Origin of the sequence: Gilliamella sp. ESL0441 (assembly GCF_019469185.1) — a bacterium.
Taxonomy (GTDB): domain Bacteria; phylum Pseudomonadota; class Gammaproteobacteria; order Enterobacterales; family Orbaceae; genus Gilliamella.
Map to the genome: position 1 here is coordinate 978937 of NZ_CP048264.1, position 57671 is coordinate 1036607.

Annotated in this window: 60 protein-coding genes (2 of these 60 only partly in view); 25 read left to right on the forward strand and 35 right to left on the reverse strand. The window is 35.1% G+C overall.

The genetic code is table 11. The features are described 5' to 3' along the window. On the reverse strand, positions 1 to 442 hold the 5' end (the start) of the coding sequence (gene pgm, locus GYM75_RS04280) for a phosphoglucomutase (alpha-D-glucose-1,6-bisphosphate-dependent) (protein WP_220216930.1). The gene continues 1196 nt to the left of window position 1, outside the view; 442 of the gene's 1638 nt are visible here — the first part of the coding sequence; its start codon is at positions 440 to 442; its stop codon lies beyond the left edge, outside the window. Between the two features lie 85 nt (positions 443 to 527). Then, on the reverse strand, positions 528 to 1037 hold the full coding sequence (locus GYM75_RS04285; protein WP_220216931.1) for a hypothetical protein: 510 nt from the start codon (positions 1035 to 1037) through the stop codon (positions 528 to 530). 396 nt (positions 1038 to 1433) lie between these two features. On the opposite strand from GYM75_RS04285, the gene GYM75_RS04290 reads away from it, so the two are divergent. After that, the gene (locus GYM75_RS04290; protein ID WP_220216932.1) at positions 1434 to 1934 is read left to right on the forward strand and encodes a glycine zipper 2TM domain-containing protein; all 501 of its coding nucleotides are present in this window, start codon (positions 1434 to 1436) and stop codon (positions 1932 to 1934) included. A 228-nt stretch (positions 1935 to 2162) separates the two neighbouring features. Beyond that, positions 2163 to 2570 (forward strand): lactoylglutathione lyase, encoded by a 408-nt coding sequence (gene gloA / locus GYM75_RS04295; RefSeq protein WP_255556848.1) that lies wholly within the window; start codon positions 2163 to 2165, stop codon positions 2568 to 2570. 97 nt (positions 2571 to 2667) lie between these two features. Here gloA and gmk read toward each other — a convergent pair whose 3' ends face one another. Next, entirely contained in the window at positions 2668 to 3300 is a 633-nt protein-coding gene (gmk, locus tag GYM75_RS04300) for a guanylate kinase (protein ID WP_363317404.1), read from the reverse strand. Positions 3301 to 3570: 270 nt separating this feature from the next. On the opposite strand from gmk, the gene GYM75_RS04305 reads away from it, so the two are divergent. Together GYM75_RS04305 and GYM75_RS04310 are read left to right on the forward strand one after the other, a co-directional pair. Further along, a complete protein-coding gene (locus GYM75_RS04305; RefSeq protein WP_220216934.1) occupies positions 3571 to 4266 on the forward strand; it encodes an AzlC family ABC transporter permease in 696 nt (231 codons plus the stop codon). After that, positions 4263 to 4589 carry an AzlD domain-containing protein gene (locus GYM75_RS04310; protein ID WP_220216935.1) on the forward strand — a complete coding sequence of 109 codons (327 nt, stop codon included), beginning with the start codon at positions 4263 to 4265 and terminating at the stop codon, positions 4587 to 4589. The genes GYM75_RS04305 and GYM75_RS04310 overlap by 4 nt, the downstream gene beginning before the upstream one ends. A gap of 31 nt (positions 4590 to 4620) precedes the next feature. Here GYM75_RS04310 and GYM75_RS04315 read toward each other — a convergent pair whose 3' ends face one another. The 8 genes from GYM75_RS04315 to GYM75_RS04350 form a co-directional block, all read right to left on the reverse strand. Then, entirely contained in the window at positions 4621 to 5520 is a 900-nt protein-coding gene (locus GYM75_RS04315; protein ID WP_220216936.1) for a heme biosynthesis HemY N-terminal domain-containing protein, read from the reverse strand. 10 nt (positions 5521 to 5530) lie between these two features. Beyond that, a complete protein-coding gene (locus GYM75_RS04320) occupies positions 5531 to 6994 on the reverse strand; it encodes a uroporphyrinogen-III C-methyltransferase (RefSeq protein ID WP_220216937.1) in 1464 nt (487 codons plus the stop codon). 8 nt (positions 6995 to 7002) lie between these two features. Continuing rightward, a complete protein-coding gene (locus tag GYM75_RS04325) occupies positions 7003 to 7752 on the reverse strand; it encodes a uroporphyrinogen-III synthase (RefSeq protein WP_220216938.1) in 750 nt (249 codons plus the stop codon). Further along, entirely contained in the window at positions 7749 to 8669 is a 921-nt protein-coding gene (gene hemC, locus GYM75_RS04330; RefSeq protein WP_220216939.1) for a hydroxymethylbilane synthase, read from the reverse strand. Before hemC ends, GYM75_RS04325 begins: the two co-directional genes overlap by 4 nt. Positions 8670 to 8844: 175 nt before the next feature. Next, positions 8845 to 10212 (reverse strand): adenylosuccinate lyase, encoded by a 1368-nt coding sequence (purB, locus tag GYM75_RS04335; protein WP_220216940.1) that lies wholly within the window; start codon positions 10210 to 10212, stop codon positions 8845 to 8847. A 42-nt stretch (positions 10213 to 10254) separates the two neighbouring features. Next, positions 10255 to 10902: a high frequency lysogenization protein HflD gene (gene hflD / locus GYM75_RS04340; protein ID WP_220216941.1), complete on the reverse strand. Its 648-nt coding sequence runs from the start codon at positions 10900 to 10902 to the stop codon at positions 10255 to 10257. Further along, positions 10895 to 12022, reverse strand: a complete 1128-nt coding sequence (gene mnmA / locus GYM75_RS04345; RefSeq protein ID WP_220216942.1) for a tRNA 2-thiouridine(34) synthase MnmA — start codon at positions 12020 to 12022, stop codon at positions 10895 to 10897. Before mnmA ends, hflD begins: the two co-directional genes overlap by 8 nt. Positions 12023 to 12301: 279 nt before the next feature. Continuing rightward, complete coding sequence (locus GYM75_RS04350; RefSeq protein ID WP_220216943.1) at positions 12302 to 12997, reverse strand: LexA family transcriptional regulator; 696 nt, start codon at positions 12995 to 12997, stop codon at positions 12302 to 12304. 149 nt (positions 12998 to 13146) lie between these two features. Here GYM75_RS04350 and GYM75_RS04355 point away from each other — a divergent pair, with 149 nt between their 5' ends. Beyond that, positions 13147 to 13386 (forward strand): helix-turn-helix domain-containing protein, encoded by a 240-nt coding sequence (locus GYM75_RS04355; protein WP_220216944.1) that lies wholly within the window; start codon positions 13147 to 13149, stop codon positions 13384 to 13386. A 53-nt stretch (positions 13387 to 13439) separates the two neighbouring features. On the opposite strand, the gene tpiA is transcribed toward GYM75_RS04355, so the two are convergent. Next, positions 13440 to 14204, reverse strand: coding sequence for a triose-phosphate isomerase (tpiA, locus tag GYM75_RS04360; RefSeq protein ID WP_220216945.1), 765 nt, complete (start codon positions 14202 to 14204; stop codon positions 13440 to 13442). A 100-nt stretch (positions 14205 to 14304) separates the two neighbouring features. On the opposite strand from tpiA, the gene zapB reads away from it, so the two are divergent. From zapB to GYM75_RS04380, 4 genes are all read left to right on the forward strand, one after another. Continuing rightward, entirely contained in the window at positions 14305 to 14550 is a 246-nt protein-coding gene (gene zapB, locus GYM75_RS04365) for a cell division protein ZapB (protein ID WP_220216946.1), read from the forward strand. A gap of 79 nt (positions 14551 to 14629) precedes the next feature. Beyond that, positions 14630 to 15937, forward strand: a complete 1308-nt coding sequence (locus tag GYM75_RS04370) for a DUF2868 domain-containing protein (RefSeq protein WP_220216947.1) — start codon at positions 14630 to 14632, stop codon at positions 15935 to 15937. A gap of 1 nt (position 15938) precedes the next feature. Further along, complete coding sequence (locus GYM75_RS04375; protein ID WP_220216948.1) at positions 15939 to 17297, forward strand: DUF3482 domain-containing protein; 1359 nt, start codon at positions 15939 to 15941, stop codon at positions 17295 to 17297. After that, positions 17245 to 17778, forward strand: a complete 534-nt coding sequence (locus GYM75_RS04380) for a C40 family peptidase (RefSeq protein WP_220216949.1) — start codon at positions 17245 to 17247, stop codon at positions 17776 to 17778. The genes GYM75_RS04375 and GYM75_RS04380 overlap by 53 nt, the downstream gene beginning before the upstream one ends. A 65-nt stretch (positions 17779 to 17843) precedes the next feature. Here GYM75_RS04380 and GYM75_RS04385 read toward each other — a convergent pair whose 3' ends face one another. From GYM75_RS04385 to rsmE, 9 genes are all read right to left on the reverse strand, one after another. Next, positions 17844 to 19031, reverse strand: a complete 1188-nt coding sequence (locus tag GYM75_RS04385; RefSeq protein ID WP_220216950.1) for a histidinol-phosphate transaminase — start codon at positions 19029 to 19031, stop codon at positions 17844 to 17846. Between the two features lie 277 nt (positions 19032 to 19308). Further along, complete coding sequence (gene nifJ / locus GYM75_RS04390; RefSeq protein WP_220216951.1) at positions 19309 to 22851, reverse strand: pyruvate:ferredoxin (flavodoxin) oxidoreductase; 3543 nt, start codon at positions 22849 to 22851, stop codon at positions 19309 to 19311. 375 nt (positions 22852 to 23226) lie between these two features. Then, on the reverse strand, positions 23227 to 24528 hold the full coding sequence (locus GYM75_RS04395) for a tetratricopeptide repeat protein (protein WP_220216952.1): 1302 nt from the start codon (positions 24526 to 24528) through the stop codon (positions 23227 to 23229). 326 nt (positions 24529 to 24854) lie between these two features. Further along, the gene (gene purM / locus GYM75_RS04400) at positions 24855 to 25892 is read right to left on the reverse strand and encodes a phosphoribosylformylglycinamidine cyclo-ligase (protein WP_220216953.1); all 1038 of its coding nucleotides are present in this window, start codon (positions 25890 to 25892) and stop codon (positions 24855 to 24857) included. 98 nt (positions 25893 to 25990) lie between these two features. Continuing rightward, complete coding sequence (gene ruvX, locus GYM75_RS04405) at positions 25991 to 26401, reverse strand: Holliday junction resolvase RuvX (RefSeq protein ID WP_220216954.1); 411 nt, start codon at positions 26399 to 26401, stop codon at positions 25991 to 25993. A 3-nt stretch (positions 26402 to 26404) separates the two neighbouring features. Beyond that, positions 26405 to 26962 carry a YqgE/AlgH family protein gene (locus GYM75_RS04410; RefSeq protein ID WP_220216955.1) on the reverse strand — a complete coding sequence of 186 codons (558 nt, stop codon included), beginning with the start codon at positions 26960 to 26962 and terminating at the stop codon, positions 26405 to 26407. Positions 26963 to 26983: 21 nt separating this feature from the next. Next, complete coding sequence (locus tag GYM75_RS04415) at positions 26984 to 27436, reverse strand: GNAT family N-acetyltransferase (RefSeq protein ID WP_220216956.1); 453 nt, start codon at positions 27434 to 27436, stop codon at positions 26984 to 26986. A 3-nt stretch (positions 27437 to 27439) separates the two neighbouring features. Continuing rightward, on the reverse strand, positions 27440 to 28396 hold the full coding sequence (gshB, locus tag GYM75_RS04420; RefSeq protein ID WP_220216957.1) for a glutathione synthase: 957 nt from the start codon (positions 28394 to 28396) through the stop codon (positions 27440 to 27442). A gap of 145 nt (positions 28397 to 28541) precedes the next feature. Further along, positions 28542 to 29273 (reverse strand): 16S rRNA (uracil(1498)-N(3))-methyltransferase, encoded by a 732-nt coding sequence (rsmE, locus tag GYM75_RS04425; RefSeq protein ID WP_363317372.1) that lies wholly within the window; start codon positions 29271 to 29273, stop codon positions 28542 to 28544. 106 nt (positions 29274 to 29379) lie between these two features. On the opposite strand from rsmE, the gene folB reads away from it, so the two are divergent. The 4 genes from folB to GYM75_RS04445 all read left to right on the forward strand — a co-directional run bounded on the left by folB (position 29380) and on the right by GYM75_RS04445 (position 31455). Further along, a complete protein-coding gene (gene folB, locus GYM75_RS04430) occupies positions 29380 to 29748 on the forward strand; it encodes a dihydroneopterin aldolase (RefSeq protein WP_220216959.1) in 369 nt (122 codons plus the stop codon). A gap of 13 nt (positions 29749 to 29761) precedes the next feature. Then, a complete protein-coding gene (locus GYM75_RS04435; protein WP_220216960.1) occupies positions 29762 to 30751 on the forward strand; it encodes an MBL fold metallo-hydrolase in 990 nt (329 codons plus the stop codon). Between the two features lie 66 nt (positions 30752 to 30817). Further along, entirely contained in the window at positions 30818 to 31024 is a 207-nt protein-coding gene (locus GYM75_RS04440) for a hypothetical protein (protein WP_220216961.1), read from the forward strand. 2 nt (positions 31025 to 31026) lie between these two features. After that, a complete protein-coding gene (locus tag GYM75_RS04445) occupies positions 31027 to 31455 on the forward strand; it encodes an EamA family transporter (protein WP_220216962.1) in 429 nt (142 codons plus the stop codon). Here GYM75_RS04445 and moeA read toward each other — a convergent pair. The 3 genes from moeA to rsmI form a co-directional block, all read right to left on the reverse strand. Further along, a complete protein-coding gene (moeA, locus tag GYM75_RS04450; protein WP_220216963.1) occupies positions 31447 to 32673 on the reverse strand; it encodes a molybdopterin molybdotransferase MoeA in 1227 nt (408 codons plus the stop codon). The genes GYM75_RS04445 and moeA overlap by 9 nt on opposite strands. A 237-nt stretch (positions 32674 to 32910) precedes the next feature. After that, positions 32911 to 34002, reverse strand: coding sequence for a redox-regulated ATPase YchF (gene ychF / locus GYM75_RS04455; protein WP_220216964.1), 1092 nt, complete (start codon positions 34000 to 34002; stop codon positions 32911 to 32913). Between the two features lie 183 nt (positions 34003 to 34185). Beyond that, positions 34186 to 35019, reverse strand: coding sequence for a 16S rRNA (cytidine(1402)-2'-O)-methyltransferase (rsmI, locus tag GYM75_RS04460; protein ID WP_220216965.1), 834 nt, complete (start codon positions 35017 to 35019; stop codon positions 34186 to 34188). 410 nt (positions 35020 to 35429) lie between these two features. Between rsmI and nlpD the strand changes: the two genes are divergently transcribed. From nlpD to GYM75_RS04490, 6 genes are all read left to right on the forward strand, one after another. Continuing rightward, complete coding sequence (gene nlpD, locus GYM75_RS04465) at positions 35430 to 36482, forward strand: murein hydrolase activator NlpD (protein ID WP_363317371.1); 1053 nt, start codon at positions 35430 to 35432, stop codon at positions 36480 to 36482. Positions 36483 to 36596: 114 nt separating this feature from the next. Further along, on the forward strand, positions 36597 to 37349 hold the full coding sequence (gpmA, locus tag GYM75_RS04470) for a 2,3-diphosphoglycerate-dependent phosphoglycerate mutase (RefSeq protein ID WP_065559417.1): 753 nt from the start codon (positions 36597 to 36599) through the stop codon (positions 37347 to 37349). 105 nt (positions 37350 to 37454) lie between these two features. After that, entirely contained in the window at positions 37455 to 38033 is a 579-nt protein-coding gene (locus GYM75_RS04475) for a thymidine kinase (protein WP_220216967.1), read from the forward strand. Positions 38034 to 38211: 178 nt separating this feature from the next. Next, on the forward strand, positions 38212 to 39420 hold the full coding sequence (locus GYM75_RS04480) for an aldose 1-epimerase family protein (protein WP_220216968.1): 1209 nt from the start codon (positions 38212 to 38214) through the stop codon (positions 39418 to 39420). A gap of 142 nt (positions 39421 to 39562) precedes the next feature. Continuing rightward, complete coding sequence (locus GYM75_RS04485; protein ID WP_220216969.1) at positions 39563 to 40168, forward strand: UbiX family flavin prenyltransferase; 606 nt, start codon at positions 39563 to 39565, stop codon at positions 40166 to 40168. Further along, a complete protein-coding gene (locus GYM75_RS04490) occupies positions 40155 to 40595 on the forward strand; it encodes a pyridoxamine 5'-phosphate oxidase family protein (protein WP_220216970.1) in 441 nt (146 codons plus the stop codon). Before GYM75_RS04485 ends, GYM75_RS04490 begins: the two co-directional genes overlap by 14 nt. A 57-nt stretch (positions 40596 to 40652) precedes the next feature. Here the strand turns inward: GYM75_RS04490 and GYM75_RS04495 are convergent, their stop codons facing one another. From GYM75_RS04495 to pdxS, 3 genes are all read right to left on the reverse strand, one after another. After that, positions 40653 to 41057, reverse strand: coding sequence for a GFA family protein (locus GYM75_RS04495; RefSeq protein WP_220216971.1), 405 nt, complete (start codon positions 41055 to 41057; stop codon positions 40653 to 40655). A gap of 187 nt (positions 41058 to 41244) precedes the next feature. After that, positions 41245 to 41835, reverse strand: coding sequence for a pyridoxal 5'-phosphate synthase glutaminase subunit PdxT (gene pdxT, locus GYM75_RS04500; protein WP_220216972.1), 591 nt, complete (start codon positions 41833 to 41835; stop codon positions 41245 to 41247). 2 nt (positions 41836 to 41837) lie between these two features. Further along, on the reverse strand, positions 41838 to 42725 hold the full coding sequence (gene pdxS, locus GYM75_RS04505) for a pyridoxal 5'-phosphate synthase lyase subunit PdxS (RefSeq protein WP_220216973.1): 888 nt from the start codon (positions 42723 to 42725) through the stop codon (positions 41838 to 41840). A gap of 147 nt (positions 42726 to 42872) precedes the next feature. Here pdxS and GYM75_RS04510 point away from each other — a divergent pair, with 147 nt between their 5' ends. The 4 genes from GYM75_RS04510 (at position 42873) to GYM75_RS04525 (ending at position 46842) form a co-directional block, all read left to right on the forward strand. Then, positions 42873 to 44273 carry a PLP-dependent aminotransferase family protein gene (locus tag GYM75_RS04510; protein WP_220216974.1) on the forward strand — a complete coding sequence of 467 codons (1401 nt, stop codon included), beginning with the start codon at positions 42873 to 42875 and terminating at the stop codon, positions 44271 to 44273. Positions 44274 to 44329: 56 nt separating this feature from the next. Then, positions 44330 to 45526 carry an MFS transporter gene (locus tag GYM75_RS04515; RefSeq protein ID WP_220216975.1) on the forward strand — a complete coding sequence of 399 codons (1197 nt, stop codon included), beginning with the start codon at positions 44330 to 44332 and terminating at the stop codon, positions 45524 to 45526. Positions 45527 to 45783: 257 nt separating this feature from the next. Beyond that, positions 45784 to 46047 (forward strand): SWEET family sugar transporter, encoded by a 264-nt coding sequence (locus GYM75_RS04520; protein ID WP_255556851.1) that lies wholly within the window; start codon positions 45784 to 45786, stop codon positions 46045 to 46047. A gap of 459 nt (positions 46048 to 46506) precedes the next feature. Then, positions 46507 to 46842 (forward strand): DUF1161 domain-containing protein, encoded by a 336-nt coding sequence (locus GYM75_RS04525; protein ID WP_220216976.1) that lies wholly within the window; start codon positions 46507 to 46509, stop codon positions 46840 to 46842. 215 nt (positions 46843 to 47057) lie between these two features. Here GYM75_RS04525 and asnA read toward each other — a convergent pair whose 3' ends face one another. The 3 genes from asnA to GYM75_RS04540 form a co-directional block, all read right to left on the reverse strand. Next, the gene (gene asnA / locus GYM75_RS04530; RefSeq protein WP_220216977.1) at positions 47058 to 48050 is read right to left on the reverse strand and encodes an aspartate--ammonia ligase; all 993 of its coding nucleotides are present in this window, start codon (positions 48048 to 48050) and stop codon (positions 47058 to 47060) included. A 239-nt stretch (positions 48051 to 48289) separates the two neighbouring features. Continuing rightward, a complete protein-coding gene (locus tag GYM75_RS04535) occupies positions 48290 to 48703 on the reverse strand; it encodes a hypothetical protein (RefSeq protein ID WP_220216978.1) in 414 nt (137 codons plus the stop codon). A gap of 50 nt (positions 48704 to 48753) precedes the next feature. Continuing rightward, positions 48754 to 49020 carry a hypothetical protein gene (locus GYM75_RS04540; RefSeq protein ID WP_220216979.1) on the reverse strand — a complete coding sequence of 89 codons (267 nt, stop codon included), beginning with the start codon at positions 49018 to 49020 and terminating at the stop codon, positions 48754 to 48756. A gap of 1123 nt (positions 49021 to 50143) precedes the next feature. On the opposite strand from GYM75_RS04540, the gene GYM75_RS04545 reads away from it, so the two are divergent. Both GYM75_RS04545 and GYM75_RS04550 read left to right on the forward strand, forming a co-directional pair. Continuing rightward, the gene (locus GYM75_RS04545) at positions 50144 to 50848 is read left to right on the forward strand and encodes an OB-fold putative lipoprotein (protein ID WP_220216980.1); all 705 of its coding nucleotides are present in this window, start codon (positions 50144 to 50146) and stop codon (positions 50846 to 50848) included. Between the two features lie 898 nt (positions 50849 to 51746). Next, positions 51747 to 52343, forward strand: a complete 597-nt coding sequence (locus GYM75_RS04550) for a hypothetical protein (protein ID WP_220216981.1) — start codon at positions 51747 to 51749, stop codon at positions 52341 to 52343. Positions 52344 to 52583: 240 nt separating this feature from the next. Here the strand turns inward: GYM75_RS04550 and allD are convergent, their stop codons facing one another. The 5 genes from allD to allC all read right to left on the reverse strand — a co-directional run. Continuing rightward, positions 52584 to 53633: an ureidoglycolate dehydrogenase gene (gene allD / locus GYM75_RS04555; RefSeq protein WP_220216982.1), complete on the reverse strand. Its 1050-nt coding sequence runs from the start codon at positions 53631 to 53633 to the stop codon at positions 52584 to 52586. A gap of 23 nt (positions 53634 to 53656) precedes the next feature. After that, positions 53657 to 54574 (reverse strand): carbamate kinase, encoded by a 918-nt coding sequence (locus GYM75_RS04560; RefSeq protein WP_220216983.1) that lies wholly within the window; start codon positions 54572 to 54574, stop codon positions 53657 to 53659. Positions 54575 to 54649: 75 nt separating this feature from the next. Further along, complete coding sequence (gene allE, locus GYM75_RS04565; protein ID WP_220216984.1) at positions 54650 to 55429, reverse strand: (S)-ureidoglycine aminohydrolase; 780 nt, start codon at positions 55427 to 55429, stop codon at positions 54650 to 54652. A 142-nt stretch (positions 55430 to 55571) separates the two neighbouring features. After that, on the reverse strand, positions 55572 to 56819 hold the full coding sequence (locus GYM75_RS04570; RefSeq protein WP_220216985.1) for an MFS transporter: 1248 nt from the start codon (positions 56817 to 56819) through the stop codon (positions 55572 to 55574). Positions 56820 to 56830: 11 nt separating this feature from the next. Further along, a protein-coding gene (allC, locus tag GYM75_RS04575; protein WP_220216986.1) for an allantoate deiminase crosses the window boundary here: on the reverse strand, positions 56831 to 57671 show its 3' portion. Its footprint extends 386 nt past the window's final position; 841 of the gene's 1227 nt are visible here — the last part of the coding sequence; its start codon lies off the right edge, out of view; it ends in the stop codon at positions 56831 to 56833.

A 57671-nucleotide genomic window follows, 5' to 3' on the forward strand; every position in this document is an offset into this window, starting at 1 on the left:
GGGAAGGGGTAATCACGATACCATCAGCAAGTTGTGATTTTTTATCTTGGTTATACGTTAAAATTGCATGTGAAATAACCGGAGTAGGGGTATACCCCCAATCATGCGCTATAACAACTGTTTGTTCGTTAGCAACGAACACTTCAAGTACTGATTTAAGCGCTAATTCAGATAAAGCGTGAGTATCTTGACCGATAAAACAAGGCCCCGTTATGTGATTTGCTTTACGGTATTCGGCAATGGCTTGAGCGATTGCGAGTATATGGGCTTCATTGAATGTGCCTTTGTTTGAACTTCCTCGATGTCCAGATGTCCCAAAAATGACTAATTGACTAGCATTGTCTGTATCAGGTTTAATTTGGTAATAATTATTTTGTAAAGTTTCCACATTGATTAGATCAGATGGTTTAGCTAATAATCCTGCTCTGCTAGGGGTTGCCATTCTTTACTCCTCTTTCATAATTACTTTAAATCATTTGCTAACAGTTACAGCACAACATTTCTAATTAACGTGTAACTATTGATTTTTAATTTGTTGAAGACGAAAAAACATTTTTAACTTGATTTATCGTTGCTTCTGATATGCCCATATCACTCATAATAGATTCGATAATATAAATTTTTCTTGCCGTGTTGGTATTACTAATCACCCAATAAGGTGTACCAATAATCTCACGAGGTTTTGTATTCTTGCCAGAAGTTTCTAATGATTTTTTATCTTTGGCTAAATATTGTCTTTTGCTACCATGTAGCGAAGTTGCCGCAATGGCGAAAAGTGCAGGGTTGTAATTGTAAAGTGCTGCTAATAGTAGCAAAAAACGACTAATAATTGATTTTTCGCTGGTGAAACTATCACTAGTGAATAGATCACTAAATATTGAATTATGACTTTCAACATCAACTTTTGAAGTTGAATTAGATGAACTTGTATTCAGTTTTAACAAGCGTCTAAGAATACTTGAGGCATCTTCACCTATATGTTTGGTTTGCCCTGCAATAAATTTGTATAACTGTTCGTCAATTTCGATAGTTTTCATTATGTTATTCATGCCCATATAGATTATTTACCCAACACTTTATAAAGTAATAATGTTAAGTAATGAATGATTTAGTTGTGCTCTTATCAAAACAATTATGCCTTAGCAAAAACGATTAATTGAATGATTGTCTCATATCTAAATTTTAGGTTACTGATTTGTATCAAGACAAGCTAATATCATATCTGATAATGCATTTTGAAAAAATAACCGTTTCATATAATAATTGTATGTCCAATAAACTATTGGACTGAGTATACTCTAACTTTCTCGTAAATTATATTATCTATTGATAAAATATTGAAAAAAATGTTGTTGTTATTGTAAAAGAATATTATGCTAGTATATATTACAAATAGAAGTTAATCTTCAAAAAATATATATGGGGAATTTAATATGAAAAAAATCATCACTGCATCTATTTTAATTGCGCTTCTTTCAGGCTGTAGTAATAGTGATATTTATTCTGGTGATGTATATACTACGGATCAAGCAAAACAAGTTCAAAAAGTGAGTTATGGTACAGTTTTATCTGTAAGAGCAGTAAAAATCCAAGCGAATACATCAAATGGTAAAAATGAAAACATAGTGGGTTCAATAGGTGGTGCTGTTCTTGGTGGCGTTTTAGGTAATACCATCGGTGACGGATCTGGTCGAGTACTAGCTGCTGCAACAGGTGCTATTGGTGGCGCAATTTTAGGTAGCGCTATTGAAAATAAAGCTAATCAAGCTGATGCAGTAGAACTTGAAATCCAGCAAGAAAAAGGCGGTAATATCGTTATCGTGCAAAAAGGTTCAGCAAAAGAATTTTTTACTGGTCAACATGTTAAATTAGTTACTAACGGAAATAGAATTAGTGCAGCACCTCGTTACACTAAAGTTGCAAATAGTAATTAATATAATTCAATTATTACATTAAGTTAGTTTAAATAGGGTTTGGCTGAAAACAAAGTTTTAGCTAAGCCCTATTTTGTTTTTAAAAATATGCAGTATTAAAAACATATACGCTTTAAACATCAATAAATTATTCCGAATTAATTCTTAAAGTTACTAAATATATTGCATGTGATGCTAACTTATAAACTCTATCAAGATTCATTTGTTAAAAAAAGGAAAACAGAAGCAATGCGTATTTTACATACAATGATTCGAGTAGGTGACTTACAACGTTCAATCGATTTTTATACTCGTGTTATGGGAATGAAGGTTTTAAGAACGAGTGAAAATACAGAATATCAATATTCCCTGGCTTTTGTTGGTTATGGTGATGAATCTGTTAGTTCTGTTATTGAATTAACTTACAACTGGGGAACAACAACTTATGATCACGGTAATGCATTTGGTCATATTGCTATAGGTGTTGATGATGTCGCAAAAATGTGTGACGAAGTGAGACAAGCTGGTGGTAAGGTTACACGTGAAGCAGGCCCTGTGAAAGGTGGAACAACGATTATTGCTTTCGTTGAAGATCCCGATGGATATAAATTAGAGCTTATTCAAAATGATCAGGCTGATAAAGCTTTAGGTAATTAACTTTTTTACTGATGAACATCGCCAACTATATTGGCGATGTATTATTGCATTTGTCAGTTTGGTATTAATTACGACGCTTTACTTCTGAAAAATTTAACTATTTGTTATTCTTCTTTAGAAGATTATCAAATAACGTATGATGAATTACTTCTTGCTTTCTACGCTCTAAACTTGCTGAGGTTATGATTGAAGTTAATGCATTTAATGATGTATCAAAATCATCATTGATAATGACATAATCATATTCATTATAATGCGAGATTTCAGCTTGTGCTTTTGCCATTCTTTTGCCAATAACTTCTTCATTGTCTTGTCCCCGTTTAATTAAACGATTTTCAAGTTCAGTTAATGAAGGAGGAAGAATGAAAATACTTTTTGATTGTGGCATTTTATCTCTGACTTGTTGAGCACCTTGCCAATCAATATCTAAAAATACGTTAACTCCTTGTAATAGGCTCTGTTCAATCTCTGCTTTTGAGGTACCATAATAATGGTCAAAAACGTGAGCGTATTCTACAAAAGCTTGGTCACTGATTAATGACTCAAAATGATTATGATCAACAAAATAATAATCTTCACCATGTTGCTCTCCTGGTCTTGGAGATCGAGTAGTGTGAGAAATAGAAACTTTTGCTGGATGATGATTTTTTTGGGCTAAATAGGCTCGAATTAAGCTTGATTTACCCGCACCACTTGGCGCAGAAATAATAAACAGTGTTCCAATAAACATATTTACTTTATCACTTTTCATATAAATCTTATTTGATTGTGTTAAAAGTCATTAGAATTATTATATCAAATTTATGCGCCATATGTATGAAGGTATCACATTTATCTTAATGAAAAGTTAATTGATGATCTTTTATTTACTTTTGTGAAATTAATTAGCCCACAAATTAAAATTAATTTGATTTAACCATTTGGATAGCTTTATTATTTTTTATTTGACACAATAACTTAAGCTATTATGATAATCTTTTTTTCGTTTTAAGGGTATTTTATGTCATTAACATTTAAAGATGGTGTTTATGCTTGTATTCCCACGCTGTTAGGTTACATTGGTATTGGAATTGCGGCAGGTGTTGTGGGTAAAGCAGCAAATTTATCCGTTTTAGAAGTCACTTTACTTGCCGTTATTGTTTATGCAGGTGCGGCACAATTTATTATTGCTGGTTTAATGTTAGTGGCGACCCCCATTACTGCCATCATTTTTACTGTCTTTCTTGTTAATTCCCGCCATTTTTTGATGAGTATGGCAACAGCGCCTTCTTTTCGACGATTCTCTTTACTAGACAATATTGCTATAGGAAGTTTACTTACGGATGAAAGCTTTGCAGTAACGATGAATGCGGTAGCCAATAAAGTACCTGTTAATGCATCATGGATGCATGGTCTTAATTTGACTGCTTATGTCGCTTGGATATTATCATGTTTGGTGGGCGCTTTAATCGGTGAGTGGTTACCTGATCCGGCTATTTTTGGATTAGATTATGCTTTAGTGGCTATGTTTATTGGGTTACTTTATTTGCAATTAATTGGTGATAAGACCAAAACCATAAAAAACAGACTTATCGTTATGCTGACCGTTACTATAATGTTAGTTTTTTTGATGCGATTTTTTTCGCCTGAAATGGCTATTCTGATCAGCACCTTTGCGGGTTGTTTTATGGGCGTTGCTATGGAGCGTGATGCATGACAATTTATAGTTTATTGATTATTTTAGGGTGCGGAATAGTGACTTGGTTTCCGCGAATTATTCCTTTTATATTAGTAAGAAAATTGCAGTTACCGAATATCGTCGTTCGATTTTTATCTTATGTTCCACTTTGTATATTAACAGCACTGTTTGTACAAAATTTATTTATTGCAAAACAAGGTGAGTTTCCAGAATTCAAAATTGAGTATTGTTTAGCTTCCATACCCACAGTGATTGTGGCTATTATAACAAAAAATTTAATGTGTATTGTTGTTGCCGGTATGTGTTGTATGGCATTAATCAGATATTTTTGGTCAATATAAAAATTAAAAAACAGGGTTTAACCCTGTTTTTTTAAGTTCTTTCTTGATTTTCAATTTTTGTTACTGACGCTAATAATTTTTCAGCTTCGGTAGTTTGACCGAGTTGTTGAAGATAGTTTGCCATAGCTTTTTGGTATGAAAGATTATTAAGTATTGCTTTGGGCTGTTCTTTCCACCATTTAATTAATGCAAGCGGATCTTTATCGACAGATAATTGCTTAATCCGAGCTATATAAGCAGATTGTTTGAACTGATCTAATTGTGAATCACTATAGGTTTTGATCTTATACATTGTCGGTAATAGATCGATAACAGCTTGATAATTACCCATTTCGTAATAGAGCTGGTCGGCTAGTCGCAATACTTCTGCATTACGGGGATTTTCATTTAACAAACGTTCAATAGTTGTTTGTGCTGAAGTATATTCACGATTTTTGATTTGTAACCTAACTTGAACAAGTTGAAAAACAAATTTTTCGTTATCTTGGCAAGTTTTAGCCGCTTTTTCGAGCATTTGATTTGCTTCAATAAGTTGATCATTGTCAATATGCGCTTGTGCCGCTAATAAATATGATAACGTCGTATTTGAGGCTGCTTTAGCACTTTTCATGAAAAGCTTCGCTGCTTGTTGGTAGTTACCTTCAAGTAGCATGAATTGTGCTTGTTCAATTAATTTGTTCGCTTTTTGAGATGAATTTAATTTAAACCAATTTCCAAAAAAACGCTTGGAATTAAGGATTTTTTTGAATAAACGATCAAATAAATAAATAATGAATAGTGCCAACAATAATAAAATTACGAAGGAATTAAATGACATGCTAATTTTATAATTGGCAACGACAAACACAGCTGCGCCTTGATTTGACTGTATCAATGGACCTAAAAAGAAACCGGCAATTAGCACTAAGAAAATAACCAATACTTTAATCATTATTATTCTCCTATTTTGCCAACATTGAACGAACGCGTGTTTGCATTAATTTATTCAATTCGCCTATACTCGCAAGAGTTTCGGGTACATTTTGATTGCTGATAGATTGTTTTTGTAATTTATCGATATCATTTAAAAATGCTTTAACACTTGGGGCATTGGTATCAAAATAAGCATTAACCCAAAGGGCGACATCATTTAAAGAACGTTGATAAATCTGGTCTTGATGTCTCGGTACGGCTTGTGCAGCGATTAATAGACGAAAACGAATATTTTCCCGTAAATAAAATGATTGCTCTAAACTCAATGGTGTTTTTAATATATGACATTTAGCAATTTGTTTTTCATCTTTACCCGCTTGAGTTATACAAGTTGAAAAAGTGTTATCACTATTGTCCAATTTTTCAATAGAAATAAATTTTTTCACAAATGAATTAGCATTTGACATTAAATTATCCGACCAGTCTGATAATGAAGGTGTAACTTGATTATCATTACGGTTGCTCTCGCTATCTTTTTCATTTAGCCCATCATCAGAATGAACGGCTGCTTCTGCCGGTGAATTACCTGACAGATTAGAATTATGACTATTAGCATCTTGTGATAGACCCATATCGATCTCTTTATAATGACCTAATAAAGGTAATTGAGTTAGAGAATCTGATAAATTAATGAGCTTTATAATAATTCCATCAGAATCGATAAAACTGACTTGAGATAATGAGTTAATGTCTTTATTAATGGCTTGTCTAGCTAGTGTTAAACTAGGGTCATTGGTTTGAGCTAAACTTTCATCCGCATTTTTCAAAAGTATACGAGCGGTAGTGTAATCTTGATCATTCCATATTTTTCTCGCAGCTAGATTTACAAAGTAGTTTGCTTGCGAAATCAACCAAACATTAGAATCCATTGTCGACATGGCAGATAAGCGTTCATTGAAATTATGAAAGTTCTGTTGGTTTATTTTAATCGTATCATTAATCTGATTAACTAATTGCTGTTGTTGTTGCTGTTGCTCAGACAATTGATCGTTAACACGTTGTTCAAGTGAGGAAAATTGTTGTTTTTGTAGGTTAACCGATTGGTTAATATTATTTTCTACATCATCAATGATGCTTTTTTTAGTTGTCTGTTTTAAATTGGCTATCTCAGTTTTCAAACTATCTATGACGTTTTTTTGTTTTTCAATTTGCTCATGACCGTGATAAAAAATAAAACCACCAAGACCAAGGGTTAAGGCAATGGCGAGCAAAGATAATTTTGATATAGGTACTTTTTTAATATAATCAGTATTTGACGAAGAAGGCTCTTTTTTTTCTACTTTAGGACTAGATTCGCTGTTTTTAAGATTTTTTTTATCTTGTTTCATAGTCTGTTTCGCTTGTTTTATTGAATCAATTGTGGATGTTTGGCTAAATGAAGTCGTGCTAATCGTTGAAAGTGTGGCATTAGCACTATAATATCGAAGCGACATAAGCTACCTCATTCAGTATTGTTTAAATTAATCTTATCATTATGACATAGAGTGATTAACGTTTTAAATAAAATTTGATTATTAGCTCCGGTTACCAAAACAATTTTTTGCCAATTTTGTTGTTTCGCCTCCTCAAAAATTCGTTGGCTGGTGACCACTAAAATTGCATTTTTTTTATGGTTAATTTTGCAATATATCTCAAGTTGGTGTAAATGAGCAATACTGGTAACGATCAATATTTGTTTTTCAATATCATTATAAAGGATATCCTGCTGGTAGGGTATGACATTACGAGAATAACATTCGATTAATTTTATTTGGGCTTGTTTAGTGCTTAGTGTTTCGGCTATTAATTGTCTTCCAACATTTCCTTTTAATATGAGTACAGTGTAATTATTTACTGATTTTGAGGCAAGTAACTCAAGTAATCCTTCACTATCTTCTTGTCGGGGATAATCTACTCGTGTTTGCGTTAATTGACTCAATAATTCAGCCGATTTTTTGCCAATAGCGAAATAACGTAGATTATTCGGAAATATCAGGTTTGGAATATAATTTTTAATGACATTGATGACCTGTGGTGATACCACAATGACTATATCATTCGGCATTAAGCGATTTAGTTGAATTTGTAAATTAAATAGATCTTTACCTGCTAACATATCGAATAGCGGCAAATGTATAGCAGGCAAATTAGCTTGATTTAATAATTGCGTTAACACTTCGCCTTCGGGGGAAGGTCTGGTTACATAAATCATTCGCTATTTAATTCCTGTAATATTGCTTTTGCCCCATTTTCTAAGAGCAAGTCTGCTAATTCATAACCTAATTGCTCTGGTTGATTAGGCGTACCTGATAAGTTCGCTTTAATAATTTGAGAACCGTCAGTTTGTCCAACAAGACCTTGTAAAAATAATGCGTCGTCTTGAATTTGGCTATAGCATGCAATGGGAACTTGACAACCGCCTTGCAAACGTTGATTCATCGCTCTTTCGGCTTGTATGCAAATGCGACTTTTTTTGTCATCAAGTGGTGCAAGTAAGGTTAAAATGGATTTATCATCAGCTCGTGTTTCAATGCCAATGGCACCTTGACCGACAGCAGGTAAAATTAAGTCTGTATCAATATATTGTTTGATTCGATCTTGCAATGCCAAACGTTTTAAGCCTACTGATGCAAGAATAATCGCATCATATTCATGATTGTCCAATTTTGTTAAACGAGTGCCAACGTTTCCCCTTAAATCTTTGATATGTAAGTGTGGATAACGAGCACGTAATTGACATTGACGCCGTAAACTAGAAGTTCCCACTATTGCGCCATGTGGTAACTGCTCTAAATTATCGTATTGATTTGATATAAATGCATCTCGGACATCATCACGTTTGCATATAATGGCAAGTTTTAATCCATCAGGAAAATGTACAGGAATATCTTTTATAGAGTGAACCGCAATATCTGCTTCATTATTTAAAATAGCTTGTTCAAGCTGCTTAACAAATAAGCCTTTACCTCCAATTTTAGATAATGGGCTATCAAGTAATATATCACCTTTTGTCACCATCGGGATGAGCTCAACTGTCAAATTTTGGTGAATAGCTAATAGCTGTTGTTTAACATAATTAGCTTGCCATAGAGCTAAAGGGCTTTTCCTTGTTGCAATGCGGATTTTCAATGGATGTTCCTATTAAATACTTTGAATGTTGTTTTAATATTGATGTCTTAATGGAGACAATTAATATATATCTATTATTAAATCACAAATTTACCTAATTTTTTAATGCATTGTGACTAAAGATAATCTGAAACATGAATCAATAATGTTTCAGACTATCAACCACAAATGACAATTAAAGTTTATCAACAAACGCTGATGCATACCCAATGTAGTTGGCTGGTGTTAATTGTTTTAGTCGTGATTTTTCATTTTCAGGTAAATCTAATGAATCAATAAACTGCTTCATTCCTTCAGCATCGACACGTTTTCCTCGAGTCAATTCTTTTAGTTTCTCGTATGGTTTTTCAATACCATAACGTCGCATTACAGTTTGAATTGGTTCGGCTAATACTTCCCAGTTACGATTGAGTTCATCAAGCAGGTACTCTTGATTAACTTCAAGTTTACTTAATCCTTTCAATGTTGATTGGTAGGCAATGATTGCATAGCCAATTCCTACTCCAAGATTGCGTAAAACGGTTGAATCGGTTAAATCACGTTGAAAACGTGATATAGGTAATTTACTCCCTAAATGGCTCATAATTGCATTGGCAATGCCAAGATTACCTTCAGAATTTTCGAAATCGATGGGATTGACTTTATGAGGCATGGTTGATGAACCTATTTCACCGGCAATGGTTTTTTGTTTAAAATGATTCAATGAGATGTAACCCCATATGTCACGATTAAAGTCGATCATAATGGTGTTAAATCTTGCTACACAATCAAAAAATTCAGCAATATAATCATGCGGTTCTATTTGAGTTGTATAAGGATTCCATTTTAAATCTAAAGAATATACAAATTCTTCACTAAATTGATGCCAATCAACTTGAGGGTAAGCCACAATGTGAGCATTGTAATTACCTGTCGCTCCATTTATTTTACCCAAGATTTCAACAGTTTGAAGTTGTTTTAATTGACGTTGTAAACGGTACGCAACATTAGCAAATTCTTTTCCTATTGTTGAAGGCGTTGCTGGTTGTCCGTGCGTTCTGGAAAGTAATGGCAAATCACGATAGGTTTTTGCTTGTGCACTTATTGTCTCAATTATTTTTTTCCAATAAGGTATTAAGACTGACTCTTTCGCTTCCTTTAACATCAATGCGTATGACAAGTTATTAATATCTTCTGAAGTACAGGCAAAGTGGATGAATTCATTAATGGCATGCAATTCTTCATGACTGCTCACTTTCTCTTTCAAAAAATATTCTACGGCTTTAACATCATGATTAGTCGTTTTTTCAATTTCTTTAATACGTTCTGCATCATTTATGTCAAATTGCTCAACAATTTGATTAAGATGATTGGTTGCAGATTGGCTTAGAGCGGGAACTTCAGAAATTTCTACTTGCGAGGCTAACTTCTGTAACCATTGTACTTCGACTTGTACACGGTATTTTAGCAAGCCATATTCACTGAAAATTGTACGTAATTCAATTGTTTTATCTCCATAACGACCATCAATAGGCGAAAGGGCGGTAAGTGCAGATAATTCCATCGGTATAACTCCGTTGCGATTTTTAAATATTGATTTGAAAAATTAAATGATTTTAGCTATTTCTTGTAATAGGGCTTGTGCTTCATTACAGATGCTTTTTCGTTTAAATAGGAGTTGTAAACGACTTCCTCCTACTTGATACCATAAAATAGCAGAACGAACACAGCCAAGTAACGATGCTCTTACTTTAGCTTGAACCAATGAGTTCTGTAAAAACTCAATTTTACCCATTACTTTAATTTTGGCTGATATTGGACTGACAATATCTGAATAAATTCCTGCTAATGAGTATGATAATTCATCTTCATGGGTCTCAATGGTTTGATCATTCATATCAGGATAGAGACCTGAAATACGTTTTAACCGTTGATCTATCTTACTTAAAGCATCGTTATTTTTTAATAGTTTATTGGTAATACTTAATGTACCAAAAAGATAACGCATAATATCTACTTGTTCTTTTTGACCCGAATTAAGCAATTGAATTAATACCGTTAACCCCGTTTCTATATTTTTAATACCATCATACACATCCTCCGTACTGAGAGGGGATGTGTTAAAGATGCTTTTGATCGATAGTTGATAAAGTGTATTATTGCAGCCTCCAGTATTGGCTAATTGGGGAACTAATATAGCACTTTGCGCAACACCTGCAAGCGCTATAGTTATATCATGGTACTTATTATTCACTTAGCCGCTCCTTACTTTCTATAATTCGTTCCTCAATGATACCGCCACCGAGACAAACCTCGTTTTTGTAAAAGACAGCAGATTGTCCGGGCGTTACTGCTGCAACAGGATGTTCAAAAATTACTTCTATTTTATCTTCCGCTAATGGATTTACCTGACAAATAATATCTTGTTGGCGGTAGCGTGTTTTAACAGTGCATTCAAAAGGTTCGGTCACCATATTTCTATCCACCCAATGTAATTGTTGTGCAATTAAACCAGTAGAGAATAGGGCTGGGTGATCATGTCCTTGTGCCACGATTAATTCATTATTTTTGATGTCTTTATCAACAACATACCAAGGTGTGTCATCAGCTTGTTTTAACCCACCTATACCCAATCCTTTTCGTTGACCTAAAGTGTGGTACATTAATCCTTGATGTTTTCCAATTACTTGTCCGTCAACTGTTCTAATCAGTCCTTCTTGAGCTGGTAAATAGCGTGCTAAAAAGTCATTAAACTTTCGTTCACCAATAAAGCAGATACCGGTAGAGTCTTTTTTTGACGCTGTCACTAAACCAAGTTGTTCAGCTATTTTACGAACTTGTGGTTTTTCTAGTTCACCGACAGGAAACAAACTTTGTTTAATTTGATTCTCACTAAGTGTATATAAAAAATAACTTTGATCTTTATTCGTGTCGATACCCCGTAATAATTCAACTTTATTGCCTGTTTCTCGTTTACGGACATAATGACCGGTTGCGATATAATCAGCGCCAAGATCTTCAGCTGCATATTCTAAAAATGCTTTGAATTTTATCTCTTTATTACAGAGTATATCTGGGTTAGGGGTTCTGCCTGCTTTGTATTCAGATAAAAAATGTTCAAATACGTTATCCCAATATTCAGCAGCAAAATTAATTGTGTGTAGTTTAATGTTTAATTTATCACATACCGCTTGAGCATCAGCTAAATCAGCAGCTGCAGAGCAATATTCATCAGAGTCGTCCTCCTCCCAATTTTTCATAAATAATCCAACGACATGGTAACCTTGTTGTTGAAGTAAATAAGCAGAAACAGAGGAGTCAACGCCACCGGACATTCCAACAACAACTTTTGGGGAAGCATTAATATTAGGCATAATAACTAGATAATTGATTAAAAATGATGGGCAATTTTATCATAAATAGGCAAAAATACATAAAATTATGCCAATAAGAATTCTGATTGGGCTCAATCTTTTTACTGGAACATGGGGTTAAACTTAAACATTTTTACGTTTTTTAAATTGAAATTATAATTTAAAACTAAAGAAAAAAAACGAGTTAGAAATTCTGTTTTTAAACGATTCCGTTGATTATTAGCAACGGAATCGTTTACTGAAAATGACTTAACCAATAGTTATAAGCCGTAACCCTTCTTAATAAAGGTTCTTTAAAAGATAAACAACATGACCAATAATTTTAAAATCCTGAGGTTGGTTTTTGTCTACTATAATCGTTGGATATTTGGAATTATCACATAATAAAGCGATATTAGAACCCTGATTTTGTATACGTTTGATGCTGATTTGGTCATCATATTGTACCGCATAAAGATACCCATCAATAGGCTTGATATGGGCAGTATTAATGACCAAAATATCGTGATTGGATATCGTTGGTTCCATACTGTCACCTTTGGCACATACCACTCTTAAATCGTCATGATTAAACTGTTGATGCTTGATTAATGTGACATCAAAGGGAATTGATTCAATATCAATAAAAGCTGTATCTGTTTGATTATCATTTAATAAATAAAAGGGGATATAGATAAAACCTTTACGTTCTGTTTCTGGTATTAGTCGGCATTCACCTTTACCTGTTGCCAGCCATTCAATTGGTATATCACATTTTTGAGCAATAATCGCCAATCGATTTAACGAAGGGTAGGTTTTACCCGATAAATAGTCGCGAATTACAGCTTCTGACATACCCACTTTTTTCGCAAACGCATTGCCAGATAGACCTTCTAAGACCAAAGTAAGACGATTTTTAAAATCAATGACGCCAGTTTCAATTAGTGTTCGTGTTTTTTCGTGTTCTTCGATTGTTTTTATGTTGCTTTCTTTCATTTTTATAATCCATTTTGCGTTATTTTTTATTTTTATTGTTTTAATTCGTTTTTTTATGTGTTATTCTTTTGCTAGGTTTTTACATCATGCTAGTGTTGTATACCGATAATCTTTACGATAGCAAAAATAAACTTATAGAGGATCTCATAATGAGCGAACAAGATCAAGACTGGACTCCATCAAGAGTAGTAGGGGAAATTAAAATTAGAGGTGGAAATTTAAGAGGTCTATCTCGTGCAAGTGGGTTACAAGCTGATACTCTAAGAAATGCACTTTATCGTCATTGCCCTAAATATGAACATATAATTTCAGATTATTTAAAAGTTCCAGTTGAAAAAATCTGGCCTTCTCGATATAACGCAAAATCTAACAAAGTAAAATATAAATAAAGTTATTCAAGCATTCCTAATAGACGCCATATTAGGCGTCTATTACACCACGATTATTTCTTGGCTTTTTCCGCTGCTTTAACAATAACAGCAAACGCATCTGCTTTTAAAGATGCTCCACCTACTAATGCACCATCAATGTCTGGTTGAGTAAATAACTCAGCAGCATTTTTGTCATTAACTGAACCACCGTATTGAATAATAACTTGTTCTGCCACTTTTGCATCTTGTTTTGCAATATGGTCACGAATAAATTTATGAACAGCTTGAGCTTGTGCTGGAGTTGCTGATTTACCTGTACCAATTGCCCATACTGGTTCATAAGCAATCACAGCACCATTAAACGCTTGTACCCCTAATGCATTAATTACTGCATCGATTTGACGAGCACAAACTGTTTGAGTTTGACCTGCTTCATTTTCAGCTTCCGTTTCACCGATACAAAGGACAGGTACTAAACCAGCATCTTTGATGACACCAAATTTCTTTGCAATAAATTCATCTGATTCTTTGTGATAAGTACGACGTTCTGAATGGCCAATAATAATATGCGTAACACCAACTTCTTTTAACATGTTGACTGATACTTCACCAGTATAAGCACCAGAAAGATTAATACCCACATCTTGAGCGCCTAAAAGAATATTTGAGCCACCTAATTGGTGTTTAACAAAATCTAAATATACAACTGGTGGTGCAATAGCAACGTCACATTCGACATCCGTAGATAGCTCATTTCTTAGTTCTGCAACTAAGTTTTTAGCCATTTCTATACTTCCATTGAGTTTCCAGTTACCCATCACTAGTGGTTTACGCATAATTTTCTCCAACTTAAATTTTAAAAAGGTGTTGATTTTAGAATGAATTCGTTATAATAGTAAACATTATACACCAAGTAAATAAAGTCTGAGGAAAAATATGTCATTAGAAATATTGAATCAATTGGAAAATAAAATCCAACATACTGTTAATACTATCAATACATTACAAAAAGAGATTGCAACGTTAAAACAAGGTAATCAGGAGTTGGAACAACTGATTAATGACAGCTCAGATGAGATGAAAGCATTGCGAGACGAAAACGAAAAATTAAAACAAGATCAACAAGTTTGGCAACAACGAATTCAAACTTTATTGAGTAAAATTGGTGAAATAGCACAATAATTTATTTAACTTATGAAACTGCGCGACTTTGGTCGCGTTTCTTTTATGCTTCATTAATTTCACATTAAGAATAAGTATAATGCGAGAAGAGTTAAAATCATTATGGCTAACAGAAACAATACGCCTGATTGAAAATGAATCAGGACGCTTTGCTGATCAAGATATAAATCGCCAAATCAGAGCGAAGCAAAACACATCATTAACTCAACGTATTGTTTTGCGCGCATTAGCTCTATCTAAACTCAATGGGCTTTATTCAGCACAGAAATTATTACTGCACACGTTAAAAATTTCTTTTGTTTTATTACTGATATTGTCTGCTTTTCTTGGTGGTTCTTTAGCCTTTGGAGCGTTGAGCCAAAATCCTGTTAATCTATATTGGGCACTTTTTAGTTTATTGGGTGTCCATTTTATCACACTATCAATTTGGATTTGTTCATTTTTTTTCTTTTCTCAATTTGGTGGAAGTGTATTAATACATTGCTGGATATGGTTAGCTAAAAAACTTTCTCAGAAAAAGACAATACAAGAACTCATTCCAGCTTTTGTTCAACTATTTGGTAACAATATTCGTTGGTTTGTCGGATTTGTGCTTAATCTTTATTGGACAATTATATTAAGCTTTGCATTGTTAGTGTTATTGATTTTGTTTTCAACTCAGCACTATAGTTTTGAATGGAAGTCGACTTTACTTAGTCCAAATGAGATTATTCAATTAACCCATTATTTGGGTTTCATCCCTTCAATGTTTGGTTTTTCGATTCCTAAAGATGATGTGATTCGTTTTAGTGAACAGGCGTTGAGTGACAGCGAAGTTCGTTCATCATGGGCGATGTGGCTATTAGGTGTGTTCATTGTATATGGACTGTTTATTCGAATTTTATGTATGGTCATTTGTGGCATCAATTGGAAAATACGCAGTCGACAAATCAGATTAAATTTAGACTCACCCGAATATCAAATTTTAGCCAACGATTTACAACCTATTAGTATCGAAATTATTGATGAAGATAGATATGGAATAAGGCATCATTCTTATCAAACTGAAAATGCTATTGATTCTAGTAATGGCGAGTTTTTAGTCGCTATTGATATCTCTGAAGATTGGATTCCACCAGATTCAGTCTATTTTTTGGGTTTTTTAAATAGCCGTGAGCAAAGACGAAAAATTTTAGATTATTTACAATTAAAACCTGCTCAAAAATTATTGATAGCAATTGATACCGATCGCGCACCCGATAGGGGGGTATTGAATTTATTGAATCAACTAATTGAAAAATCGCAACAAAGTCGAATTTGGTTTATTAACCAAGGTAAACAATTAACAAATTGGCAATCTTTACCTTATGAGTTTGCTGGGTTGTCATGGCTAAAAAAGGAACAGTAAAATGATGGCAACATTAAAACTGGCTGTTGTTGGTCATGCAAACGTTGGTAAAACATCGTTATTACGTACTTTAATTAGAAATAGCCATTTTGGTGAGGTATCAGATAGACCGGGTACAACAAGACACGTTGAGTCAATTACTTTAAGACTTGCTCATCATAAGTCTATTATTTTCTATGATACTCCAGGTTTAGAAGATAGCTTGGCACTGTTTGATTATATCAATCAACTCACTTCCCATGATACTAAACTTGATGGTATCGATAAATTAACAATTTTTTTACAAAGCCCTGAAGCAGAAAGCCTTTTCAATCAGGAAGCAAAAGTTATTAAGCAAGTTTTAAATAGTGATGCAGCAATCTATGTTATCGATGTGAGAGAACCCATTCTACCTAAGTTTCATGATGAATTAGCCATTTTAGCAAACAGTGATAAGCCTATTTTGGCTGTGCTGAATTTTACCGAGAAAGAAAAGCAAAATGAAAAGGAATGGAAAATGTTACTCTCTCGTGTCGGAATTCATGCTATGATACGGTTCGACGCCATATTCCCACCTTTGGATGGTGAGGAAAGATTGTATCAAAGTCTCGCTTTATTAATAGAACCAGCAAAAGCTATCTTAAATGAATGGCTAAACAAAATAGCGGATATGCAATCTTCACGTAATCAAAGTGCTAATTTGATTATTGCTGAAACGCTGGTTGATGTTACTGCTTACTATCAAATGGCAAAGTCTGATGATAAACAGGCCATTGCCGATATGCAAAATAAAGTTAGAAAGCGAGAGCAAAAAGCGATTGATGATTTACTTAAGCTTTATCAATTTGATGCAAATTACGAATCAGAACAAGGTTTACCCTTACTTAAGGGGCGTTATAAAGCTGACTTATTTAATGTGGATGCCCTCAAAATGATGGGGGTTCATTTAACCAAAGGCTTTGTATCTGGTGCAACCATAGGAGCAAGCATCGATTTAGCTACAGGTGGTTTAACATTTGGTTCAGCTGCTCTAATTGGTGGAGCCGTGGGTAGTTTGATGCAAACGGCTAGACATTATGGGGCCAGAATGCGTTATCAGCTTTCTGGATACAGTAAATTAAGTGTTGATGATGCTATAATTTGTTTCCTTTCATTACGCTTAATTCTTTTAAAACAAAATTTGTGTAATCGTAGCCATGCGAATACTAGCCCGATTAAATTGTCAAATTTAGACAATAAAGAATGGGAAAAAGGCGTATTACCAAAAAGTCTGAAATTGGCTAGACGTTATTCGAAATGGTCGACTTTAAATAAAGGAACGAAAAGGTATGACGAAAAAAGACAATCGACAATCAAGGATGTTGCTAATCAATTATCCTAATGGAAGAAAACGGTGTTTTATCATCGCCTTGATCTTTTCTCTTTTTATGTTATTCGGTTGTAGTAGTACTCAAGGTCAGGTGGCGATAAAAAATAATAAATCTGATCGTACTATGTTAGCTAAAATTGAATCTCACTACAAAAAATGGCAAGGCACGCCTTATCGTTATGGTGGAACAACTTTAGCGGGTAGTGATTGCTCTGCATTAGTCATGAATTTCTTTAAAAATAAACTGGCCAAAAAATTACCTAGAAGTGCGGCTGAACAAGCTAAATTAGGTTATAAAGTTAGTACACCAAAAGCAGGTGATTTGGTCTTTTTTAAAACAGGTGGTCGAGGTAGTGGCTTACATGTTGGTATCTATTATGCAGACGGAAAATTCTTACATGCTTCATCATCGAAAGGCGTTATTTATTCCAATATGAATCAAAGTTATTGGAAACAACGTTATTGGATGACTAGACGAATAAGCGATATCTAAAAATGACTATAATGCTCACTATAACATGATTAGTGAGCATTTTAATTTTTGATAGTTTAATGTTATTAAATCACAGATTGATTTCTTAAATTTCGCATTACATTAGCAACATATAGCATTTCACTTGGTGTTCCTAAAGATATTCGACACCAATTTGTAGCAGGCTCAAAATCTCGTCCTATTAAAATAAAATTTTGTTTCATAAGTTCCCGATATTTTTTTAGATCAATAGGGCTTTTATGAAACAGAAAGTTAGTTTCAGATTTAAGATAATGTAACCCAAGATCTGATAATGTCTTTTCAATAATTGTGCGTGACACATCAACCGCTTTCTTGGAATAAGTTAGAAATTGCACATCATCCATTGATGCTAAAGCTGCGCATACACCGCAATAATTTAACTTTTCGCCTGCAACGTATTGGGCAATATGACGAATATTATCTGCTGAACTTACCACATAACCCACACGTAAACCTGCCATAGCATGAATTTTTGAAAACGTTTTCAGTAAAACGATATTATCAAACCCCTTCGATATTAAGTAATCAACCGACTTAAAAGTTGGATCATTTACGAATTCGGCATAGGCTTCATCGACAATAAATACCGTATTTTTGGGTTTGCTTGTCAACCATGATTCTATTTCACTGTTGGCAAATACAGTCGAAGTAGGGTTATTAGGATTGACTAAATAAACAATTGAATAACCTTGATAATCTTCAACCGCTTTTTGTAAGCCTTTAATATCAATTTGCCAATCTGCTAAGCTCGGCACTTTGGTTACTTTCAATTTAAAGATTTTAGCAAAATGTTCGCCGTCACTATAAGTTAATTCTGGTATTACTAATTGTGTATTGGGTTTCACATAAGCGGCGATTGCACTTCGGATGCCTTCAGATGACCCAGCAGTTAACAAAATATGATCATCGCTTACATGATGATGTTTAGCTAATCGTTTGTTTAGCAGTGGCATTTCAGCTTTCGCATAGCGATTGGCTTTAGGTATGGCATCGATGGCTGCTTGTTTAGCTGATCCAGACATACCAAGCGCATTTTCATTAAAATTTAGTCTTACTGGATTGTTAAGGTTTGGTGTCACTACGTTATCAAGTATTGGTAACGAGTATGACACTGTGTTTTGTGTTTCTTGCGCATAAGCTTTGGACAGTAATTGATTAACAGTTAAACCAGCAATTGCTGCGGAAGACATTGTTAATAACTTTCTTCGATTAATATTTAAAGTTGCGACCATTTTTCACCTCACGATTAATTAATCCTTTATTGGCTAAGAAAATGGCGCAAAAAGCGTACCAAGTCTGACAACCATAGCTAATAGACGATTAACACTATAGCAAAGTAAAGAAGGGTAAATGTAGAAGATTAAACGAATTAATTTGGTTAAAAAGCGCACTTAACCAGTGCTGTTTTGCACTATAGGGAATCGAGAAATAAGATCAATTGCTTATGTTTAGCAACATAAGCAACTGTCTTATTGATTGATACGATTCTGTATATCCACTCTCGACTTATTAACTATCTGCGGGTGTTTCTATATCAGAATAAGTAGATAACATTTGCAAGAATTTAAATTTAGCGTTTACCATTTTGGTTGAACGTTCATGCAAAGTATTGGCAATGACCGGTTCTAACGTCTCTAAACGTCTAAAACGCTGTTCCTTCAATAAGATATTCGATAATAATTCACTATTAGGTGATTTAGAATCCAGTACTAAGCCCGGTTTACCTTCTGCTGTGCGTCGTGGATCATAACGATACAGTGGCCAGAATCCTGATTTAACTAAATCTTTCATCTGCTCATGCGATTTTGCTAAATCATAACCATGCTCTTCGCAAGGGCTATAAGCAATCACTAAAGAAGGGCCGTCATAGGCTTCGGCTTCTTGCAAGGCTTTTAACGTTTGATTAAGCTGTGCACCTAATGCAATTTGTGCAACATAAACATGCCCATACATCATCACACTAACACCCAAATCTTTACGCGCTTTATGTTTACCTAAATCGGCAAATTTAGACACGGCACCCATTGGCGTTGCTTTAGATTGCTGACCGCCAGTATTAGAATAACATTGTGTATCTAACACTAAAATATTAACGTTATCGGTTAAACTCATCACATGATCCAGTCCGCCAAAACCAATATCATATGCCCAACCGTCTCCACCAATTGCCCAAACTGACTTCTCGATTAAATAGTCCGCATCTTGAATTAACTCTTTTGCTTCAGGTGAGTCTAAATGCGCTAGTTGATCACGTAATAAAGCAACCTGCTTACGTTTATCATCAATTGTGGCATCAGGAGATTGTAACGCAAGGACAATTTCGGGCGAAATCTCACCCGCTACATGTTCAAGCAAACGTAACGCCCGTTTTTTATGTTGGTCATAAGTGATGCGATAACCTAAAGCAAATTCGGCATTATCTTCAAATAACGAATTTGCCCAAGCAGGGCCACGACCATAACGATCGGTAGTATAAGGGGTAGAAGGTAGATTACCGCCATAAATTGAAGAACAACCGGTTGCATTAGCTATGGCAAGATGATCACCATAAAGTTGCGTTAACAATTTAATGTAAGGGGTTTCACCACAGCCGGCACAAGCACCTGAATACTCAAACAATGGCGTTAATAACTGCGATGTACGGACATCAATACGTTCAAGTGTTTTGATATCACGATCAGGCAAATCGTTAAAGAACGCAAAATTGGTGCGTTGCGTCTCTAAATTATCAATGCGTGATTGCATATTAATTGCTTTAATATCAAAGTTATTACGATCCCGAGAAGGGCATACCTCAACACATAAATTACAACCCGTACAATCTTCAGGGGCAACTTGTAAAACATAGCGTTGACCTCGCATATCGCGAGCTTTTACATCGAGTGAACTTAATGAATCCGGTGCGTTTGCCAAATCGTCAGGTAACACCACTTTAGCTCGAATTGCCGCATGAGGACACGCAACCGCACAATGATTACATTGAGTACAAAGATCGGGTTGCCAAATTGGAATCGCTTCGGCAATGTTTCGTTTTTCCCATTTTGTGGTGCCCGTTGGCCAAGTGCCGTCGGGTGGAAAGGCAGATACTGGCAAGTTATCGCCTAAACCGGCAAGCATTGATGCCGTCACTACTTTCACAAAGTCAGGCGCATTACTTGGTACTATAGAAGGGCGTGATGCGCTACTTTGATCGACACAACTTAACGGAATTTGCTCTAAAGAAGCAATCGCTAAATCAAGGGCTTTCCAGTTGTTTTCGACTAATTCTTGACCTTTGCTACTGTAACTTTTGGCTATCACTTCTTTAAGCTGTGTGATGCTAAAATCGTTTTTAAATATTTCAGAAAGATGAAAGAAAGCCGCTTGCATAACGGTATTAATACGGGCACCTAAATTACATTCTCGGGCAATTTTAGCGGCATTAATAATATAAAAATGTGCTCTTTTCTGAATTAATTGTACTTGAACTTCTTTCGGTAAACGGTGCCAAACTTCGTCTTTACTATAAGGTGTATTAAGTAAAAAGATCCCGTCATCTTTTAGTTTTTCAACGATTTGATACTTATCGATAAATTGGTCTTGATGGCAGCCAATAAAATGTGCGCTAGTGATTAAATAAGGGGAATCAATAGGCTCCAAACTTACCCGCAAATGCGAAGTCGTTAAGCCACCCGCTTTTTTCGAGTCATAAACAAAATAGCCCTGCACATAAAATGGTGAGCTATCACCAATAATTTTAATATTATTTTTAGTCGCCGAAACCGTACCGTCACTACCCAAACCATAAAATAATGCTTCAAGCGCAGATTTTTGTGGAATAGATTTTTCGGGTAATTTTAACGACAATCCGGTTACATCATCATAAATCCCAACGGTAAAGCGTGGTTTAGGTTTCTCCGCTAACAGCTCGTTAAAGATAGCCATGACACAGCGAGGATCAAACTCTTTAGACGACAAACCATAACGCCCACCAACAACGGTTGGTAAACAATGGCGTTCACCTTGGCTAAAGCTTTCCGCAAAAGCGGTCATAACATCTAAGTACAAAGGTTCGGCCTGGGCACCGGGTTCTTTTGTTCTATCTAAAACCGCTATTTTTTTAACAGAATCCGGAATGACCGCTAACAAATGTTTTGCAGAAAAAGGGCGGAATAATCTGACAATCACCACACCGACTTTTTCATTATTATCAAGCAGATAATCGACAACTTCTTTACAAGTACTCACGCCTGAACCCATTATGACAATAACACGTTCGGCATCACTTGCCCCATAATACTCAAACGGTTGGTAATGTCTGCCTGTCTCTTTTTCAAACGCTTGCATAGCATCGACAACATGCTGATAAGTCTTATCATAATAAGAATTCACCGCTTCACGACATTGAAAATAGGTATCAGGATTAGCCGACGTACCACGAATGACAGGTTTATCGGGCGTTAAAGCACGGCTACGATAAGCTTTTATTGCATCATGCGGTAATAGGTTATGAATTTGTTCATCACTTAAAGGGTAAATTTTATTCACTTCATGGGACGTTCGGAAACCATCAAAAAAGTGGACGAAAGGCACACGACTATTCAATGTTGCCATTTGGGCAATCAATGCAAAATCTTGGGCTTCTTGCACTGAACTTGAACAAAGCATAGCAAATCCCGTTTGTCTGATTGACATTACATCGGAATGATCACCAAAGATAGACAGTGCATGGGTTGCAACCGTACGAGCAGCAACATGTAAAACAAAAGGTGTTAATTCTCCGGCTATTTTATATAGCGAAGGAATCATTAATAATAAGCCTTGTGATGAAGTAAACGACGTCGCTAAAGCACCCGTCATTAACGATCCATGAACAGTTGAAATAGCGCCAGCTTCAGATTGCATTTCAACTACCTTGGGGATATCACCAAAAACATTAGGCTTATTAAATTCAGCCCAAGTGCTTGCTTGCTCAGCCATCGTTGAGCTAGGGGTGATAGGGTAAATAGCGATGACTTCATTGGCACGATAAGCGACGGATGATACCGCACTATTAGCATCAGATATGATCATTAAAAAAACCTTGTCTTTTATAGTGTTACGACATTACTTAATTATTATAAATTTGTGTTATTGTATCAGAATCTAAGATAGCTTTGAGTTATTTTTATAATAAATTAGGAAAGTATTTCCGACAGATATAATTATCACGTGTTTACCAACCGGTTGAAAGTATTTTATCAGTAAAAATTATAAAATAACCCTTTTGATTTATTATATGATTTTATAAAAGTATCACGATGATTACTTGAAAATATGTTGACTTCAATACAGTGAAAAATAGGTGAATTAGTTATATAAAAAGACGAATAGAGTCTTTTTAATTATAGAACAAAATTGCATTGAAAAGCTAGGTAAAAAATAATTATTAAGGGCACTATTTGCCCTCTAGTCGTCTAATTCGGGATAACCAGGCCAGAAGTTTTTGTATGTTACTTCGCCCATTCGTGTTGCATATTTACGCCAAAGTTGAGCTATATTGATATTAAGCTCTTCATCTTTATAATATCGACTGAGCAATGTCATTGCACTGTAATAGCCTTGAATGGCTTTTTTCAGTAAAAAACGTTTCCTTAACGGCGTGATTTCACCAATAGTTTCCCCTAATATTCTTGAATTCGTTTTTCGATTTCGGATATATAAACTTTTCATTGCATCATCTTCAATCATATTTAATTGATAGAATGATTTAAAATAGATCAATCGCTCGTAAATAAAATCTTCATTACTGGAATTAGAATATTCGAACGGTTCTCTTTGTGGTAATTTTTTAAATTTAAGATTAGTCTTCAATCCATATTTTTTATATTTATTATTATATTGGATATTTGTAATCACTTTCCATAACTCATTATCCGGTGAAAGGCGGTAAGCTTTTTCTAACATTTTAAAACCTTTAGGAACATCCACTTTCGTTGCTATTCCTTGAAAATACATAAAAGCTAACGTTTTGATTGCCGGTATGCAGTTTTGTTTTGCTGCACTTTGATACAACTCGAAAGCAACTTTAACATCTTTATCTACACCAAAACCCATTAAATAAAAATAAGCAAGGTTGGTTTGGGCTAACGGATGCCCCTGAATGGCAGCCATTTTATACCATTCAATCGCTTTATTTATATCTGGATTTATACCCTGTCCATAATCACTTATTGGGTAAATTGCACGAGGATAAATGGAGGAAGGTAAAGAGCTTTCATTGGTAACAAATTTGGCTATTAAATCAGGAAGTTCAGGATCAATATTTTCACCATTTTCATCAAAATAATAGTGTCTAGGTGGTTGACCGCCTGAAGCATTTTCGTAGATATAACCTATACTGTTTTGTGCATCAAGGTTGCCTTGAGCTGCGGCTTTTTCAAACCAACTTAATGCAATTGGAAAGTTATTAAATTCATCTCGATACATACTACCCAAATTATATTGGGCTTTAGCTAATCCTTGTTTAGCCGCTTTTTCAAATAATAATCTGGCTTTGGTATGATAGGATTTATTTTTTAAGGCTTCTTTATAATAAATTTCACCTAATGTATTTTGGGCATTAGCGTCACCCTTGTCGGCTAGACTGGTACAGGCTGCAATATTGGCTTTGTTATTTTTAGCAGTTAGACATTTTGTTTTAGCCTGTACTACAGATATCGATAAAATAGTTAGAACGATTAATAATAATATTTTGGAACGAATTAACATTATACTGCATATACCTTATATTTTTTCAAACTATTTAGCATTATTTATTAATAAGTTAAATTTTTATTTTGAGAATGTTTGAAACTAAATAGATAGTTTTTAAAGCTCAAAATTTTGATGAAAATTTAAAAAATACGTTTATTATTTTGGACATATTACCTATTATTTATCAAATAATCTAATCTAGGTTTTAACGTTATTGTTAACTTATTCTATCTGACCTATCTTAAAATTAACTTATTGATTATAAGATTAATTTTTGTTAAATGCTTTTTAAATCTCATTCAATTAAACAGTAAATCAAAATGTTCAACACCATAACGAATTTATACGATAAGTACTTTATCATTCGATGATGAGTGTTTTATCTCTCCTATCACCCAAGCTTTTTCTCCATGGTCTGTCAGTAAAGCTATTGCTTTATCTACACAATCTTTTGGTAAGACAACAATCAAACCAACACCACAGTTAAAAGTACGATACATTTCATGGTGACTAACTTTACCTGCTTGTTGTAGCCAATGAAATATTGGTGGCCATTGCCAACTGCTTTCGTTAATGATAGCTTGCATATTGTCGGGTAGCACTCGTGGAATGTTTTCCCAGAAGCCTCCCCCAGTGATATGTGCAATAGCATGTAAATTAACATGCTCAATCAGGTCAAGGATCGGTTTTACATAGATTTTAGTTGGCGCAAGCAAATGATCTGCAAGCGGTATCTCATTCAATTTTTCTGTTGAGGGATTGACCCCGCTGACTTCAATAATTTTTCGAATTAATGAGTAGCCATTAGAGTGAGGCCCACTGGATGCTAACGCAATGATGGCATCACCGTCTTGTATTTGACTGCCTTCGATCATTTTGGATTTTTCAACTACACCCACACAGAAGCCTGCCAGATCGTAATCATTGCCCTGATACATGCCTGGCATTTCAGCTGTTTCGCCACCGACTAATGCACAACCAGCTTGTTTACAACCTTGCGCGATTCCTGTCACCACCGTTGCTGCAATGTCAACATTGAGTTTTCCTGTTGCATAATAATCAAGAAAAAATAGAGGTTCAGCACCTTGTACAATCAGATCATTGACGCACATGGCGACTAAATCAATACCAATCGAATCGTGATGGCTCAAATCCATAGCTAGGCGCAATTTAGTTCCAACCCCATCAGTACCGGACACTAAAATGGGTTCATGATATTTTTGTGGGATTGCGCATAATGCACCAAATCCACCTAAACCGCCCATAACTTCAGGTCGTTTGGTTTCGTTGACGACTGATTTGATACGATTAACAAGTTCATTACCAGCATCGATATCGACACCAGCATCTTTGTAGCTGAGAGATGTTTTAGTTGGCACGAGAGCAGTCCTTGAATAATAAAACTGCTGATTATTTTAGCAAGTATATAAATGATTAGCGACTGATAATTTGTAAAATAAATAAAAGGTTAAAATCCTTAATGGTTTTCAAACCAACTTTCTAAAATGATAATAGCTGAAGTTGCATCTATATGACCTTTATCAAGCGCACGGTAACCACGTGAAGCAAAAATATGTGATTTCGCTTCGACCGTCGATAGTCTTTCATCTTGTAAGTGGACTTGATAGCCAAACATGCCATGTAAGCGATTAGCAAATTTGCGTGCTCTGGCGGTAAGCGGTTGTTCACTGCCATCCATATTGAGTGGTAACCCGACGACTAAATAATCGGGTTTCCACTCATTCAATACTTTTTCGATGGCTTGCCAACTTGGAATGCCATCTCGTGCTTTAAAAGAACAAAGCGAATTGGCTGTTTTGGTGATGTCTTGCCCAATTGCTGCACCAATACTCGCTGTTCCAAAATCAAATGCAATAATTGTTGCCATTAATCACGCATTTCCCATTTGATGTGAAATTCTATTTATGTTGATGCCTAATGATTCAGCCGCTTTTTGCCAACGATCCTCAATTGCAACATTAAAAATAATATTAGGATCTGCATCAGCCACTAACCAATCATTACGAGCAACCTCTGCCTCGAGTTGTAACGATCGCCAACTTGAATACCCTAAGGCAAGAAATAGATCTTTAGGCTGTTCTGGTGTACCTATTGATTTTAATGCATCTAATGATGTTGTTATCATAACATCATCCGATATTTGAATACTCGATGAAAACCCCGGATGTGGTGTATGCAATATAAATCCTTGTTCATCGGCTAAAGGCCCACCAGAGAAAACAGGATATTCCAATTCAGCACAATTTTTCGGTGCCATAATTTCTAGTCGAGTAAGAACGGTAGCGACATTAAGTTCAGCAATAGGCTTATTGATAATAATGCCCATGGCACCATCTCGATTATGTTCACAAATATACACTACCGAACGACTGAAAATTGTTTCTGATACGGTAGGCATAGCAATAATAAAATGATTTTTTAGATTCATATGCTCACATTTTTGTAAATTTTAAAGTGCACATTTGCCAATTTTAACATTATGCTCAACTAAGCAACGCAATAACAATTCGGGTTCATTAGTTTCTTCGTTTATTGATTCCGAAACAATTTCAAAATTTTGTGAAAGATAAAAATCAATAGCTGCGCTATTTTTTTTATAGACGTGAACAAGTAATTCATTGAAACGTTGCTTCGCTTTATCGATTAATGCTTTTCCTGTGCCTTGTCGTTGAAAATCTTTGTCGACAAATAGACCTGAAATATAATTTTCGGTTAAACCAATGAATCCTTTTACACCATTGAGATCCTGTACATAGATAGTTGACATCGGGATTAACATTTTAACAAATTCATAATTTTGTTGAAAAAATTTAGGATCGATAAAATCATGTGCTTGTTGATTTCCCTCAAGCCATAGTTGCATTATTTTATCAAGATCAGGTGTTTGATATTCTCTAATCATTTTTTAACTCTTTTGATTTAATCGTTTTTCAATGGCATCCATTAACATACCTGTAATCGATAAGTCTGGATTGGCGGCTTCAATTTCTCGAACACATGTTGGACTTGTGACATTTATTTCGGTTAATTTATCACCAATGATGTCTAACCCGACAAACAATAATCCTTTTTCTTTTAAGGTTGGTGCGATGGCTTTAGCTATTTGCCAATCACTTTCGCTGAGTGGTCTCACTTCACCATATCCACCCGCGGCAAGATTACCACGTGTTTCACCTTTTTGGGGGATTCTGGCAAGACAGTAGGGAACGGGTTGACCATCGACAACAAGTATTCGTTTATCACCATCTTTGATCGCAGGAATAAATTTTTGTGCCATACAATAACGGCTATTCATTTCGGTTAAGGTTTCAATAATAACCGATACATTTGGATCATCCTCTTTTATTCTAAATATTGATGAACCACCCATGCCGTCAAGCGGTTTTAAAATAATATCTTTGTGTTCTTGATGAAATGATCGTATCAATTGAGTTTGACGAGTCACCAGAGTTTCAGGCGTATATTGCGCAAACCATGCTGTAAATAGTTTTTCATTGCAATCCCGTAAGCTTTGAGGTTTATTTACCACTAATACCCCATGCGCTTCAGCTCGCTCTAAAATATAGGTTGAATAGATAAATTCGGTGTCAAAAGGCGGATCTTTACGCATTAAGATGACATCGAGTTCGTTTAAAGATAAAGTTTGCTCTTCATCGAAATCAAACCAATGATTGTGATCGTTATGGACGGTTAACTTTCGAGTTGTTGCATAAGCTTGACCATTACGCAAAAACAGATCATTCATTTCCATATAAAAAAGTTGATAGCCTCGCTTCTGAGCTTCAAGCAACATGGCAAAACTAGTATCTTTTTTTAATTTGATATGACTAATTGGATCCATAACAATACCAAGCTTAATCATGGTAACTCCTTTTGTATTGTTCAATTAATATGTCATTATGACAGATAGTGTTTTAATCACTACTCAATGAGCTTTGGCAACTATCATACTCGTAACAGATTAAGATGCAATGTAAACATGATGAAATATGATTATTTGCAGTGAATTATCCCAAATCACCAAAATAAACTTGTAGTGCTGTCAAAGCTGTAAGCGCTGCTGTTTCGGTACGTAGTATTCGAGGGCCAAGTAAAATATCGGTAAACTGATAGTGATGGGTCATGTTAATTTCGTCATCCGATAACCCACCTTCAGGCCCAATAAGTAAACTAATATCCGTTTGTTCGGTAGAAAGTTGTTTAACACCATGTTTTGCTCTAGGGTGTAAGTTTAATCGTAACCCGCTGCTTAAATTGGCACACCAATTTTCCAGCTTCATAACCGGATTTATTACCGGAATGACATTACGACCACATTGTTCACATGCTGAAATCACAATTTTTTGCCACTGTTGGACTTTTTTGTCTAACCGCTCAGCATCCAGTTTTACTCCACAACGTTCAGAAAGAAGGGGGGTTATACTGGTTACACCTAATTCAACCGATTTTTGTATGGTGAATTCCATTTTTTCACCTCGTGATATGACTTGTCCTAGATGAATTTTTAAAGGAGATTCCCGATTTTCTAAAATTGTGGTCTTTGTTTTAACAGTAACTGATTTTTTATTGATTTCATGTATTGTTGCTGGTGTGATGTGATTTGTTCCATCAAAAAGAATAATATCTTCACCTGTTTTCATTCGTAAAACCCGAATAAGGTGATTAAAGGCATTATCATCTAATGTCATTATGCTATTTTCAGGAATTGAAACAGGTTGATATATACGAGTCATAAGCACTAAGTTTAATTTCATTACATTTTTAAAATAAATTATAGCGTAATTTATTTAGATTCGGTAATCTTCTGTTTAAGTCAATAAATTTAATTAGTGTTTAGGATAAATTATGAGCATAAATAGCAATGATCGCGTTTTAATTGAAGGTCTAACTGTTTTCACAACTATTGGTGTTTATGATTGGGAAAAAAATTTAAAGCAAAAGCTTATTCTTGATTTGGAGATGGCTTGGAATAATCAACCAGCAGGGAAGAGCGATGACGTATCACTCTGTTTAGATTATTTTTTAGTAAGTAAATCTATCACGTCTTTTATTGAGAATCACCAATTTGAATTAATTGAAACTGTTGCTGAACAGGTTGCTGAGCGGGTAATTAACGAATTTTCAGTTAAATGGATAAACATTAAGGTATCAAAACCCGATGCAATTGCTAATGCAAGTAATGTCGCTGTAGTCATTCAGCGTTCTGCTAAATAAATGGATTTAATCGATGAGTGATAAACAACAAAAAAAGGATGAAAAAACTTACCCTACGGGTCAAAAATTCGCAAACTATGAATCTGTTAAGATCAATTTTGTTGAGGCTTGTCGTTGGTATTTAAGTCGAAAAGTCCTTCCGCCTAGTGAAGGTTACGAGATGTTCAACCAAAAATGGTGTGAACCGATAGCGGTATCTTTCACTCACGATCGCGTTTGGTGGTTAGGTCATTCAAAATCGCTTATCCACCTGAACGGCAAAATGATATTTACTGATCCTGTGTTTTCACATAGAGCTTCGCCTTTACAATTTTTAGGCCCTAAAAGGCGAACTCTGCCGGCAATGAGTATTGAACAACTCCCAAATATTGATTTTATTGTTATTTCACACAATCATTATGATCACCTTGATTATGGTAGTATTCGAAAATTGGTAATCCGTTTCCCAAATATTGTTGTCCTTGTACCCTTAGGCTTAAAAAATAAACTAATGAAATGGGGAGCTAAACACGTAATTGAGCTTGAATGGTGGGATTCGGTTGAGATCAATAAACTTACTTTTACTGCAACCCCAGCTAAACATTGGAGTAAACGGGGGTTATTTGATGTCAACAAAGCATTATGGTGTGGTTGGGTCATTCAATCAAACAGGGATGATGTCAATCAATCAAAAACGGTCTATTTTATGGGGGATACCGGTTACTCAAAAATTTTAAGACAGATAGGCGAACGTTTTCCACGTATTGACATGGCACTTATACCGATAGGTGCTTATGCGCCTCGCTGGTTCATGCAATCCCAACATATCGACCCAAAACAAGCGATTCAACTTTTCGATGAGCTTAATTGTTCTAGGGCAATTGCGATACATTGGGGAACATTTGAATTAGCGGATGAACCTTTAGATGAGCCGCCAAAACTTTTATATCAATATCGTGAGGAGCGTCTCTTTCATTTGTTAAAAATAGGTGGTAGTCTATATATTAAACAAGGTATCTCTTAATTAGAAAGAAATTAAATATATCAAATTTATAAAATTCATTTTTTTGTTATAGGAAAGGAGAAAACAATGAAAGTAACAGTTGTCGGATTGTCATGTTTGATGCTTAGTCTTGGACTTATAGGTTGTGGTGGTCAAAATGATCAAGGGAAACAATATCGATGGTCAAAGGCTCATGGTGTCTTGGAAAGTTGTAATGGTGTGATGAGTAATTCACAACAATGTCAAAAAAACTCTAATAATCAGCAATACATGATCCAAATAGATAGGAATTAAAAGTGAGTGCTTGGCTAATTTATGCCTTACTTTCTGCAATTTCTGCTGCTTTGGTTGCTATATTAGGCAAAATCGGCTTACAGCACCTTGATGCAAATACGGCAACAGCTATACGATCTATTGTGATGGCAATATTTCTAGTTGGTGTGGTTATTTTTCAAGGAAAATTAAACTTAATCAATACGTTCTTTAATGATAAAAAAGCGCTATTGATCATCGCATTAAGTGGTATTGCCGGTGCATTATCTTGGTTATTCTATTTTATGGCGATCAAAGAAGGTAAAGTTTCACAAGTTGCCCCAATTGATAAGCTTAGTGTTGTGTTTGCGGTGGTGTTTGCTGCTGTATTATTTGGTGAAAAAATCTCGTTTCTTTCCGGCATTGGCGTAATAATGATTGCTGCCGGTGCGATATTAGTGGCACTATTTTAATAGTGCACTAAAAAGACTAACCGTGACGAATTCACCTTTAGTGACTTTGTCACGTTCTTGCTCTAATAAAATAAAACAATTAGCTTTATTAAACGTTTGCGTAATATGCGAGCCTTGTTGTCCAGTGCTCACCACTTCTAATTCACCATTAGCGTTTACTTGTAATATTCCACGTTGAAAATCCATTCTTCCAACGCTTTTTTTAAGGTCGGTTGCTGTTCTAACTTGAAAAGTTAAATCCATTGTTAAAGGTTCTAGCCCTGAAAGAATTGAAATCAGTGGTTGTACCAATTGATAAAAAGTCACCATGGTTGACACAGGATTACCCGGTAAACCACAAAATAGTGCATTGCCAATTTTCCCAAATGCAAAAGGTTTTCCTGGCTTCATGGCAATTTTCCAAAAATTGATTTCTCCTAAGGCTTCTAAAGCTGTTTTGGTATAATCAGCATCACCAACCGAAACCCCACCACTGGTAATAATTAAATCAGCTTGCTTAGAAGCTGTAATCAATGCTTGTTTAATCAAGTTTGGATTATCAGGGATAATACCTAAATCGACGATTTGACAATTGAGTTTTGTTAATAATAGTTTTAATGTAAATCCGTTACTATCATAGATAGCACTATTATTGGGTAATGGTTTATCAATCGAAGTTAATTCGTTACCGGTTGAAAAGATTGCAACTTTTAATCTTCGGTAAACTGAAACTTGATGGATGCCAAGCGTTGCTAACGTAGACAAAGTGGGGATTGATAAACGTTGCCCTTTGGCAACCGTGATGGCATCTTTTTTCACATCTTCGCCAATACGGCGAATATTATCACCTGCCTTAATTTCTTTAAGAAAAGTGACGCTTTGTTCTGTCGCTTGTGTATGTTCTTGCATAACAACGGCATCGGCTCCATCAGGCACGGGAGCACCGGTCATAATTCGTAAACAACTGCCGATAGGCCAGTTGAGATTACTGATGTCATCGCCAGCAAAAACCGCATTTGCGACAGGTAAAGTTCTTGATTGTTCAATATCTGCCAATCTTACTGCATAACCATCCATTGCTGAATTATCAAATCGAGGAACATTGATTGGTGAAATAATCGGGGCAGCCGTAATTCGATCGAGTGCTTCAGTTAATGATACTGTTTCGTGTTCTGGTAATGTTGCTGTTGAGCTGGCTTGCAATATGTTTTGCTTTGCTTGTTCGAAAGTCAGTAACATATCAATTTTCCTTATGTTGATTGATCATCCATTTTATCGAGAATGACAAAGTTGTATCATTGCCGTTGATTTATGATTATATGGAAAAGCTATCCATGTTTTAAATGCTTTAAACATTTAGATAATCAATTAAAGTCGAATTCAGTTTGTTAAATTTTGAAAAAGAACATTTTTCTAAATGATTAAACTTTAACGTCGCCATTAGGCGACGTCAATTTTATAAAATAACAAGTTAAGTTAGACATTAAATAAAAAGTTCATAATGTCACCGTCTTGCACGATATAATCTTTACCTTCAGAACGCATTTTACCTGCTTCTTTTGCTCCTTGCTCACCGCCATATTTGATAAAATCATCAAATGCAATGGTTTGTGCTCGAATAAAGCCTTTTTCAAAATCTGTATGAATTTTTCCGGCCGCTTGTGGTGCGGTATCGCCAACGGATATTGTCCATGCACGTACTTCTTTCACGCCTGCGGTAAAATAGGTTTGTAAATTAAGTAATTTATAACCTGCACGGATAACACGATTTAACCCCGGTTCAGTTAATCCTAAGTCTTGCATAAATTCATCTCGATCGGCATCATCAAGTTCTGAAAGTTCCGCTTCAATGGCAGCACAGACAGGAACGACAACCGCTTTTTCTTCTTCTGCAATGGCTTTAACTTTATCTAAATAAGGGTTATTTTCAAAACCGTCTTCGTTAACGTTAGCAATGTACATAGTTGGTTTTAACGTTAAAAAGCTCAAATATTTTATTGCATTTAACTCTTCTTTGCTGAGATCTAATAATAATAACTTTTTACCCTGTTCTAAGTGCGGTAAACATTTTTCAAGAATCTCAAGTTCAAACTTAGCATCTTTGTCACCGCCTTTAGCACGTTTTTGTAATCGCGTCATGGCACGTTCACAAGCTTCAAGATCAGCTAATGCAAGCTCGGTGTTAATAATTTCGATATCTTCTGCTGGGTCAATTTTACCTGCTACGTGAATAATGTTTTCATTTTCAAAGCATCGTACAACATGACCAATCGCTTCTGTTTCACGGATATTTGCTAAAAACTGGTTACCTAGTCCTTCACCTTTTGAGGCACCTTTAACTAGCCCTGCAATATCTACAAATTCCATTGTAGTGGGTAAAGTGCGTTGTGGTTTGACAATTTCAGCAAGCTGATCGAGACGAGGATCGGGCATTGGCACTACACCAGTGTTTGGCTCGATTGTACAAAACGGAAAGTTAGCAGCCTCAATCCCGGCTTTAGTTAGTGCGTTAAAAAGTGTTGACTTGCCAACATTTGGTAGTCCGACGATCCCACATTTGAATCCCATACTGTTTGTTACCTTTTATCGTTTAATTACTTAAAATAGTGGCTAATTATATACTAAATCGTACTATTTGTGCCAATGTTCTATCGTTGTTATGAATGTCTAAGCTCATTGAACATCATTTAGTAATACCTATCCAGCTAGTTAGTTTCTAATAGCTAAATGCTATATGGTATTAGAAGACGGTTAGTTTAATGACTCGAAACTCAATCCTATTTGATAAAGTTGATTCTTTTTAAGTCCGTATATTTCGGCGGTAATTGCTGCCGCCTTTTTTAATGGTAACTCTTTAACTAATAATTTTAAGGTGTTAATCACGTTAGGATCGATGTCCTTATCGGATTTAGTATGACCTTCAACGATCAGAACAAATTCGCCTTTTTGACGAGTAACATCTTCATTTAGCCAGTTTATTAATTGATTGACAGGATAACTGACGATGGTTTCCCATGTTTTTGTTAGCTCTTTGGCTAATACGATTTGTTTGTCTGTCCCAAATACAGTTTGCATATCTTGCAAGGTATCTAATAAACGATGAGTTGATTCATAAAAAATCATCGTTCGTGTTTCATTAACCAGTGTCGTTAAATAGTCCTGACGAGCTTTACTTTTAGCCGGTAGAAACCCTTCATAACTGAACTTATCCGATGGAAGTCCTGCAACCGATAAGGCTGCAATCGCTGCACAAGCACCAGGAATAGGAACGACTTTAATATCATTTTCTCGGCATGCTTTGACTAAATGATAACCCGGATCGTTGATTAAAGGGGTTCCGGCATCAGATATTAAGGCTATCGAAAGTCCTGAATTCAGTTTTTCGATTAAGATCTGGGATTTTTCTTGTTCGTTATGATCATGCAAAGCAAAAAGTTTCGCTTTAATGCCCAAATGTTGCAACAGTAAACCACTGTGGCGAGTATCTTCAGCAGCAATAAGATCGACATTTTTCAAAATTTCGATTGCTCGAAGTGTAATATCATTTAAGTTTCCAATTGGAGTAGCAACTATATATAGAGTCATTATTTGAAGTCACAGTAAAATTTTTGAAGAAGATTCTATTATATTTAACGGAAGTTTATATAATTGTCTATATTTAAAAAAGCTAAAACAAATTACATAATTTTCAATTTATCGAATAAAAAGTCTAACAGAAGTTTTTTGTTATGTCATAAGCTAGTTTCATTGTCAATTTACAAATGGTATAGTGATATTAATTTTAACATTTAAATTGTAAATGCATTGCTATAAACTTTAAGCAAGTTGATAGTAATCACATGTTAGAATGTAATAAAGTAATTCATTGATTTAAATTAAAAAAATATATTTAACTCGGGATAAATTATCATTAATATCATTAAGATAATAGATTTTTACAGTAAAATCGATAAAATAGGTGACTAATAGCGATTTTTACAAAATAAGATTAACGAATGAAAGGTATCACTGTGAAAAAAATTCTCTCATTAAGTTGTTTAAGTTTGATGATTACAGCGTGTACTCAGACTAATCCAGCGACAATTGAAGATATTTCAGATTCTTCTAGTAATTCTGGTTCTACGGTGTATGCCGAACCGCCAGCTAATATCTCAACAGGAGGTCGAGATTCTACTACGATAATTGATGCTAACCCATCAAGTAGTTCTGCGCCTGTTCCGGTAAGTTCGAGTAATAATAGTTCTGTCACGACGACAAATGAACGTATAGTATATAATCGTAATTATGATGATATCCCGAAAGGTGGCTATAAAGGGGATACTTATACGGTTAAACGTGGCGATACCTTATTTTATATAGCTTACATAACAGGTAATGATTATCGTTCATTAGCTGCAAAAAATAATATCAAAGAGCCTTATGCCGTAAATCCGGGTCAAGTCTTAGATGTGGGTGGCGGTACAACGGTTGTTGTGACCAAAAAAACCACTACCAAAAATAGTGACTATGGTTCCACGTCTCAAAGCTCGGCAGGTCAAAACAAAAATACATCACTTTCGACCACAACCACGATAACGACGACAACAACATCTGGTCATTCAACATTACCTAAGACAACACAAAGTACCCAAACGGTAAGTGTATCAGATACAAATCAAATTAAGTCGGGAAATTCAGCAACCGTTGCTAATATTTCATGGCAATGGCCAGCAAAAGGAAAAATTATCGAGAAGTTTTCTCAAGCGAGTAAAGGCATTGATATCTCCGGTTCATTAGGTGAAAAAGTTGTTGCCGCAGCTGATGGTCGAGTGGTTTATTCTGGTAATGCATTACCGGGTTATGGTAACTTGATTATTGTCAAACATAATGATGATTACTTAACTGCTTATGCTCATAATCAATCTATTTTAGTTAAAGAGCAACAAACTGTACGAGCAGGTGAACAAATTGCTACTATGGGGGCAACTGGCACCTCATCGGTTAGATTACATTTTGAAATTCGCTATAAAGCGCAGTCAGTTGATCCTATAAAGTACTTACCAAATTAATATATATTGAGTTTAATCATTCAATGACACTCAATAGGAATGCACAAAAAATTGTGCATTCCTTATTAAAAAGATACACCAAAAATTATTCTACGTAACAAAGGAGTTATATTCATGGCAGTAAAAAAATTAGTTCTTATTCGACATGGAGAAAGTGTTTGGAATCAAGAAAACCGTTTTTGTGGTTGGACTGATGTTGATTTATCTGACAAAGGTAATAAAGAGGCAGCAGAAGCAGGTCAATTACTTAAAAAAGAAGGTTTTGAATTTGATTATGCCTATACCTCAGTGTTAAAACGTGCTATTCACACATTGTGGCATGTATTAGATGAAGTCGATCAAGCATGGTTACCTGTTGAAAAAAGTTGGAAATTAAATGAACGTCACTACGGTGCGTTACAAGGCTTAAATAAAGCAGAAACTGCCGCAAAATATGGCGATGAGCAAGTTAAATTATGGCGCCGTGGTTTTGCTATTACTCCTCCTGCACTCGAAAAATCTGATGAGCGTTTTCCTGGACATGATTCACGTTACAGTAAATTACCTGAATCAGAATTACCATTAACTGAAAGCTTAGCATTAACGATTAAACGCGTACTTCCTTACTGGGAATCAACTATTGCACCACGTGTAGCAAGAGGTGAACGTGTTATCATTGCAGCTCATGGTAACTCTTTACGTGCTTTAGTTAAACATCTAGATAATATTAGTGATGACGATATTATCGATCTTAACATCCCAACGGGTGTGCCTTTAGTTTATGAGTTTGATGACAATATGAAAGTGATCAAACATTACTATTTAGGTAATGCTGATGAAATTGCAGCTAAACAAGCAGCAGTTGCAAATCAAGGTAAAGCAAAATAGTTTTTTTATTTAATGCTAATAAGAAAAGGTAGGTTAAATAACTTACCTTTTTTCTTTTCAAATTATTCCGTGTGTTATTCATTTATTTTATTTTGAGGCCATATTTTGTCAAAAATTTATTATATTTACGCCGTAATGAACGCTGGTAAATCGACTGAGTTATTACAAATCGACCATAATTATTTAAGTAACAATATGAAAACTTTACTGCTTAAATCGTCTGTCGATACTCGTGATTCTGCTGTTGAAATAGTATCACGCTTAGGATTACGTAAAAAAGCATTACAGCTAGATGATAATAGTGTTGATGAGATAATTGAATTAATCAAACAAAATGATTATGCCTGTATACTGATCGACGAAAGTCAGTTTTTATCTCGAAATACCATTTGGAAATTATCCGACGTTTGTGATGAATATGGCGTGCCGATGATGTTTTTTGGACTAAAAACAGATTATATGGGACATCTTTTTGAAGGTTCGAAAACGTTACTTGAAATAGCGGATAATTTTAGAGAGCTCAAAACCGTATGTTGGTGCGGTAAAAAAGCCACAATGAATCTATTGGAAGGCAAAGATGGCAAGATTGTTAAGTTTGGTAATTCGATTCATTTAGGTGATAGTGAGTTTCATTCTGTGTGCCGCAAACATTGGAAAGCTGGACAGGTTAGACCCAATCGTTAATTGTTGTTAAATAAAATCATTTCATTAAAAGTATTAAGATTATTGATATTTTTTCTTTGTAAAAAATGTGAATAATCTCTCATTTTTAATATTTTCTTTTTGTTGATTTATCTCATTGTATGCCATATTGACTGAAGCGATTCAGTTTAGTTGTTTCAATAAATTATGAGGAATTAACATGAAAGTTAAAATCATTTCACTTGCAGTTTTAGCGTGCTTTACAACCATGACAGCTAATGCTAAAGAGTTTGTGCTAATTGATACCGAAAAAGATGTAGCAAAAGGAAATTGGTCAATCTCAAACAAAGATTTAGGTATTAGCGCCGAAAAATTTTCTGTTACAAATACAGTATTAAAAGGTGGCAAGCAAGAAGGTAGTGAACTATTAACAATCACCAGTAATGATTTTACCATAAAGTTGAGTCCAACGCGTGGATTAGGAATAATTTCAGTTGTTGGTGATGGTATTCGTATGGGTTGGGATTCACCTGTTGATGAAATTGTTAACCCTAAATTTATCAATCTTGAAAGCCGTGCCGGTCTTGGTTGGTTAGATGGTTTTAACGAAATGATGGTTCGTTGTGGATTTGAATGGACAGGGCATGCAGTGCAAGCCGATGGAATGATGTATACATTGCATGGACGAGCTCAAAATACACCTGTATCAAAATTAGTCGTTGAAGTGTCAGACAAAGCGCCATACACCATTACAGTTAAAGGCTTGATTAAAGAAAACACATTCAAAAAGAGCAATCTTGAAACATGGGCATCAATAAGTTATGTGCCAGGAAGTAAAGAGTTTACGGTACATGATGTTGTGACCAATAAAGGTGATTACACAAAAGATTATCAAATCATTTATCATAGCAATTACGGTACGCCAATTTTGGAAGAAGGCGCCAAATTTGTTGCCCCAGTCCGAGAAATCTCGCCATTTAATGACTATGCAAAAGATGGATTAAAAACATGGCAAACATATCTAGGGCCAACCAAAGGTTTTGACGAAATGGTATTTAACGTTTATCCGTATGCCGATGCGAATGGTAAAACGCAAGTTATGTTAACGAATAAAGCAGGGGATAAAGGCACGGGTATTGCTTTTAATATCAAAGAACTTCCTGTTCTTTCTTTGTGGAAAAATACCGATACACTTAAACAAGGTTATGTTACGGGGCTAGAACCCGGAACCAGTTTTGCCTATCCTGTTACGATTGAACGTGAACAAAAACGGGTACGTCAGTTACAACCTGGTCAAAGTACTGAATTTACGTTAACTTATAGTATATTATCCGGTAAAGATGCTGTCGCCAACTATGCTCAGCAAATTCAAGCAATTCAAGGTAATCAAGAAACGAAGGTAGTTGAACAGCCCATGGCTAAGGAATAAGTTATAACAAATCGCACCGCTAACAAAAAGTTGGCGGTGACTTTCACTCCACCACTAAATAAATTCCCATATATTGTTACCTTATCGCATTAATCTAAGCTAAAATAAACTTAGAAAATTCGATGTAACTGTAGGAATCAATATGAAAAGAATGATAGTTGGTATAAGTGGTGCAACAGGCTTTGCTTATGGTATCAAAGCTTTAGAACTCCTGAAACCAATGGACATTCAAACCCATCTTGTCATATCAAAAGCGGCAAAAATAACGGGAAATTACGAACATTCTAAATCCCAGTTAGCACAATTAGAATCTTTAGCCGATATTGTCTATTCTGTTGATAATATTGGTGCTGCAATTGCGAGTGGGTCATATAAAACAATGGGAATGTTGGTCGCACCTTGTTCGATGCGAACACTGGCAGCAATAGCTCATGGTCTATCTGATAATTTATTAACACGTGCTGCTGATGTCGTTTTAAAAGAGCGCCGTCGATTAGTTTTAATGACACGAGAAGCCCCATTACATTTAGGGCATATTAAAAATATGGAAGCGGTAACATTAATGGGTGGAATTATTTTCCCGCCTGTTCCTGCGTTATATCAACATATTGAAAGTGTCGATGATATTATTACCCATAGTGTTGCCAGAGCGCTTGATCTGTTTGATATAGACGTACCTAGTTTAGCACGCTGGGGTGAGGATATGAGTCTTAATCAAAAACCTGAAGAAAATAATGAAGACATCTGACCATAAAATCGTAAAATTTATTAAACAGCAACATGTTCTAAGTTTAAGCGTAATATTAACGGACAACCAACCATGGGCATGCAATGCATTTTATGTATTTGATGATGTCAATTTTTGCTTATATTTCTTATCTGAAATGAAAAGCAAACATGCACAAGCTATGCTAAAAAATCCTAATGTTGCTGGTACGATTAGCATTAGTCCAAAATCGATCGCCAAAATTCAAGGGATACAATTTATGGGCAAAGCTGAATTGCTTGCTGAAACTCAAGCAAGTCATGCATATAAGCTTTATTACCGTGCCTTTCCTTTTGCCAGAGTGATGAAAGCACCGATTTGGTCTATTAAATTACAACAAATCAAGATGACGAATAATCTCATGGGCTTTGCACATAAAACCCATTGGCAGCGTAATGAAGATCTTTAAAAAGTTTTAAGCATAATCTTCAGCTAGCGAATAACGACTGATATAAACATCGAATTATTATGATTTTAGTGGGATTCCTTCTTCAAATTCAGGATAACCATCGCAAATAGTATCCCAATTCGCTTTTGAGCCGGTGAAGATATGAATACGTTTTTCGGCATTAATTGGTTCATTAATCAGACCGATGCGTAATCGATAAGTTTCGTTATCATTATCACGACTAGAAAAAAGGTGCGAACCACATTTAGCACAAAAATGGCGATTGACCCCTGAGCTCGAAAAAATTGTTATATTTTTTTCGCCTTTAATAATAGTTAAATCGTCTTTATTAACCGCTGTTGCTGCATTAAAAGCCGAACTTGTTTGTTTGCGACAACGCGAGCAATGACAAAAAACAATCGTTTTGATATCACTATTTAATCGATAGACAATTTCACCACATAAACAACAACCTGTCATCATAATCAATTTCCCTTTTTTATTTATTCGATTTCTTACTTTCTAACTCATTGTAATATAATAAATACATAAGTACATAAATAAAAACTGAAGTACATGCTTTTTGAGAATGAAAAAATCATCATTAATGAGTGGCAATAGTCGAATCAACTTACAGTTTCCCATATTTTACTTATGAGAAACTGTTTAATTAGCATTTTTCAATAAAATAACGCATTATGCGGTTGTCGGTCGTGAGTTCGGGATGGAATGCGCAGACTAAAATATTATTTTGTTCAGCCATTACACAGTGATCATCAATAAATGCAAGTTGATTTACTTGTTTACCAGCGTGGATGATATAAGGAGCACGGATAAAAATAGCTGGAATGTGTTCGCCAATTGACGCTATGTCTAAAAAAGCTTCAAAACTTGCAACTTGTCGACCAAATCCATTGCGTTCAACGGTAATATCCATTAATTCAAGCAGTTCAACTTCATGATGAGTCGTTGTCATACCACAAAGAACTAAGCCGGCACAGGTGCCTAAAATTCCTTTACCTTGACGGGCAAATTCTTTAATGGGTTCAAATAACCCATTTTGTTTAATTAGTCGGCTAATTGTAGTAGATTCACCGCCTGGAATAATTAGACCATCTAATCCCGCTAAATGTTCTGGTTTTTTTACTGTTACCGCAATCACATTTTCGATACTCAGCAGCATGGTTACATGTTCACTAACCGCACCTTGTAAGTTAAGTACGCCAATTTTTTTTAACCGTAAGGGTTTGAGTGATTGCATCGTTACCAACCTCGTTCTTGCATTCTTTCGAATTCAGACAATTTACTGATCTCAATGCCTTTCATTGCCTCACCTAATCCTTTAGATAGTTCTGCTAAGCGTGGATAATCATCATAGTATGTCGTTGCCTGCACAATCGCTTTGGCAAATTTTTCAGGATGCTGTGATTTAAAAATACCCGAGCCAACAAAAACGCCGTCTGCGCCAAGTTGCATCATTAAAGCTGCATCGGCTGGGGTTGCAATGCCTCCAGCAGCAAAGTTAACAACAGGTAATTTACCCAACTGTTTGATTTGTATGACGAGTTCATAAGGTGCACCGATCTCTTTTGCCAATGTCATTAGTTCATCTTTAGATTTACTGTTTACTAATCGAATTTGTTCGTTAACTCTGCGCATATGGCGTACCGCTTCAACAATATTACCTGTACCCGGTTCCCCTTTTGTGCGTAACATCGATGCCCCTTCACCTATTCGACGCAGTGCCTCGCCTAAATCTCGACACCCGCAAACAAAAGGTACGGTAAATTCATCTTTGAGTAAATGGTACTGTTCATCAGCAGGCGTTAATACTTCGCTTTCATCGATATAATCAACGCCCATTGATTCTAAAATACGGGCTTCGACAATATGACCAATACGCGCCTTTGCCATAACAGGGATTGTAACCGCTTTCATCACGGCTTCTACGATAGTTGGATCTGCCATTCGGGCAACACCACCGGCAGCACGAATATCTGAAGGAACCCGTTCCAGTGCCATAACGGCGACAGCGCCAGCTTGTTCAGCAATTTTGGCTTGTTCTGCATTCACCACATCCATAATCACGCCACCTTTTTGCATTTGCGCCATACCCCGTTTTACGGTCTGTGTTCCGGTAATTTTATTCATCACATCTCCTAATTGAAATCAATTAATACTGGATGACGTATTATTTAAAATTAACGTTAGGGAAGAAACAGCCAATTGGACTATAATTAGGTCATCCAATTTTTGCTCGTTGTCTGGCAAGGTTTCAAATTTTGAGTAATCGATAACATGTGGAATAAACAGAAGTTAAATACTTATCAAGGCGCACTTTTTAATAAAGTAAGTCAACTGATTGAATATTATATTGAGCAAGGTGTATTGATTGCTGGCGAACAATTACCATCAGAACGTGAGCTTGCTAACATTCTAGATATCAATCGAACAACCGTTGTTCGAGCTTTGGATAATCTTTCTGAACGAGGACTTTTAATCCGCAGGCAAGGAAGTGGAACATTTGTTAATGATAAAAAATGGGGTGTACAGGCGCATACGGCAATAAATTGGCGTTTACCTGCTCGTTTTTACCAAAATAAACAATCTCGTTATCAACAAAAAATCGAACTAATACGACGTCAGCAAACTAACATCATCGATCTTGCTAATGGGGACTTACCCACAATTTGGATGCCCAAATTGTTATTACCCAATATCAGCTCGGATGAGCTTATCATGCATGAAAAAAATAGTGACCAATTACAGTTAGGTTTGCCAGCACTAAAAACGCAAATAGCCAATTATATGCAACAACGTTTTGCTATGTCGGTAGATACATCTCAGATACTCATTACATCAGGTACACAGCAATCACTATTTTTAATTACTCAGGGATTACTTAAACCGGGCGATGCAATTGCTATCGAATCGCCTTCTTATTTTTACTCTTTGCCGCTTTTCCAAGCAGCGGGGTTACGATTATATGGTATTGAGTGTGATAATGAAGGTATTACCCTAGATAGTTTAAGTAAAGTCGTTAGTCAGCACCCCATAAAATGGCTGTTTCTCAATCCCATCTTTCAAAATCCATTAGGTTTTGTGATGAGTGATAAACGCAAAAAAGCGATATTAGCGTTCTGTCGCTCGCAATGTATTGGAATTGTTGAAGATGATGCATATAGTGGTTTAGGATTTAAATCTCAATTATCCATTTCACCGATTAAAAAGTTTGACCATCATAATCAAGTCATCTATTTAGGATCGCTTTCTAAATATATTGGTCGAAATATACGGGTGGGGTGGATGATAGCGCCTCGTCATATTATTGAAAATCTAGCGGATATTCGTCAACATATCGATTCAGGATTAAGTATTTTGCCGCAATTACTTGCAGAAGAGTATTTGAAAAATCATTATGTTACTCATCAACATTTTTTAACTGAACAACTCAATCTTAAAGCGAATCAATTAATGAAATGGCTCAATGATTATTTTGGTCATTCATTAAATTATCAAAAACCCTTAGGTGGATTTCATTTATATGCGCAATTATCTGTCCAATCCTCACAACAAGAAATCGCTATCTTAAATCAATTGCTTGCACAAAATATTATCGTATCACAAGGGAGTGATTATGGTGATAGGTTAGGGTGGATACGTTTAAGCTATGGACATTTTAATCAGAATTTGGTTTGATCTTCAAACATGAATTTCATTTAATTAACGTTATGCAACATTCAACTAAACTTTCAATGTCAACGAAAAAACTTTTAATCATTGCCGGTACAGGCTGGCTGTTTGATGCGATGGATGTCGGTTTACTGTCCTTTATACTTGCCGCCTTAAAACAAGATTGGGGGTTAAGCCCTGAACAACTTAGCTTAATTGGTAGTGTCAATTCTATCGGTATGGCGATAGGTGCCTTTCTGTTTGGAATCTATGCGGATAAAAAAGGGCGTAAATCTGCATTTTTATTTACTTTATTAATGTTTAGTATTGCCAGCGGATTAAGTGCTTTTGCTTGGGGACTGGCAAGTCTACTTATTTTACGTTTTTTTATAGGTATGGGATTAGGCGGTGAATTACCGGTTGCTTCTACTTTAGTAAGCGAAAGTGTCGAGCCGGAACACCGAGGACGAATTGTCGTACTACTTGAAAGTTTTTGGGCTGTCGGTTGGATTTTAGCTGCTTTAATCGCTTATTTTCTTATTCCTATTCCGGCAATAGGTTGGCGAGGAGCGATGATTATATGCGCTATCCCTGCGTTTTATGCGCTTTACTTACGTTTTAACTTACCCGATTCATCGGCTTTTAATAGTTTGAATGCAAAATTTAAAAAAGATTCAGTGATTAAAAAAATTAATTCATTACTCACTTCAGAGTTTCGCCGTTCGACCATCATGTTATGGATAGTATGGTTTTGTGTGGTTTTTTCTTATTATGGCATGTTTTTATGGTTACCGAGTGTCATGATGATAAAAGGATTTTCCATGATAAAAAGCTTCCAATATATTTTAATTATGACATTTGCTCAGTTACCGGGGTATTTTTCGGTTGCTTGGTTGATCGAACGAGTAGGGCGTAAATGGGTGCTAATCACCTATTTATTAGGTACATTAATTAGTGCCTATTTATTTGGTGAGGCTGAATCTGTTAATCATTTACTCGTGTATGGTGCATTTTTATCATTCTTCAATTTAGGCGCTTGGGGCGCTATGTACGCTTATACTCCAGAGCAGTATTCTACTAATATTCGTGCAACAGGTTCAGGTATTGCCGCTTCGGTTGGACGAATAGGGGGAATATTAGGCCCTCTCATGGTTGGTTTTTTAATGGCTAAAGATATTCGTTTAAGTATGATTTTTGGGATATTTAGCTTATCTATTTTAATAGCAATAATGGCGATTGTCCTATTAGGTAAAGAAACAAAGCAAACACCATTAACCTAACTTTTTCCTAAAATGTGAGTTGTATAAATTCAGCGTTGACCTATACTAGTAAAGTCATTCGGTCGCTTCATGTGATGAACATGAAGCGATAACACTCAATTTAACTTTAACATTGTTATCGTTCTCAAATCTTTTCGTTTTTTATATATCATTGTTTAGTGATTAAAGGGTTTAATATCATTTAAACGTTTTCATTCAAAATGATGAGTATTGCAGTTATTAAAATTATCGATTTAACTAATCATTAGGAGGTCATTTTGTATCTTTCAGCAAAAGCTTTCCATTATCTGGGTATTATTGCGACCATTGCGTCACTGGGTATGTACATTTCTTATATTCCACAAATCATTGATAATTTACATGGAATGAAATCGAATCCTACTCAGCCATTAGCGGCAGCAATCAACTGTTCATTATGGGTCAGTTATGGTCTTTTGCGTGAGAAAAAAGATTGGCCTATTGCAATAGCCAATTCACCTGGGGTAATTTTTGGCTTAATCGCCTTTTTTACTGCCCTATAATTGAAAATTAAAAGCAGAAGTGTTTGCTTCTGCAAAATTATCCGTAATACCACTTTGTGCTTATTTAATCCATCTTAATTTCGCCTAATTTTAACAAATTAACACTTGATTTTTTCTTTAAAATAATATCATTTTTAAGGTCGTTTATTATTTAATCTTGAAAATAAATTATTTATAATCAATACAATAGAAAGTTATCAACAGGTTTGTTAAATACTTATCAAATAGTACAGTGCATAATTTTTTTGTTACCCACAACTCAACAAGCCCCCTTATTTAATTGTTGCCATCAGTTTGATGCCTTTTTTACATAATTTTAGATTTAGCAATTGAGATTGTTTATTACAAAATCTATTAAAATAAGAATATTGTATTTACTGCTATTATTATTCAATATATAGTCATAATCTGTTAGATTATTTAAGTTTATTATTTAGAAAGGTATTGATAAGGAAAGATATGAAAAAACTCGTCTCTGTTTTGTTGATATGTTTGCCAACATTTGCGCAGGCATCAAATTGTGACTCTATTTGTACCAATATTGCTGAAAAAATCGAAAATAATGGTGTAAAAACATCTGACTATATTTTAAAAATTTCACCCACTGATATTGCTGATCAAGTTGAAGGCAAAATTGTTGGATCCTGTGATACTGGCAAGAAAAAAATTATTTATCTTCGTTTAAATAATCAAACAGAGAATTTTTCAGATTTACCATCAGAATTAGATTCTGGGGTTATTGAGTGTAAAAAGCAAGATGATTTGAAGCAAAGTTCTGAAACTGAAATAGATTGAAAAAGCTGGATAAACGCTATCTAATCGAAAGTCAATTTTGCAAAAAAATAGTTAACTTAATTTAATACTCGTCATTATGTCGAATTGACAAACGTGAATAATTTATTCGTAATGGAATTAGTATTTGCAGTGAATTAGAGAATATCATTGATATAAAACAGACTTAAGCATTATCTCTTCTATTAGCAAAAATAGAAGAGATAATTATTATCGTATTATAGTAGATTGGTGTAATTTTGATGCGTTATATCGTTCCAAACACTTGCTTGTACTTGTCCAATATGTTTTTGTTGTAAAAGTAGCATCGCTAAACGTGATTGACCAATTCCACCACCTATAGTTTGAAGTAGATCACCATCCACTAAAGCTTTATGCCACGCATATTGTAAACGGTCTTCATCATTGGTTGCTTTTAATTGGCGCTTCAACGCTTCTGGATTAACTCGAATACCCATTGACGAAATTTCAAATGCGCTATTTAAAATTGGATTCCAAACTAAAATATCGCCATTTAAACCTTTTGAACCCATATCATTGTCACTGCTCCAATCATCATAGTCTGGTGCACGTACGTCGTGTTTTTCATTATTAGATAAATCACCACCGATACCGATTAAGAACACAGCGCCAAGCTCTTTTGTGATGGCATTTTCACGCTCTTTAGGTGATAGATTAGGATAACGTTTTAATAATTGTTCGCTGTCGATAAAGGTGATTGATTCGGGTAAAAATCGAGATAGATGATATTTATCCGATACGGCACTTTCTGTCGCTTTTATTGCAGTATAAATCTGTTCAACCGTTTGTTTTAAATACCCTAAATTACGATCTTCTGGTCGCATTACTTTTTCCCAATCCCATTGATCAACATAAACTGAGTGGATAGGGGAGAGTTGATCTTCGTCGGGACGTAATGCTTTCATATTCGTATACAAACCTTCGCCGACAGGAAAATGATGCATACTTAATATTTTTCGTTTCCATTTAGCCAGCGAATGAACGACTTCAAATTGGGATTGAGGAATAGCTTTAACTTTGACTTGAACGGCTTTTTCAGTTCCCGATAAATTGTCTTGAATCCCATCACCTACTTGACTTAATATAGGGGCTTGCACTTCAATAAGTGATAAGTTTTTTGCCAATTGTTCAGCAAAAAAATGTTTTACAAAACTGATACGTTGTTGTTGTTCTTTAAATGATATCGTCATGTTTACTCTTCAATTATTAGTTAATCCAGATAGCTAAATTAAACTAGAAATCAGAAATATGCAAGTTTGAACAGATAGACACTTTTTCAAAAGTGCTAGTCAAAATAGTTGAATGGTTTTAATTTGTGCTTTTATGGATGATGGCACCCGATATAAAATATTAAAACTAAAATCAAATCAAGCAATAATAAGAATATCAGGTGATTTTCAGTTACATAGCAAAAAGATAATTGGCTTGATTATTGATTAAAATAGGTAGTCATAATATTCGCTAAATTTGGTTTTTGCCATTTCGCGATCAGCACAAATTTAGGCACTTTAAATGGATATCGTTTATTTTCAGAAGTCGTAAATTCGAAATGGTTGTTAATCCAACCTTTTTTGAATTTTAAATTTGAAATTGATGTCATGGGTATTCGAATAACATTATTCGTTAAATCACCTGTGAGAGTTAAACCAACTAAAATAATTTCATTGGAATCAAAATAAATAAGGAAATGTTTAATATCTAAAGCAGCTAATCCCTGATAAAGTGCAAATTTCCATAATTTTGGGTGGATACAACCATAAATTACTGATGAGCTGTTAAAATCGGGTAATTCAAATTTTTCAAATAATTTGTTTATGTTTTCTAACTTTAATCCTTCATTCACGTTAATACTCCCCTGCGTGTAAAATTTGTTTTTAGTTTTTATCCAGAATATTATTTTAATAAAATTTTAACCATTTCGCCAAGATATTGCGCTATTTGTTTGTCGGATTTGTTTTCTATCGGCGAGTATAAATGACTGTGCGCTTCCAGCTCTTGTTTCATGATGTTAAGGCATTTTTTTATGATTAACGCCCAAAAACTATTACTTCGTCCATCAAGCAGATGATAAAAAATACTATCGCCATAATTGATTAAGTTATCCCATAATGCTATTTGTATTTGGCTCTTCACGCCGCCGATAGACGTAAAATCTATCATTGCCAAAAAATCTAAAACATAACCTACATGGTTGTTAGAACAATTGGTATCACACTCTATTAACCAAAATTTGCAATCATTAAAAGGTGAGTTTAATTAATGTTTTCATTGCATACTTCTAAGGTTTAATTAGTAAATAGGCTAAGGGTTCATGATATAATTCACCATCATCGCCTTTTATAAAAGTTATGGTATCAGGGTACGTTTTATTGGGTAGATAAACGGAATTTCTACCATATCTATTCCACTGTTTTATCTATTTTGTGTTACTGCAAATAAATAACTTATTGCTGTTTTAGGGTTAAGATTTTCTGGTAAAGCGTGAAAAATTTTGTATTTGAAGCGTCGATAATTTAGGGTTTTATTTCCAAATTTAAGTTACTTAATTTATAACATAAAAAACTTTACCATTTTTAATATTTAATAATGATAATCAAAACTGAACATAAAATCACTCTTTTTGGTTCATTTTGTGATAAATTTTTTTAATGCTATTAGCAAAATTACTAATTAAAAATAATTAGTTATCATAAAAATTTTGTGATTATTCCTGTATCTCAACTCCCATTCAGTGTTTTTGATTTTCTGTCATAATGACAATAATCTGGCGACAATAAATCCGGTTATTTATATGCCTAATGTAAATTATTCTTAGAAGCAATTTAAACAACCCTATTGTCATTTATTTCAATTCTATCCCCATGTTTTCAAATTAAATTTCCCTATCTGAGTTAAATTACATAAAATATTCATCACAAATCCAATAAAGTGATGGCATAGCGTTGTTTACGAATATGCAAATCGTTAAGACTAATTAACCAATGGTGGGCTGCTTTGTAATGATTTAAAATAAGAAATCAGTAAGAAAGTTGCCAAAAGACATTGCAATTCAAAATTCTTTATAAACCGTTTTTTAAATAGAGAATATTATCATGTCGTGATTTAAGCGTTTAAAATATAATCGCCAAAAAATACAATAAAATCATGAAAATAGAGCATAATGGCGATTGATTGCATTTTAAGTGGCAAAATAAATTAGTTTGTAGTCATTGAAAATTTGAAAAGTGATATTTAATTTGTTAATTTATTGTTTTTAAAAATTTTAATTTAAAGGAAATAATTCATGAAAAAAGTCGTTTTACTCACCATTCTTGCTTGTATTGGTTTTAATGTCTCAGCAAATGAAAATGCAAAAAGGATTATTGAATATTTAATTAAGGATGATATATCTGTATTCCGAGCAAATGGAAAATCAGGCTTCATGGATGAAATCCCAACTGTTAATTCAGCACAGCTAATAAAAGAATATAGTGATAATCAGTATAAATATGAAAAAAAATACGATAAGAACTTGGTCAATATCAAAACAGTCGCATCAGGTGTAAAAACAAATTTGAGTGGCGATCCCTATGTAGTGGCAAATGGTAAAAATAAATTTGAATATGTGTCTCTCGAACTAAAAAATAAAGATGATGCCATGAATATCAACAAAGGAACTAAGCTTGATATGATTTGTCTTGGTACTAAAATCAATGTTATTTTTCCTTCGTTGAAAAGTTGCGTGACTGCTGATAGCTATTTTGACAAATTCCTCAAATCAGTAATGAGCGATTTAAATAAATTAGATATAAATGATAAACCATCGAATAAACTTGAAGCTGTTTATTTAGCAATGTGGGCGTTTGATAAGCAAAAACCTAATACATTAGATAACTATAAATCCGCTAATGATTTAGTTAAAAATGAGGCTGATTTCATCGAAATTATGACAATGGCACAGAGTAAAATGAAAGACGGTGCTAAAAATTTTACATTACCAAAACCATAATAAAGCCCTTTTAGGGCTTTTTTTCTATGCTAGTTGTATGCTCTCAAAACAAACCCAGCAATAAATCTAAACAATATCATGTAGAATAATAGAATATTAAAATGAACTAGACTAAACGATATTTTTCACTTAAATGATGTCAACAAATGAATTGGTATCAAACATGTACTGAAAAATATATAAGGTGCAAGAATATAAAAATGTGTAATGCACGCTAGTTTGTCATTAACCTTTAACCAATCGATTACAGACACATCATGATTCCCAATTGTTTGGTAGACAAAAAACTCACAAGAACGACTATCGTGCAAAATCCCTTATAAATCACATATAACATATTGATTAAATTATAAATTTAAGCTATTAATGCTCAATCCCCAGTTGCTTAAAAAAGAATTAAAAAAATCGGTAGAATTTTTCACCTTCCTATTTTAATTATTAAACAATAAGTTATAATAAGTATGTTCCCTATATACATAGGGATAAACCGCGTGCTAAAAACGGGGAATCGGACGATCTGAGTATGTTCCCTGTATACACAGGGATAAACCGACCCGTGTCTTGAGCGCAAAAAAAGTGCTTTAATGTTCCCTGTATACACAGGGATAAACCGATCGGTGAATGTATCAATGCATTTTCTATTATATGTTCCCTGTATACACAGGGATAAACCGCTGCTAAACTTGACCGTAGATTTTGCTACGGTGAGTTCCCTATATACATAGGAATAAACTGGAATCGATATAAAACAATATATACGATATAATGTATTTCTTGTATACACAGGGATAAACAAAAAACACATTAACATTATTTAAAGAAAGCGAAATTTATAATTCAGGAAAAGAATACATTGAAGCTGCTTAAAAAACTTATAATTTGTATATCAGTATTTTTAATGATCGGATGCAATCAAGCCGAACAGCCACAAAGTTCTAAAATCATCAGTGGAAAACCTTTTGATATTAGACACCTCGATTTTTCCGTCCCTATCGATACCTTTTTGTCTGAGTTTAAGGGTAAATACTACAAAGAACCTTTAGGAAAAATGACATCTCCCGATGATGATGAGGTGATTGGTTATACTTATATTTTAGTTCGATTAGCTGATGAAAATTTTTATTTCTACAAAGAAAACATTAAATTGGAAAGGATATTAATTATTACCGATTTAAACGGCACGATTTATTCTTATACGGGAGAAATAAAGTTACCTAAAAATGAGGTTAAACGTGCAATTGAAGATTTTCGACAAAAAAATAGCCAATATTTAGAGGATAACTTAAGAGGTGAGAAGTTAGATAAAGAGTTGGAGAAAAAATTTGATTCTTATTATTACTGCTATCACTTACCAGACCGATATTTAAGTACATATATTCAGATTAGCGGAACTGATTCAAATAAATTATTTGGCATAATTGAGGGAGAAAATCCGATTGAGCCAAAAAATGAATCACTTAAAGAACTAACAAAAGCATATATGCGTAAAAATTAGTTTATAGTAAAACAGAGAAAAAAATTAGAAAGGTGAATACATTGAAATTAATACCTAGAATCATTCTTATACTACCGCTTATATTTATGGCAAATTGTAATCAAGCTCAAATTACCACATGTTCCCTGTATACACAGGGAAACATCGTTAATAAAATCAATAAATTCTATAATTAACTATTTTGATGCAACAATAAAAGGTTATTTTTAGCTTGTAATCACTCTTAATGATTAACCCTTTTTATTCTGCAAATTTATTTTTGTGATCGTAACGATCAAAGTGAACATCATCGCTAATCAAATATTGATAAATATCATCCACAATTTCGATCCCATTTTTAATATAATCTGCTTCTCGTTTTTTTCCTCTTTCACCGGGGAAGAATACTTCACTATTGCCTTTTGCAGGTTTTACCTGTTTCAATTGATCTAACATCGCAGACATGCTTTTTTTGAATACTTCAAGCCCAACAAAGTATTCTGGGTTAATGACAATATGTAAATGCCCTAGATCACGTCCTTTGGATAAATCGGCATACATCGAAGACACGTTTTTACCAAATGGTACACCAAGCAAAATTCCAGATAACACATCAACCATCATCATTAATCCATATCCTTTTGCATCTGCAATAGGTAATAAAGCATTGACTTTATAAGGATCGGTAGTGGCTTCACCTTGCTCATCAACAGCCCAAGTAGGGGGGATAGCTGCACCTTTAGAGCGAGCATACAATACTTTACCCCAAGCTTGTACAGTCGTTGCCATATCAAATGATACGACTCTTTCATCAGCAGAAGGGGCGGCAAAGGCGATAGGATTAGTGCCAAAAAATTCTTCGGCACCGCCAAAAGGTACTGCCATCGGATCAGATTGACACATTGAAATAGCAACAAGATTATGAGCGGCTGCCATTTCGGTAAAATAACATAATGAACCACTGTGTGACATGCGTCGAATACCGACAACGGCAACGCCATTTTTTTTGGCTAGTTCAATCGCTTTATCCATACCAATTTTTGCGCCAACCAAACCACATCCATTATCAAAATCGAGAATCGCACTAGCTGGCCCGGTTTCTTTATAGGTCATATTGGGGTTTGTGGTCATGCCACCTTTAGCTATCCGCTCAGAATAGTATTCAACTCTTACCGCTCCATGTGAGTGTATTCCCCTTGCATCAGCAAAGGCTAGTGCATCGGCAGCAATATCAGCATGTTCTTTGCTTAATCCTGCTTTATGTAGTTTTTTCGCAATTAAATTATGTAATGTTTTTCGGTCTACTCTCATGTTTGTACTCCTCTGAATGGATTCTATTTATCCATGGAATGGTTTTTTATTACGGTTCCTTTTTGACCTTTTAATAAGGATTCAATATCTGTTAGGGTACCGATATAAGCTGTATTCCCTGTTTTTTCGACAAATTCAATGACGGATTTGACTTTAGGTCCAATGGAACCATCATCGATAGCAAGCGGTTTTAGGCGTTCAGTATCAACATGATCAAGTGCTTTTTGTTGTGGTGTCCCCCAGTTTTCATAAACGGCATCAGCATCGGTTAATATCATTAGGTGATCAGCTTGTAGCTGTATGGCTAATTGCGCCGCAGACAGATCTTTATCAATGACCGCTTCCACTCCTTGGTAGCCATGGTCAATGCTGATAACAGGAATACCACCACCTCCATTACAGATCACGATAGTATTGTCATTCAGCAATTTTTGAATGGTTGCAATTTCCAAAATTTTTTTGGGTTTAGGGGAGGGGACTACCCGCCGAATGTATTGACCGTCTTGTTTAAATATCCAACCATATTGTTGTTTGAGTTGATTTTGTTGTTCGGGTGGATAGACAGGCCCGATAAATTTTGTCGGGTGAGTAAACGAAGGATCACATTTATCAACTTCCACTTGCGTAAGTAATGTGACCACCTGGGTAACATTAGGTTGTTGCTGTAAACTTTGACCTATCATATACCCTAGCATGCCTTGAGTTTGCGCAACTAATATATCAAGCGGATAAGCCGGTACCTTTGAATAAGCTGCATTTTGCAAGGCTAAAAGTCCCACTTGCGGACCATTACCATGTACAATGACTAATCGATATTTACCTGCTAATTTAGCAATTAATTTGGTTGTAGAATGAATATTTTGATATTGATTCTCAACCGATAAAGGTTCATTTCGTTTGGCAATTGCATTACCACCTAAAGCAATGACAATCAGTTCCATATGGTTTCCTTGATCATTTGTTAAAGTTATTGGATTTATCCGTTTTTAAGTTTACGTTGTCTTATTATTGATTGATTAGATAGCAACGTCTCGATGACAATCTTTAGAATAGATATAACTTAAAGGCACTTTACCAACGGCATAACAGGCTTGTAAGGCATAGGCACCCATAAAAATATAGTCATCTTTTTTAACGGGGATCCATTCATTATCAAGTAGGTACATCCCTTCACCACTTAGCAGATAAGCACCATGTTCTTGGACATGGGTTTCAATGTAACCATGACTGGCGCCGGGATTGAAGGTTAAAATATGGAAATTCATATCAAATCCAAGTTCTTTAGGTAATAAGTCTTGGATAAATACGTTATCCATATTTTCATAATTTAAGCTTTCTAACTGCTGAACGTGATTGGAAATAATGCGAGTTTGATAATTTGCTAAGGGGATATAACGCCTTTTGTAAAGAAATAATCGTGAACTTTCGGCATGATTGTGTAGATATAATTTTACCCCAGCAGGACAATATAAATAGCCACCTATCTTTAATCTAAACGATTGGCTATCTGCGGTGGCGGTAATATCTCCACTAATGACATAAACAAAAAGTTCAATCCCTTCACTGCCAAAACCTTGTACATTTTTTGCGTCTTGATGCATGGTGACAAGATAATCTACGAAGGATGCACCTAACTTAGGTGTCGATAAGATAGTGATATCACAATTTTCGAATCCCGGAATGACATTTTTGACTAATCCATCAGGCGGAATAAGCGCATAATTTTGGCGTTTGATGATGGCTCTGGAAGCTAGCAAATCTTTTGGATAACCGGTATTGTGATTGAAGTACCCCATATTTATCTCCTTGAAAAATAATAATCTTATACTTTGCTGTTCGTTTTTTTAGGGTAAAAGGCAACTAGCCTGTAAAACAGCATCGTTTTAAAGCAATATTGTTATTGCCGACTACCGTATTGGATCGGCAATGATTGATTTGTTAATTGGTGATATGTTTACGCATGTTGATCAGGAAAAAGAGCAAGGTAGCGATAATTAAAATGCCAATTGCCACGTAAAATCCTGTCATTTTTGTTCCGGTCAGATCAGCTAAATACCCGGTTAATGGCGGTGCAATTACCGATGAACTCATACCAAAAAAGTTAAATACTCCAAACGAAGTGCCATAATTTGTTTTCGGTGCTGTATCAGCCACGTGTGAGATGAGGATAGGCTCTACCGCCAATTTACCAAACAGTCCATAAAAAATGAGCCCACCTAGCAATAACGTGATGGTTGTTGCTTGTACGGTCGTTAACAGGGTCGCTGCTGCAATTAACTCAAGTACAATAATGAAAAACAGCCGTTTATTTTGGTATTTATCTGATATTTTACTGATGATTAACGCCCCGGGTATGGCAGCAAAGGCAACCAATGACGATGCAGATCCAATGTTTCCACCCGTAAAGCCGCGCTCGGTTTCGAGAAAGTTAGGTAACCAACTAACTATCATGTAATACCCATAGCAGGTGGCAAAATACATAATATAAGAAGCCACCATTTGACTACTAAAAAATCGGTGTTTGGCGTTCGGTTCGTCAGCGGATGTAACCGCTTCTTTTGCTGACGATGATTGACTTTGATTTTGTTTTTGTTTTGGCGTTTCCTTAATAATCAGGGCAAACCCTGCCACTAAACAAAGTAATAAGGCTGCAATGATATATAGCATATACTCCCAAGGCATTCCCCATGATTTGACCAAAAAGCTGGTGGCAAGCAGACTGATCCCCATTCCTAATGCTGAACCAGTATTAATAATGGCAGAAGCAAAACCGCGATGTTGCGAAGGAATGTTTTCAGCAGAAAGCGACCAAGCTGATCCATAATAAGAGCCACATCCTAATCCAGCCAATAAGCTACCGACATAAATCATCATAATTGAATGTGCATTACCAATGATTAATGCCGCTATGGTAAAGAGTAAAAATCCCGGAATCACCACGGCTTTTTTACCGAATCGATCGACAAGAATGCCAGCCGGAATTTGCATTGCGGTGTAAGCAAAAAAATAGCAACTTGCAATAAGTCCAAGTTCCGTATTGGATTGAGGGCCTATAGTTTGTTGAACTTCAGGAAAGATAGCGGTTAGCACAGGGCGATAGATCCACATCACTGTCCAACCCAGACATAATAATACGACGATTTTATGCCAATATTGAATACCGCCTGTTTTTTCTGTCGTGGTCATATTGATTCCTCTTACTCTTGATAAGCTAGTTTATATAGGGCATAAGTGAGCGCTTTAATGCCTTCAACTAAATCTTCGGTTTTGGTATCTTCGGCAATATTGTGACTAATGCCTTTTATACTCGGCACAAATAGCATTGCTGTTGGAACACGAGGCGCGAAAATCTGTGAGTCATGACCTGCACCGCTATGCATTACCCGATAACTTAATCCTTCTTGATCACAAATTTCTTCTAGCAGATGAATTAATTTAGTGTCCATAGGAATGGGATCTTCATCCATCCAGCGATTGATTTCGATCTCAAGATTAAGTTGATTGGCGATGCGAATCATATCCGCTTCAATCTCTTCGGTGAAGGCGACGAGTTCCGCTTTATTGGTATGTCGACAATCCATCGTGAATAGCACTTCACCCGGCACGACGTTTACAACATTCGGTTTAGGTTCAACGTGCCCAAAAGTCAGGACTAAGGGATCACCCACTTTTATGGCTTTATTAATTGATTGATAACAGATTTGACTAAAGGCATAAACTGCGTCTTTACGATAACCCATTGGTGTTGTGCCGGCATGGTTAGCTTCGCCAATTAAGCGGATGTTATAACGGCGCTGACCAACTATGCTTGTCACCACACCGATACTTTTTTGTTCTTTTTCAAGCACGCCCCCTTGTTCGATATGAATTTCTAGAAAAGCTTTAATGTCGTTGCGTGCAGGCTGAGTTTTGAAATTAAATCCACATCCTTTCATGGCATCAACAAATTTGATTCCGTCACTATCTTCAATCTCATTAACATCACGATGATCGGCAATGGCAAACACATTTTTACTTCCCCAAAAAACATACGGAAAA

What these genes read in the sequence shown, in the direction of transcription:
- GYM75_RS04285 (WP_220216931.1), bottom strand. Translation starts at nt 1,037, where the DNA reads ATGAAAACTATCGAAATTGACGAACAGTTATACAAATTTATTGCAGGG.
- GYM75_RS04290 (WP_220216932.1), top strand. Translation starts at nt 1,434, where the DNA reads ATGAAAAAAATCATCACTGCATCTATTTTAATTGCGCTTCTTTCAGGC.
- gloA (WP_255556848.1), top strand. Translation starts at nt 2,163, where the DNA reads ATGCGTATTTTACATACAATGATTCGAGTAGGTGACTTACAACGTTCA.
- gmk (WP_363317404.1), bottom strand. Translation starts at nt 3,300, where the DNA reads ATGTTTATTGGAACACTGTTTATTATTTCTGCGCCAAGTGGTGCGGGT.
- GYM75_RS04305 (WP_220216934.1), top strand. Translation starts at nt 3,571, where the DNA reads ATGTCATTAACATTTAAAGATGGTGTTTATGCTTGTATTCCCACGCTG.
- GYM75_RS04310 (WP_220216935.1), top strand. Translation starts at nt 4,263, where the DNA reads ATGACAATTTATAGTTTATTGATTATTTTAGGGTGCGGAATAGTGACT.
- GYM75_RS04315 (WP_220216936.1), bottom strand. Translation starts at nt 5,520, where the DNA reads ATGATTAAAGTATTGGTTATTTTCTTAGTGCTAATTGCCGGTTTCTTT.
- GYM75_RS04320 (WP_220216937.1), bottom strand. Translation starts at nt 6,994, where the DNA reads ATGTCGCTTCGATATTATAGTGCTAATGCCACACTTTCAACGATTAGC.
- GYM75_RS04325 (WP_220216938.1), bottom strand. Translation starts at nt 7,752, where the DNA reads ATGATTTATGTAACCAGACCTTCCCCCGAAGGCGAAGTGTTAACGCAA.
- purB (WP_220216940.1), bottom strand. Translation starts at nt 10,212, where the DNA reads ATGGAATTATCTGCACTTACCGCCCTTTCGCCTATTGATGGTCGTTAT.
- mnmA (WP_220216942.1), bottom strand. Translation starts at nt 12,022, where the DNA reads ATGCCTAATATTAATGCTTCCCCAAAAGTTGTTGTTGGAATGTCCGGT.
- GYM75_RS04350 (WP_220216943.1), bottom strand. Translation starts at nt 12,997, where the DNA reads ATGAAAGAAAGCAACATAAAAACAATCGAAGAACACGAAAAAACACGA.
- GYM75_RS04355 (WP_220216944.1), top strand. Translation starts at nt 13,147, where the DNA reads ATGAGCGAACAAGATCAAGACTGGACTCCATCAAGAGTAGTAGGGGAA.
- tpiA (WP_220216945.1), bottom strand. Translation starts at nt 14,204, where the DNA reads ATGCGTAAACCACTAGTGATGGGTAACTGGAAACTCAATGGAAGTATA.
- zapB (WP_220216946.1), top strand. Translation starts at nt 14,305, where the DNA reads ATGTCATTAGAAATATTGAATCAATTGGAAAATAAAATCCAACATACT.
- GYM75_RS04370 (WP_220216947.1), top strand. Translation starts at nt 14,630, where the DNA reads ATGCGAGAAGAGTTAAAATCATTATGGCTAACAGAAACAATACGCCTG.
- GYM75_RS04375 (WP_220216948.1), top strand. Translation starts at nt 15,939, where the DNA reads ATGATGGCAACATTAAAACTGGCTGTTGTTGGTCATGCAAACGTTGGT.
- GYM75_RS04380 (WP_220216949.1), top strand. Translation starts at nt 17,245, where the DNA reads ATGACGAAAAAAGACAATCGACAATCAAGGATGTTGCTAATCAATTAT.
- GYM75_RS04385 (WP_220216950.1), bottom strand. Translation starts at nt 19,031, where the DNA reads ATGGTCGCAACTTTAAATATTAATCGAAGAAAGTTATTAACAATGTCT.
- nifJ (WP_220216951.1), bottom strand. Translation starts at nt 22,851, where the DNA reads ATGATCATATCTGATGCTAATAGTGCGGTATCATCCGTCGCTTATCGT.
- GYM75_RS04395 (WP_220216952.1), bottom strand. Translation starts at nt 24,528, where the DNA reads ATGTTAATTCGTTCCAAAATATTATTATTAATCGTTCTAACTATTTTA.
- ruvX (WP_220216954.1), bottom strand. Translation starts at nt 26,401, where the DNA reads ATGGCAACAATTATTGCATTTGATTTTGGAACAGCGAGTATTGGTGCA.
- GYM75_RS04410 (WP_220216955.1), bottom strand. Translation starts at nt 26,962, where the DNA reads ATGAATCTAAAAAATCATTTTATTATTGCTATGCCTACCGTATCAGAA.
- GYM75_RS04415 (WP_220216956.1), bottom strand. Translation starts at nt 27,436, where the DNA reads ATGATTAGAGAATATCAAACACCTGATCTTGATAAAATAATGCAACTA.
- gshB (WP_220216957.1), bottom strand. Translation starts at nt 28,396, where the DNA reads ATGATTAAGCTTGGTATTGTTATGGATCCAATTAGTCATATCAAATTA.
- folB (WP_220216959.1), top strand. Translation starts at nt 29,380, where the DNA reads ATGAGCATAAATAGCAATGATCGCGTTTTAATTGAAGGTCTAACTGTT.
- GYM75_RS04435 (WP_220216960.1), top strand. Translation starts at nt 29,762, where the DNA reads ATGAGTGATAAACAACAAAAAAAGGATGAAAAAACTTACCCTACGGGT.
- GYM75_RS04440 (WP_220216961.1), top strand. Translation starts at nt 30,818, where the DNA reads ATGAAAGTAACAGTTGTCGGATTGTCATGTTTGATGCTTAGTCTTGGA.
- moeA (WP_220216963.1), bottom strand. Translation starts at nt 32,673, where the DNA reads ATGTTACTGACTTTCGAACAAGCAAAGCAAAACATATTGCAAGCCAGC.
- ychF (WP_220216964.1), bottom strand. Translation starts at nt 34,002, where the DNA reads ATGGGATTCAAATGTGGGATCGTCGGACTACCAAATGTTGGCAAGTCA.
- rsmI (WP_220216965.1), bottom strand. Translation starts at nt 35,019, where the DNA reads ATGACTCTATATATAGTTGCTACTCCAATTGGAAACTTAAATGATATT.
- nlpD (WP_363317371.1), top strand. Translation starts at nt 35,430, where the DNA reads ATGAAAGGTATCACTGTGAAAAAAATTCTCTCATTAAGTTGTTTAAGT.
- gpmA (WP_065559417.1), top strand. Translation starts at nt 36,597, where the DNA reads ATGGCAGTAAAAAAATTAGTTCTTATTCGACATGGAGAAAGTGTTTGG.
- GYM75_RS04480 (WP_220216968.1), top strand. Translation starts at nt 38,212, where the DNA reads ATGAAAGTTAAAATCATTTCACTTGCAGTTTTAGCGTGCTTTACAACC.
- GYM75_RS04485 (WP_220216969.1), top strand. Translation starts at nt 39,563, where the DNA reads ATGAAAAGAATGATAGTTGGTATAAGTGGTGCAACAGGCTTTGCTTAT.
- GYM75_RS04490 (WP_220216970.1), top strand. Translation starts at nt 40,155, where the DNA reads ATGAAGACATCTGACCATAAAATCGTAAAATTTATTAAACAGCAACAT.
- GYM75_RS04495 (WP_220216971.1), bottom strand. Translation starts at nt 41,057, where the DNA reads ATGATGACAGGTTGTTGTTTATGTGGTGAAATTGTCTATCGATTAAAT.
- pdxT (WP_220216972.1), bottom strand. Translation starts at nt 41,835, where the DNA reads ATGCAATCACTCAAACCCTTACGGTTAAAAAAAATTGGCGTACTTAAC.
- pdxS (WP_220216973.1), bottom strand. Translation starts at nt 42,725, where the DNA reads ATGAATAAAATTACCGGAACACAGACCGTAAAACGGGGTATGGCGCAA.
- GYM75_RS04510 (WP_220216974.1), top strand. Translation starts at nt 42,873, where the DNA reads ATGTGGAATAAACAGAAGTTAAATACTTATCAAGGCGCACTTTTTAAT.
- GYM75_RS04515 (WP_220216975.1), top strand. Translation starts at nt 44,330, where the DNA reads ATGTCAACGAAAAAACTTTTAATCATTGCCGGTACAGGCTGGCTGTTT.
- GYM75_RS04525 (WP_220216976.1), top strand. Translation starts at nt 46,507, where the DNA reads ATGAAAAAACTCGTCTCTGTTTTGTTGATATGTTTGCCAACATTTGCG.
- asnA (WP_220216977.1), bottom strand. Translation starts at nt 48,050, where the DNA reads ATGACGATATCATTTAAAGAACAACAACAACGTATCAGTTTTGTAAAA.
- GYM75_RS04540 (WP_220216979.1), bottom strand. Translation starts at nt 49,020, where the DNA reads ATGATAGATTTTACGTCTATCGGCGGCGTGAAGAGCCAAATACAAATA.
- GYM75_RS04545 (WP_220216980.1), top strand. Translation starts at nt 50,144, where the DNA reads ATGAAAAAAGTCGTTTTACTCACCATTCTTGCTTGTATTGGTTTTAAT.
- GYM75_RS04550 (WP_220216981.1), top strand. Translation starts at nt 51,747, where the DNA reads ATGATCGGATGCAATCAAGCCGAACAGCCACAAAGTTCTAAAATCATC.
- allD (WP_220216982.1), bottom strand. Translation starts at nt 53,633, where the DNA reads ATGAGAGTAGACCGAAAAACATTACATAATTTAATTGCGAAAAAACTA.
- GYM75_RS04560 (WP_220216983.1), bottom strand. Translation starts at nt 54,574, where the DNA reads ATGGAACTGATTGTCATTGCTTTAGGTGGTAATGCAATTGCCAAACGA.
- allE (WP_220216984.1), bottom strand. Translation starts at nt 55,429, where the DNA reads ATGGGGTACTTCAATCACAATACCGGTTATCCAAAAGATTTGCTAGCT.
- GYM75_RS04570 (WP_220216985.1), bottom strand. Translation starts at nt 56,819, where the DNA reads ATGACCACGACAGAAAAAACAGGCGGTATTCAATATTGGCATAAAATC.